Genomic DNA, 56,828 nt, shown 5'->3' with positions numbered 1-56,828 from the left:
TCGGTGAGCAGGGCCAGAACGGCCTCGCGGTCACCGGAGTCGACGGAGGTCATGGCGGACGACTGGGTGGATGAGTCCGGCGGTTGTCACGATGGATGTCCCGGTCGATCTCGTCGAGCCGCTCGGTGACGCCCAGGATTTCGGTGATCCGCTGCAGGGCTCGCCTCGGCTCGGTCACGACCGCATGCCGTCCAGGGTGAGGTGCAAGGTGGCGCCGGCCGAGCCGTGGCCGTCCGGCGGTGTCGTCGGGCCTGGGGCCCTGGTCACCGCGTACAGGCGGCGGGGCAGGCCGGTCAGCCGGAACCTGCCGTCGCGGTCGGTGGTGGTGCGTGCCACGACCCTGCCCGTCGCGTCGACGGCGCGTATGCCTGCCCCGGGCAGTGGGCGGTCCGGGTTCGCCGCGCGGACGACGCCGGCGATCTGCCCGTTCGTCCGAGAGGCGGTTTCTGCGGCGGCGGGGTGGCCGTTGCCGCCGGTCGTCATCGAGTAGGTGGCCGGGCGGTAGCCATCTGCCGTGACGATCAGCGCGTACGTCTCGAGGGCCGAGTCCCTGGTGGGGTGAGGTCGGTCTTCGCGCAGTCCGGGCGGACTGGCCCGAGCGCTGTCGGGGCCGACCGTCGGTGGGTTGGAGTGTGTGACGCCCGAGGCGAATCCGCGGGATCCGACGGGGACGGCCGCTCGGTCCGGTGTCACGGAGCCGTGGCGTGCAGCCTCCGGGCCCCGGAGTGCCGGGCAGGAATAGTCCGTGGTGCCGACGGTGGTCGGCTTGTCGGTGTGCACGTATTTGCCGCCGCGCAGCCAGGAGGCGACGGCGGCTACGAGGCAGGCGGCGATTGCGAAGATGAAAGCGGCCTCCAGGCCTTTCGCGAACGGCTCGGAGATCAGGGTGGGGAAGAAGCCACGGCCGGTCAGGTAGGCCGCGTGGCTCGCCGGCAGGTGATCCAGCACATTCGGGCCGAGCAACGTCTGGACCGGGTTGTAGCCCAGCAGCGAGGCGAACAGCACCGAGACCGGTGGCAGGGCGGACAGCCGTTCCGCGTCGCCGGCGGGGACGCCCTGGGCGACGAGGCCGCTGGACAGAGCGTGCGGCAGTGTGCCGGCCAGGCCGAGGACGATCAGGCTGAAGAACACCCCGATGGACAGCACCAGCGCAGAGTTCTGGAAGGTGGTGCTCATGCCGCCGCCGACCCCACGCTGGTCCGCGGGCAGGCTGTTCATGATCCCGGCCCGGTTCGGGGATGCGAACAGTCCCATCCCGATGCCGTTGAGCAGGAGGATCGCGGCGAACGTCCCGTAATGGAAGTCGACCGGCAGGAGCGCCAGCAGCACGAAGCTGGCTGCCGCGACGAGCATGCCGCCGGTGGCGAACGGCCGCGCCCCGTAGCGGTCGGAGAGCCAGCCGGAGATCGGCCCGGCCACCAGGAACCCGACGGTGAGCGGCAGCATGTAGATGCCCGCCCATAGCGGAGTCTCGGTGAATCCGTAGCCGTGCCGGGGCAGCCAGATCCCCTGCAGCCAGATGATCAGGATGAACATCAGCCCGCCACGGCCTATCCCGGACAATAGGCTCGCGAGGTTCCCGGCGGTGAACGCACGGATGCGGAACAAGCTCATCTGGAACATCGGCTCGGCGACCCTGGTCTCGACGATGCCGAAGATCACCAGCATGACCACGCCGCCGATGAGGGCGGAGAGCACCCACGGGTTGGTCCAGCCCATGGTGTGCCCGTGGTAGGGCTGGATGCCGTAGGTGATGCCGGCCAGCACCGCGACCAGCCCGACAGCAAAGGTCAGATTGCCCCACCAGTCCAGCCGGGCGGGCCGCCGGATGCCGGTGTCGTGCAGTTTCCGATACGACCAGAACGTGCCGAACACCCCGATCGGCACCGACAGCAGGAACACCATGCGCCACTCCACCGGGGCGAGCAGCCCTCCGAGCACCAGCCCCATGAACGAGCCGGCGATGCCCGCCACCTGGTTCAGTCCCAACGCCAGGCCGCGTCTGTCGGCAGGGAAGGCGTCGGTGATGATCGCGTTGGAGTTGGCCATCAGCATCGCGCCCCCGACACCCTGGCCCACGCGCATCAGGATCAGCCAGAGTGCGCCCGCCGTGCCATGCATCCAGGTCACCGACAACAGCACCGAGAACACGGTGAAAACCGCGAATCCCGCGTTGTACATGCGAACCCGGCCGTACATGTCGCCCATCCGGCCGAAGGTGACCACGAGCACCGCTGTGACCACCAAATACCCCGTGATCAACCACAGCAGCAGACTCGTGTTCCCCGGCTGCAGTGGATCGATCCCGATTCCACGGAAGATGTCCGGCAGCGCGATAAGCATGATCGATGCGTTGATCGTGGCTATCAGAACACCCAGCGTGGTGTTGGACAGCACGACCCACTCATAGTGCGGGCCGGCGGTATCAGCGGCGCCTCGGGCCCGCCCCCGCGCCGCTCGCGATCCGGCGGACCTCGCAGTCATGGGCACGTCCTCGTACGAGGGGGTATGGATCAGTTCCCTCTTCCCAAACTAACTCTCCTCCGATTTCGCAGATCTTGCTGCCGGCCGTGGGCAGTCGACGGGCGGTGAACAGCCGAGCGTGTTCAGGCGGCTGCCGTGCATGCCCGGGCGGCGCTACTCGGCTCCCTCAGTTCCCGATGCCGACCGCCGGGGCCGCCCGGGTGACCTGCCCAGCTCCACGGCAGGAGGAGCACCAGTGCCCCGCGTACCGCTCCTATCGTGAAAAGTCACACCAGCGAAGGCGTCGAGGCGGGCAAGACGTGACGGAACCAGAGATCGACTACGCCGCGGTGTTCCGGGCCCTCCCCGGGGCGGTGGCCCTGCTGACCCCGCAGCTGCTCTACGTGGACGCCAACGACGGGTTCTTGGGCATGCGGGATCGTACCCGCGAGCAAGTGATCGGCCACTACCTGTCTGGCGACGCCCCCGACCCGAACGACCCCGCCGGACCCCTCGTGGACAACCTTCGGGCGTCACTGCGCCGGGTGGCGGAATCCGGTGAGTGCGACACCGGACTGCAGCGCATCGACATGGAGGACCCCAACCGGTCCGGGGTACGGGACGAGCGGTACTTCAGCATGACCAACGCGCCGGTCTTCGGTCCGGACGGGCGGGTGGTGCTGTTGTTGCACCGGGTGGAGGAGGTCACCGAACTCATCCGCGCCCGCGAAGTCGCACTGAGCCTGCAGGAAGCGATGCTGCCATCTCTCCGCCCGGTCGGGCGGCACGGGGCGGCGGTACGCTACCGGCCCGCTGTCGGCGCGTTGAATGTGTGTGGCGACTGGTACGACCTGGTCGACCTGTCCGGCGACCGTGTCGCGGTCGCCGTCGGCGATGTGGTCGGCAAGGGTCTGTCCGCGGCCGGCGTCATGGGACAACTGCGCAGCGCGCTCAGCGCCGCCTTTCGCGTCGTCGACGGCCCTGCACTGGCCCTGGAAGTCCTCGGACTGTACGCCCGCTCCATCGACGGCGCCGAGAACACCACAGTGGCCAACACGTTCATCGACTGGGACGCCCATACCATCACCTACAGCAGCGCCGGCCACCCGCCACCGGCCCTCGTGCACATCGACGGAACCGTCGAGTTCCTCGACCGGGCCACCGACCCCCCACTCGGCGCCCGACCCGAACACGCCCCCCGGCCCCAGGCCATCGCGCCCTTCACCGAGGGCGCAGTCCTCGTGTTGTACACCGACGGACTGATCGAACGCCGCCGGGAAGACATCGACACCGGTCTCGCGCGGCTCGCCGACTCGCTGGCCCGCCACCACGCGGTCGACCTCGAAAACCTCGCCGACGCCCTGCTGGCCGACCTCCTCCCGCCCGGCGGCGCCACCGACGACACCGCCCTGGTCATCGTGGGCCTATGACCCGGCTCACCACGTCCGCGGTGGCCTGCCCGGTCAGACAAGTTCGACGCCTGACCACAAGACCGGCCAATCGGAGCGCCAACAGGCCGTCGGTCCGACAGCCGAGCCGACCGACGCGGATGCGCTCCTGCCGACGATCCCGCTCTACAATTTCATGCGCTGGTGCGGCGGTTCGCCGCGTTCTCGGGCCAGTATCCGTGGGAGTGGTAGCCGGCCGAGGCCGAGGCTTTCCGGCCTTCGGCGCACACGCTTCAGGACGTGCCGCCGAAGTCGACATTCTTGGTCTCGGTCGTCCCGGCAGTCCGCCCCGGCGCTGCCTGGTAGGTCCAGTACAGGTTCGTGTGTGCGATGACCTGGTCCGGCGGCGGTGCTCCCCATGCCGTCTGGTTCTCCGTCGTGTGGGCGTCGCTGACGAGGGTGACGTCGTACCCCCTGACGAATGCGCCGTGGAGCGTCGAGCGAATGCACGCATCGGTCTGCGCGCCGACGACGACGAGGCGGCCGGCCCCGAGCCCCGACAGGACGGTCTCGAGCGTGGTGTCCTCGAAGGAGTCGCCGTAGTTCTTCTCGACGAGCGGCTCGGCGTCGCCCGGAGTCAACTCGGGCACGATCCGCCAGTCGTCGCTCCCCCTCACAAGCTGCTCGTCGGAGTGCTGGACCCAGACAATGGATGTCCCTGCCCGCCGTGCCTTCTCGATGAGGTGACCGACGTTCGCGACGACCGCGTCACGCTCGTGAGCCCCTTCGACGACGCCGTTCTGCACGTCGACGACGAGGAGTGCGGTGTTCGGTCGATTCTCGAGCGTGGTCATGATCTCCCCTTACGCACGCTGGGTTACTCTGTCCTCGCACGGTAGACCCACCCACTGACAGTGGGCCGGAACGGTCCTTGCATCCAGGCCCAGCTGTTCCTTGGGCCGGCGTCCAACAGTTCTTCCGCTCCAACGGAGCGATCAGTCCCCGCGCATACGCCGGCGCCGACTCACGCGGCTCATTTCCGGTGGACCGGTGACGAACCGCCATGCAGCTCAACCAGCCGACGTGTCGTAATCCGGTTGATGGTCGGAGGGGCCGTGGGTACTGTGCCCCAGGTGATGAGCCCTGAGTCGGACAGAGCGGAGCCGCCGGTCGCTCGGCGGCGAGTTGTTGTCTGACCGGTAACCGATCGGTTCTCGGTCGATCTCGCTTCCAGTGACCGGACATGCTCTCCGTGTGTCTGGTCCAGTTTCGACTCCCGCCCTCAGTTCGCGGTTGACGTAGGTCGATGCCCGGTGCGCGGATTTCCCTGCCCGCGTACCTCAACGCCGGAGTCGACCTCTTGCCTCTGTTCGTCCATGTCCTCAGCCTTGCCGTTTTCGCGACCACGGTCGCGCTGAAGCCGGTGCGTTCCTGGGACCGCCAATCGCCGGCATCGCGACCGCAACAACCCACGACTACCGGGACGCCGCGTGGGTCAGCGCCGTACTGGCCGCGACGGCGGCCGTCGTCATCGTCGCCTCCCGAAGGCGAGCCGCGCACGAGCTACGTGTGCTCACCCAGCACGCACCTGCCGGCCAGGAAGCTCAGGCTTCCCTCCCGGGGGCCACGGGGCAGGCGACTCGCTGCGTCACACTGGTGGTCCCGTCACCGAAAGAACGAGCGAGGCGACCGATGGCTCTGCAGTTCAGCGCCACCAATCCCGAACACCCTGCGTTCCTGCTCGAGCTGCCCTGGCACCTGCCGCTCGAAGAGTGGCCGGAGAAGCACCTGGTGACGCTGCCGCGCGGCATCTCCCGCCACGTCGTGCGCTATGCACGAGCGGGGTCCGACGTGGTGGCCGTCAAGGAGCTCGCCGAACGGCCGGCGGTACGCGAGTACGAGCTGTTGCGCACCCTGGCCCGGCTCGGGATACCCGCGGTGGACCCACTCGCGGTGGTTACCGGGCGCACCGGCACCGACGGGGGACCGCTGGAGCCGGTGTTGATCACTCGTCATCTCAACGGGTCCCTGCCCTACCGCTCGATGTTCGAGACGACGATGCGCCCGACCACGGTGCACCGGCTCATGGACGCACTCGCCGTACTGCTGGTCCGGCTGCACCTGGCGGGTTTCGCCTGGGGCGACTGCTCTTTGTCCAACACACTCTTCCGCCGGGACGCCGGCGCCTATGCCGCCTACCTTGTAGACGCGGAGACCGGCGAGGTGCACAACCAACTCAGCACAGGGCAGCGTGAATACGACATCGATCTGGCCCGGGTCAACATCAGCGGCGAGATGCTGGACCTGGAGGCCTCGGGTGCGCTCCACCCCTCGGTGGATCCGATCGCCTTCGGCGCTGAGATCTGCCAGCGGTACGAGGAGCTGTGGAGTGAACTGACTCGTACTTCGGTCTATCCGGCCGGCAAGTATCACTACATCGAACGTCGCATGCGCCGGCTCAACGACCTCGGCTTCGACGTCGCCGAGATGCAGATCGCCAACTCCCCGAACGGCGACACGATCACGTTCGTCCCCAAGGTTGTCGACGCAGGCCATCATCAACGTCAGCTGCTGCGGCTCACCGGGCTCGACGCCGAGGAGAACCAGGCCCGACGACTCCTCAACGACCTTGAGAGCTGGATGGCGACACAGGAGGACTACGCGCCCGGCGACCCGCTCGGCGCCCGTGCGGAGGTGCTTGCCCACCGCTGGGTCCGCGAGGTGTTCAGGCCCACGGTGCGTGCCGTTCCGCAGGAACTCCGGAGCACCATGGACCCGGCCGAGCTCTATCACGAGCTGTTGGAACACCGGTGGTACATGTCCGAGCGCGCACAGCTGGACATCGGTCTGGAGGCGGCCGTGGCGGACTACACCACCAGTGTTCTTCGTCGTCCCGGGACCGAAGTGCCGTCGGCGAGCGATTCCCCGTGATCCGCGCGACCCGGTAGACCGGGCGGAAGGTGCACGTTTCGCCCTCGCCGCCGACATCCGCCGCATTCCCTCGATGGTGGGAGAAGCTGTGCGGTGTGAAAGGTGAGCGGTTGCGATTCGACGGCTGGATCGCCGGTGTGGGGACGACCTCCGGAACTCGGCTGGTGGTGGGGCACTGGACCCGTTCACCCTTCGGGCCGTTCAGTGATGTGATGATCCAGCACCCAAACGGCGAGCGGTTGCTGCTGGCACCGTCCGCTGCCGTCGCTGACTTCGTGGCCACCACCTACCGCTTCGAGTGCGTCGAGGTCGTTCCCGTCACGGTCCGGCGGGGCGGATCCGAGTGGAGCATTCAGGCCGGCCCGCTGAGTCTGCACTTGAGTACCGGCTCCCGGACCCCGCTGGGGTGGCTGCTGCGCGCCTTGCCCACCCCGCTGGTCAGGAGCCGGCGCTGGGCGGCACTGTGCAACATCCCTGCGCGGCTGATGCCTGGCGTGCGCACCCTGGGCACTGCCGTCCCGGGGCGTCGGGAGTGGTACGGAGCCCATGACCTGTGGCCCATTCTCGCTGCGGACGCCGCGCTCGGCGGAGCCGGACTCGGGGCGCTGGCACCGCTCGATCCACCCGTGGAATTCGGGTTCGGTTCCGCACCCCGCCGCCCGGCTCTCGTACGCGTCACGACAACGGTGGAGCTGGCAGCGGCACCGCCGTGATCGGTCTTCGCCCGTGGGGCGGCTCACGCGGGTGAGGTTCGGCGACTGCCGGCACATGCCCCGCCCGCAGTTGCCGTCGTGACGACGCACTCGTCGTCACGACGGAATGGACAGGGACGCTTCCCGCCGGCGGGGTCCCGCGTCGCTCAACTACGGATGCGCTCGCCCCGATCACGTGCGCCGGTCGGCACACGTCCGTCGGGCCGGGGCATCGGGTGCGATTGCATGCGCCGAGGGTCGATCAGAAGCCGAAGACCGATCCCTCGGTCAGGCTCGCCTGCATCTCGCAGGCGTTGCCGAAGGTGGCCGACCAGGAGACGCTCCGGCCCTGCCACACACCGTTCGCGTTGATGACGACGGGATCCCACTCACGCGTGCAGCTTCGCTGAGGCGGCGTGGTCAGCTGGGTGAACTCCCCGTCGACCGCGAGCAGATCCGCACACGCCGCAGTGGGCGAGGGGTGAGTGCCGCTGGGGCGCGGGGCGCAGCTGAGGGTGACGGCCCGCTGGACGGTGACAGCGGTGCCGTTGCTCTTGCCGACCGACAGCACGAGGGCTGACGGGGCGTAGAGGCTGGTCGACTGCACGGGCTGGGCCTGCGCGACACCCACGGCGCCCATGCCCGTCATGATCAGTGCAGATGTCGTAGCGATTATGCTGAATTTGCCAATGTTGTAGTGCACTTGTGAATCTCCTTCGCTTGGGGGTGCGATTGCGTTCGGGAGTCTCGTGCATGCAGACAGTGAGTGCACATCGATCAGCTCTTTCCGGCCCGGCTCGCCGGCGGCGCATCAACCGAATGGTCGTTCGGCCAGCTCGGAAGCGGTGCGCGGGACCCGTGCGAGGTGTCCAGCATGTGGACGAAATCCGGTGGTACAACTGCGAACTACCGTCTGACCTGCTACTTTTCTGAGATGGTTCTTACGCGAAAGTTCACGCTTCGGCCGGAAAGCAGCGCATGAGACAGCTCCGCGGCGCTCGGGACAGGGGTGCGAGAGGGGGGTCGCGGCGAGTCGCCCCTGGGACGGGCTGTTAGGTCCGTCGGCCGAGCAGGAACAGTTGAGGCTCGGGCACCCCGCCGGGGTACGACGGGGTGAACAGGGTGTTCTCCTCCCACAGGAGTGAGAATCCCGCTTCGATCACCAACTCGGTGAACGCTGCAGCAGCGAAGCTGGTCACCTGTACGTCCTGGCCCATGAACTCGACGTCGACGCCCTCCACGTCCAGCGGTACGGTCGCAATCATCAGTAGGCCGCCGCGGGTCACCACCTGCCCGAGTCGCCGGACGAGCGAGGACTGGTCGTTGCGTGACATCTGCAAGAGGGAGAAGTAGACACACGCTGCGTCGAAACTGCTGTTCTCCAGGGTGACATGGCGGATGTCGGCACACTCGAACGAGGCGTCGGGCACCTGTCGTCGCGCGAGTTCCACCATGACGGGCGAGACATCGACACCCAGCACCTCGTGGCCGGCCTCGGCCAGGATGTGCGCGGTCGGCCGTCCTGTCCCGCTGCCGACGTCCAATACCCGGCTGTGCGGCGCGAGCAGTTCCAACATGCGCTGCAGCGAAGCATGGTGGGCTGCCGACTCGGCGAAAGCCCGCTCGTACTCGGCTCCCAGTGCGTCGAAAGCCGCTGAGGCCGGGAGACGCTTACGATCATGCATCGCGACTGAATCCTTCCGTGCCGACCGGCTCTGCGGAATCGTTGCACTATTCACAGTGGCCTTCAACGCCTTCCCGAGGAAGCCTTCCTGGGTGTTGCGTGCCTCGACGAGACCGGCCGCATCGGGGTCGTGATCACCGACCTTGCGAGCCCTCACATGCCCGCCCGCGGTGATGAACGCGTCCATCGCGGGGCAGTGCCTTCCGGCCCGGTGGCACCACCCCTCGGATCATGGCTGACAAAGGGGGAAGCCATGCCGGGCCCGCGGGCCGGAAGCCCCTTTGCGGAGTCGACGAAGACGGGTGCCGGTGAAGCCCTGACGTGCTCTGCGAGGCCCCGGTCACCCCATCGGATGCGTTTGGCACCCGACCGGACGCGCCACGGTGACAAGCTGCCCCGGTGCTCGTTGGAGGGAAGGTTCGGGCCAGTGGCGCAAGCCGAATGCGCCCAGGTGGCTCCCGAGGAACGACCGGAGAATGTCATGACCACAGCACATGCCCCCCATCCCGACCACACGCATCAGCACGGTAAGGGCTGCGGCCACGTCGCCATCCCGCACGAGGACCACGTGGATTACGTGCACGACGGTCACCTCCATCGTGTTCACGACGGCCATGTGGACGAGTGTGAGCCGGGCGGGCACACCGCTCACGGCGACCACGCGCACCAGCATGGCGACGGGTGCGGGCATGTCGCGGTGCCGCACGGAGACCATGTGGACTACGTGCACGACGGTCACCGGCACGGCGGCCATGACGGGCACTGGGACGACCACTGACACGTTGTGCGCAAGACGGGTGTCCCCTGACGTCTCGGGGGACACCCGTCGCTTGCGTGCGTACCGTCCGGTGCGGGGCGCCCGGATGTCCGTACGGTGGGGCAGGGGCAGGGGCCGGCTGTGGCGCCTGAATGGCCGGCACCGGCGCACGGCCCGGCCGCTGACATGAGTCGTGTCCGTCAGGGTTCCGCGGGAACCAGCCTGACCGGGGCGGTGCCCGGGGTGTTGTGCCTGTCCGCCCAGGTGGTCAGGGCGGTGAGGCAGGCATGGTCCAGATGCCGCAAGCCCGACAGGTCGAGCTCGATCGGGCGGCCCTTCGGCAGTGCCTCCAGGGCGTCGAGTATCACCGGCAGCCGGAGGAACGTCGCATTGCCTGTCAGCCGCGCCCGGATCACGCCGACTCCTCCGTCGGCGACATCGACCTGGAGGTGAGAGGTGTCCCACGCGGACTTTGCCACGGAGAGCGCAACACCGATCAGCACGCCTTCGAACATGTTCGCCACGACGATCATCCCGGCCGTGGCGAACACGATCACTGCCTCACCCCGGTGCGCACGCCACAGCGCAATCAGCTCCTTGACAGGGATGAGCTTCGCGCCGGAGTAGACGAGGATGCCCGCGAGGCAGGACAGCGGAATCACACCGAGTGCCGACGGCAGCAGCGCGGCGAACAACAAGAGCCACACTCCGTGCAGCACTCTGGACGCTTTGGTCCGTGCGCCCGCCTGGACATTGGCCGCGCTGCGGACGATGACCGCGGTCATGGGCAGAGAGCCGAGCGCACCGCATACCGCGTTGCCGGCACCCTGCGCGATGAGTTCCTTGTCGTAGTCCGTGCGTGGTCCCGTGTGAAGACGGTCCACTGCCGCCGCGCTGAACAGGCTTTCGGCCGACGCGATCAGGGCGAACGCGAGAACCGTTCCGAGGACGCCGAGCTGGGTCAACAGCCCGAATGCATCCGCGGTCGGTGGCTGGATGGCGTCCAGCAGCCCCCGTACCTCGACCTTCGCGACAGGCGTGTCGCAGACCGCGGCGATACCGGAGGCGACAGCGACGGCGACCAGCGGAGCGGGCACGAGCCGCATCGATGGAGGGAGGCGTTTCCACCCGACCATGACAGCGATCGTCCCGAGGCCCAGCCCGAGAGCCACCAGCGACTGCGCGGAACCGAACACGTCGGCCAGTAGACCGGGCATACCGGCGATCTTGGAAGGCCCGGTATCCGGCGCCTCGCGGTCGGCCATGACGTACAACTGGCCCGCGACGAGCAGGAGTCCGATGCCGGCGAGCATGCCCTGGACGACGGCCACAGAGATGGCCCGGAACCAGCGGCCCAGCCGGAGTACGCCCATGAGGAGCTGAAGCAGGCCGGCGGCGAGGACGAGGACACCGAGGCCGGCGAGGCCGTGAGTCGTCACGGCTTCGTAGACCAGCACCGTCAGGCCGGCCGCCGGGCCGCTGACCTGGAGACTGCTCCCCGGCAGCATTCCGGTCACCAGTCCTCCCACGATTCCCGTGACCAGACCCAGCTCAGCCGGAACACCGGAGGCGACAGCCACCCCCACACACAGCGGGAGCGCCACCAGGAACACCACCAGAGATGCGGCGAAGTCCTCTCTCCTCATTGCCCCGCACGCCCCCTCATCGCCGCGCCAGAGGGCCTTCCCCCGCCGGTGGCGGCCGTGAGGGTCGTGGACGGGGCCCTTCACAGTGCGCGGATGGTGCCAGCGGCCCGCCGGTGGGCGAGCACGGAGCCGACGTCGATCACCTCGCATCTGTGAGGGATAGAGCCTGGGGCGGCGACACTTCGGTGGCAGCTGCGGGCACGGTTGTTGAATGACTGCATGTCAGCTTGTCTCTCCTGCACGGGCATGCGAAGTATGGATGACGTTCGGGTCCACGGGGGTTGCGCTCGGGCTGACTGACCTGGCGTCAGTGGAGCAATGCCTGGAGCCGACGCTGCAGGTCGGACAGCAGGCCGACCCGAGGCGGAGCTGACGTGGGATTCGGCTGCGGCTTCGTCGGGCTCGGGGCACAGGAACTCTGTTGTCGTTCCGAGGCCGTCAGTGAATGTGAACTGTCCGGCGACAACGGTGCCGCGGAGCGCCGGGCGGGCTGGCGAGCCGCTTCGGCACGCACCAGTGCGCTCACGGCCGCGAAGACATCTGCGGGCATGACGGGTTCTCCTGCGGGGTCACGTGACGTAGATGTTGACGGCGGCGGGCCGCACCTCGCGTGCCGCTCGTGGCAGAGCGCGACGTGTACGAGAGATATGCGGCCGGAGCCGGTCAGCAGCGCAGCACGAGACCTGTTGGAGAAGCAGCCGAGCCGGCTCCGCCTACAGGCGCCGGCGCGCACGCACGGCGCCCAGTTGCTGTGGGCTCTGTGCCGAAGGTGGGATCGGTCGCCACCGCGGTAGCTGCGGACGGGGTGTGGCGCGGCTTGCCGATCGACGCTGTTCCGGACCGCCACCTGTGGTCGTCGCTGCGACCGCTGGGAGCCGATGGGCAGGACAGCTCTGATGACGCCGAGTCGATGACGGCGGCGCTGACCGTCGGACCCGCGAGAAGGGCATGGCTGCTGTGATCGAGGTCGAGCTCGGAGAAAGGCACTGGGGCGGGGGTGAACACTGCGTGCACCAATGTCATCAACGCGATCAGCAGGGCCGTACACGCGGCACGGCGTACCGTCCCCTGTCGTGCACCGCCGCTGATGGGCGTCATGTCGAGTCCTCCCGTGATGCCTGATACCAGGGAACATCGACGAGGGGGCTGTGGCAGTCCGACTCCTCCGCACGAGTGACAGGTTCACCCGCGTCACCCATTCATCGAACCTTCGTTCGAAGCAAGTCCCGTGGGTGTCAGCCCGGTGCAGGCAGCAGGGTTCCCAGGGCGGAGGCTGTGCTCACCATGAATACCGGCGACCGCGGCCGTCCGACGGTTTCGCCACGGCCATCACCTGCAGCTGAGCGAAGAGGCTCCATGGGGGGGTGCGGTGCGTCGGCGATCGCAGGGGGTCTGAATTCCTGGTGCGTCACTCAGAGCGCAGGCGGTGGGGGAGTCGGCGAGTGCGATTCGGAGGGGACGGCTCGCGTTGCCTGGCTCGGGATCGCGGCGGGTGTGCCGCTGCCGAGCGCTTGCCGGGTGAACCGGATGGCGTACGGCAGGGCGGCCCGGGTGAGTGCGTCCGCGCCGGCGGCGTGGGCTGCGGCTCCGATGAGGGGCTCCGCGCAGGCGACGGCGCGCCGGAGGGCTGCAGGAGTGCACAGCCGGCTCGTGTACCGCAGGGCTGGGCTGAGCAGGCCGGTGGCGGGAAGGCCGGGGAGCGCGAGGGACAGGGTCCGGTCCTCGGTGCCGGAGCGCGGCCAGGTCAGTTCGATGCGCATGAACGGCCTCCGGTGGAGGTAGGGGATGACGCCTGCGGAACATGTTGGGCTGCTCTGAGCACGTCGAACGGCCCGGTGATCAGGCTCAGTGCGGTGTGAGGCGGATCAGTCGACGCACTCGGAGGTCGCGGTCCGGCGGTGGCGGTGCCGGTGGGCGAACCTTCGGGACGTCGGCTCTGGGCCGGGATGGGCGCTCATGCCCTCAACTCCTCGCAGCCAGGACACACGTGGGTGTCGGTCAGCGATCCGCGGCGACCCGCTGGCGGGACCGGACGGCTGGTCTTCTCGGACTTGTCGCAGCCGGGAGGGCCCTTGGCGTTGAGGCGTCCACCGCCTGTTACCTCACTTGGCGGTAAGTAGATATGTCCAGGCTTGCCGGAGTTGCGTGATCTTGTCAAGGTTGCTGAAAGGTGAGAGGCGTCACGGCCGCGGGCCGTCCGTCTCACCTGCCCGACGGAGAGAGAGCGACCATGACTGACAGTTCCCATGTGTCTGGCTCAGGGGACACGAAGGTGCAGCATCCCCTCCAGGAAGCACTGGCGCACCCCATGCGGAGGGTGATGACAGCGATGGACAGGGTCCCCGGCGCGGATCGGGTCAAGGGGATCGTCGACGGTGTTCTGGACTCCGTCGGGATCGTCTCGCCGCATGCTCGGCGTGTCGCGGCTTACACCGGTGCCGGGCTGCTCGGTGTGGCCGGTGTGGTCGAGTGGCCGGTTGCCGTGACGGGCGCCGCGGTGGTGTGGCTCACGCAGCCGCGTCCGACGGATACAGAGGGGGCCCAGGCCGCCGGCGAGGCCCGGGCAGAGGGTATGCAGGTGAAGAAGGCCGCCCGGTCGGCCAAGGCGCAGACCACCACGAGAGCGGCGAAGACCCGCCCGGCCAAAAAAGCATCGGCCACTACCGGAAAGGCGAAGACGCGCCCGGCCAAGGTGTCGACCGCGTCGGGAACGGCGAAGACCCGCCCGGCCAAGGCGTCGACCGCCTCCGGGACGGCGAAGGCTCGCTCGTCCAAGCGCGCCGCCACGAGCGCCTCGGGCACCTCGCGCGCCAAGGCTGGTGGGCGGAAGAAGTCCTGAGGCCGCCTCCCATCCGCTGCTACGACCGTTCGGCGCCCGGCGCCCGTCACGGACCGTTCCGCTCCCGGCCCCGTGCGGCAAGCCCGCGAAGGTGAGACATGCTGCTCCGCTTCCTGACCGGGCTGCCCGCCGTGGCCCTCCAGAGCGCCTTGGCCGTGCCGGTCGAGGCCACCCGCCGGATCGCCACGCCGACCGCAGATGCGGCGCGGATGGCCGCTGAGCTCGTGAACGCCGGTGCGCGCGGCGCGGCGGACGGGGCGGCGGCGGTGTCGGCGACCGCGCTTCGGGTCGGCAGGGTCGCCCGCAACGCGATCACTCCTCAGGTCGGTTACTGGCGCGCCGGAACACGGATGCACCTCGCACTGCAGCACCATCCGGACGCGCCCGTTCGGACCGTGGAACGACTCGAGGCCACCGCCAGAAAAGTGGCCGTCGAGCTGGCCGAGCACCCTGACGTGCTGATCGCCTACTGGGACGGTGGCCTGGGGCGGCTGGTCGTGCAGACCACCGAGGACGCGGTCGGCGAGCAGGTGGTGGACAAGGTGTCCGAACTGGCCGCCGAACACGGGCTTGTGCACGTCGGCGATCAGACGCTGGAACACGTGCACCCGGGCGCCGCCGGGGGCGTGCGCGCCAACGCTGTCGCCCTGGCGTGCGACGCGGCAGGCATCGGTGTAGCACTCGTGGGACGGGCAGCCCTTCTGAAGCGGGCGCCGGAGGCCATGGTGGCCGCGGTCGTCGTGATGCGTGAGGACTCACGGGTACGTGCGGTGCTGAGCCGTGCGCTGGGCCCGGACGCATCCGATCTGGTGCTGGCCGTGGCTCATGCGGCCGTCTGCGGGATCGGGCAGTCGCCGAGTCCGCTGCTGCTCGACGCGGCACTGCGGAGTGCCCAGTTGGTGGAATCCCTCGCTCAGCTCGCGACGTTCGACGCCGTGCACGACACGCTGTGCGCCCCGGATCGGCTGACTGTGGCCAACACCGACGTCCTGCGTCCGCCGCTGCGTCCGAGCCCGGGCGAGCAATATGCCGCCGCCGCTGTCAACGGGATGCTGGGCGGCGCCGCCACCAAACTCCTGTTCACCCGCAGCATGGACGATGCCGCCGAGACTGTACTGGCCGGTTCGCCGAAGGCCGCACGCTACGGTCCGGCGGCCTTCACCGCGGCCCTCGGCAGTGCCCTGGCACGCGAGGACGTACTGGTCCGCGACCCCGAGCGGCTGCGCCAACTGGAACTCGTGGACACCGTGGTCCTGCACCCCGCAGCACTGCGCAGCACTCGGCGCACCGTGCTCGAGGTCCACCCCAGCACGACAGGCTGGGATCACCACCGGTTGTGGCAGGAAGCCACCGCAGCCCTCAGTGCGCCCGAGGACGCGACAACGCCGTCCTGGGAGCCGGGCATCGTCCTTCGCCCGGTGCCCGATGGGACGGCACCGGACGCGGGACTGATGATCGCGTCGGTGCGTGGCAGGGACGTCGGCACCGTTCTGGTCGGCTGGGAGGTCGACCCCATGGCCGAAGCCGCGCTGGACGCAGCGCGCCGAGCGGGTCTGCATGTCGTGGTGGTGGACGACTGCTCGCTCGGCGAGTTCGGGACCCTGGCCGACCAACTGGCCTCTGCCGAGATCCCGTTGGCCGAGGTGGTGGCTGCCCTGCAGAACGAGGGCCGAACGGTTCTCACGGTGGCGCGCGTCCCGCACGACCGGGCGGCAGCCGAACGGGAGTTGACTGCCGCCGCCCACCACGTACTCGAGGGACTGCTCCGCAGTGACATCGCCGTCGCCGTCACCGACGAACGCAGCGCTGTCGTCTGGGGCGCCGACCTTCTGCCCCTGCGCGGGCTGGAGGGCGTATGGCGGCTACTGACAGCCGTACCCGCAGCGCGGGCGGTCAGCCGGCGTGCGAAGTTCTGCGCCGAGGCGGGCGCCACGCTCTCCGAGCTCCTGGTACTCACCCAGGGGGCTCGGTCGCAGCGGGTTCCCTTTCCCCTCGAGGTGCGGCTCAGCCCCGTCAATATCGCCACTGCCGCGGCCCTGCTCGTGGGCTGGTGCGCCGCACTCGGTGTAGCCGCCGGTACGACCCCCCACCCCACTCCGAGGGTGCCCTGGCACGCCCTGCAGCCCGAGCAGGTCATGGCCCGGCTGACGAGGGCGTCGTGCGCCGCGCCCACCGCCCTGACGGTGGTACGGACCCGGGTCGGCCACGTCGCGGGCGCCGCTGCCACGCACCCGGCCCTCGCGCCTGTACGGGTGAGCGCACGTCTGGCCGGCGCCGTGTGGGCGGAACTGGACGACCCGTTCACCCCCGTTCTGGTGGTCGGTGCCACCGCGCAGGCACTGCTGGGCTCCGCGGTGGACGCGTTCCTGGTCATCACCGCCGTGGCGGTGAACGCCTTGGTGGGCGGGGTACAGCGATTGCGCGCGGAGCGGGCGCTGTCCGCACTGGTGACCGGGCAGCGGCAGAACGCCCGGCGACTCGCTCACCCGTCAGCAGAAGAAGCATCCGTCGTCGAGGCCGCGCAACTGGCGCCCGGCGAGGTGATCGAGCTGCGCACCAACGATGTGGTGCCGGCCGACGCGCGGCTGCTGGAGGTCAGTGGCTTCGAGGTGGACGAGTCCTCCCTGACGGGCGAGTCACTGCCGACCCGTAAACAAGTGGCTGCCGTACCACAGGCGCCCGTCGCCGACCGCAGATGCATGGTGTTCGAAGGCACCACGGTGGTCGCCGGCCACGCCCGGGCGGTGGTGGTGGCCACGGGCGACCAGACCGAAGCCGGCCGCGCGGCGTCCCTCGCCGCCCGGGTTCCCACCTCGGCGGGGGTTCAGGCACGGCTGCACCGGCTGACCCGCCGGGTGCTGCCCCTCACCCTCGCCGGTGGCGCCGCGGTGGCCGGCCTGTCCCTGTTGCGCGGCCGTCCGGTGCGCACAGCCCTCCGGGGTGGACTGGCAGTCGCAGTGGCCGCCGTGCCCGAGGGCATGCCTCTGGTGGCGACCGTGGCGCAGATGGCCGCGGCACGGCGGCTGAGCAAGCTCGGCGTCCTGGTACGCACACCACGCAGCCTGGAGGCGCTCGGACGCGTGGACACCATGTGCTTCGACAAGACCGGGACCCTCACCGAGAACCGGTTGCGGGTCGTCCGCCTGATCAGCGGCACACGCGCCGAGCAGCCGGCCGACGCCTCCGAGACGAAACAGATTCTCCGCATTGCCGCCCGGGCCTGCCCTCGCGTCGCCGAGCAGCCGGGCGCCCACGCCCATGCCACCGACGAGGCGGTCCTGGCAGCAGCCCCGCCCGAGACAGGGTGGACCACCGTTCAGGCCCAGCCCTTCGAGGCGAGCCGGGGATACGCCGCCGCCACCGGAATGGACGCGGACGGCGCGAACATGCTGGTCGTCAAGGGCGCGCCGGAAGTCGTGCTGCCCTGCTGCCCGGATACGGATCCGGCAGCCGTCGAAGAGGCACACTCCCTCGCCGGTCAGGGGCTGCGGCTCCTGGCCGTCGCGCAGCGACGTCTCGCGACGGACGACGAGGCGAGGGAAGCGCTCGACAAGCCCCTCGAACTGCTTGAGCTCATCGGGTTCGTGGCACTGGCCGACACCCCCCGCCCCAGCTCCGCACCGCTCGTGGCCGGTCTCAGAGAGGTCGGCGTGCGCCCCGTCATGCTCACCGGCGACCACCCGCAGACCGCCCGCTCCGTGGCCGTCGCCCTGGGCTGGCCCGAGGATGTCACGGTCGTCACCGGTAACGAGTTGGCTTCACTGGACCGGGCGGGACGGGCCCGCCTGCTCCGGGACTGTGGCGTCGTGGCCCGCGTCGCACCCGAGCAGAAGCTCCAGGTTGTCGAGGCGCTCCGGGAGGCGGGTTGCGTCGTGGGCATGGTCGGGGACGGCGCCAACGACGCCGCCGCAATCCGCGCCGCCGATGTCGGGGTCGGCATCGCCGCGCGCGGATCGGCTGCCGCACGCAACGCCGCAGACCTCGTGATCACCAACGACGAACTGTCGGTTCTCATCGACGCCATCGCCGAAGGCCGAGCCCTTTGGCGCAGCGTGGCCGACGCGATCAGCATCCTGCTCGGCGGGAACGCCGGCGAGGTCGGCTTCTCCGTACTGGGCACATTGCTGTCCGGCACGTCGCCGCTGTCGACACGTCAGCTGCTGCTGGTCAACCTGCTCACCGACATGTTCCCGGCGATGGCGGTCGCGGTCACCCCCCACGACCCGGAACCCGCCGGTGAGCCCGCCGCAGCCGACACCGTACCCGTGGGCCTCGCCGTCCTGGGGCAACCGCTGACACGCCAGATCCGCCATCGTGGCCTGATCACCGGTATCGGCGCGGCCACCGCATGGCTCATCGGCACCCTCACCCCCGGCTCGGCACGACGCACCAGCACCATGGCCCTGTGCGGTGTGGTCGGTGCCCAACTCACGCAGACCGTCGTCGGACGCCGCCACAGCCCGCTGATCGTGGCCACGGTCCTCGGCAGCGCCGCCGTGCTCATCGCCGTCGTCCAGACCCCCGTCGTCAGCCACTTCTTCGGGTGCACGCCCTTGGGCCCACTGGCCTGGACCGGAGTGGCCGTCGCCATCGGCACCGCCTCCCTCGGTCCCCTCGTACTGCCTCAGGCCGAACAGCTGCTGGCCGACCTCACCGCACGACTGCGTCCCGTCGTCCGGCTCGTCCGCTGACGCCCTGCGCGCGGCAACACTGCGCTTCACAGGTCGCCCCATGGTCTCCGCGTACCAGTGCTGCTCCGCGCACGTTCGTGGACGGACGTTGGCGTTCCTGAGCACTTCACTTGGCGGATGAGTTGCATTACCTGGCGGCGCTGAGCTCTTACGGCGGCGGCCAGGGAAGCGATGTCGGACCCCGCTGACATGATCTGCGATCATGACGACCACTGAACGGCCGATGCCGCCACTGAACGCCGACGAGCGTACGAATCTGGAGAGCTGGCTCGACTTCTACCGGACCACCTTGGCCATGAAGTGCCGCGGCCTCACCGAGGAGCAGCTACGGACCGCCTCCGTGCCCCCTTCGCCGCTGACGCTGCTGGGGCTGGTCCAGCACATGGCCGAAGTCGAACGGAACTGGTTCCGGCGCGTGCTGACGGGCGAGGACGTACCGGCCATCCACAGTCCGCAGGCCGACCCGGACGGCCGCGACGAGGGATTCGGCCTCTCCGACAACATCTCTTTCGAGACTGCCCAGGCCACCTGGCAGGACGAGATCGCCCGCGCCCGCGCCAACTGCGCCACTCTGCGGCTGGAAGACACCAGCCCGTTCATGGGCGGCGAGGTGAGCCTGCGGTGGATCTACACGCACATGACCGCCGAATACGCCCGGCACAACGGGCACGCCGACTTCATCCGCGAGCGAATCGACGGCAGCACCGGCGTCTGATCTCCGGAGTTGGGACGACCGCATGGCCCCTTCACAGATCGGACCCTCACAGGCAGACCGGTTGCCGAACGGCGAACGGGCCGTCACGGCAAGGACGGTCTCCTTGCCGAACGGCCCGTTCCGATCATGTGTGTCAGGCGGTGGCCACCGCGAAGATGTGGATCACGCCGCCGTCCGTGGAGGACGGCAGGGTCACGCTCGCCAGCTGCTTACCCGCGTGGAGCGTGATCGGGGCGGTGGCGAAGATCTCGGTACCCACCGGGTCCTTTCCGCCGCCCTGGACATCGCGGTACGTGGTGTGGACGGCGACCGTGTTGCCGAACGACGGATTCTGCGTGCCGCCGCCCAGCGTCCAGTCGCTGAAGCCGATCTCGGCCTGCTGCGTGGTGCCGTCGGTGTACGTCAGGGTCACCTGGCCGCTGGCCGATCCCTCGGCCGCGCTGCCCAGCAGGCTGAGCTTCGTGTCCGCCGGCGCCGACGGGACGTTCAGCACCTGCGGGCTGTCTCCCGCGACCTCGATGTTGTCCGGGTCGCCCGCGCCCACCTTGGGCCAGTCGAAGTCGAAGCCACCGGACGAGACCGTCCCGCCCGGCGTCACGCCCGCCGCGGTGAGTGCCGTGGCCGAGTAACTCCAGCCCTCTCCGTCGAAGTTGGCCTGCGGATTGTCGTCATCGGTGGAGATGCCGGTGCTGTTGCGGTTCCACAGCATGCTGTTCTTCTCGGCGACGGTCACCGCGGCCGACGTCTTCGGGAGCTCGCTGCCGGTGGACGACCGCAGCGTCACCGGGACCGTGTAGTGCCCCTCGGCCGTGTCCGCCGCGGCCGATACGGTGAGCTTCGCGCTCGCCGAACCGCGTGCCGGGACCGTGAAGTCGCCCTCCGTGGGTGTGACGGTGACACCGGCCGGCGGCTTCGCCGTCCAATGGACGTCGGTGGCCTTTACCTCCAGGGTCTGTACCTTGACGGTCGTCTCCGCACTGCCCGACCCGGGCTCGACCTTCAGCTGCTCGGGCGTGGCGCCGGTGAAGTACTTCACACCGCCGCCGGGGAAGGAAGGCGGGGCGTCGGCCGCCGCGCTTCCCCAGGAGGTGTCCGCGGTCGCCCCGAGGGCGTAGTCCAGCGTGCCGCCACGGGTGACGAGCGAGGCGGGAACCCAGGGCTTGCCGGATGTCCTGCCATCGACCTTCAGGCCGTGGATGTACGTGTTCTCCGCCGACGCGGCAGGCGCGTTGATCGTTATCGTCTTCCCGTGCCCGGTGTGCACCACCGCGTGCGGGAACAGCGGAGCGGAGAGGATCAGATCGGCGCGGCTCGGGTTCTGCGGGTACATGCCCAGCGCGGAGAAGACGTACCAGGACGACATGGTCCCCGCGTCGTCGTTACCGGGGATGCCGCCCGGGGTGTCGGTCCACAGCTGCTCCATCTCCGCGCGGACCGTCTCCTGTGTCTTGTACGGAGCCCCCAAGTAGTCATACAGGTATGGGGCGTTGATGTCAGGCTCGTTCGTCGCGTCGTAACGCGTGGCGTCCTGCGCCGAGAAGTCGAACTTCCCGTCCGGTGTACGGAAGAAGGCGTCGAGCCGCTTCAGCGCCTGGTCGTTGCCGCCCATCGCACTGGCGAGGCCCGCCACGTCCGAGTACACCATCCAGGTGTACCGTGCGCTGGACCCCTCGACGAAGCCGCTCCCGGTGCCCGGCGTGAAGGTGCCCACCCAGGTGCCGTCGGCCTTGCGGTCGCGGATGTAACCGCCCTGCGGAGTGGCGTTGGCGTCGAAGACGTTCGTCCAGTTCCCCGAGCGGTCCAGGAACTTCTTCGCGTCGGCGGTCTTCCCGGTCTGCCGGGACAGCTCGGACAGGCCGTAGTCGGCCGCCGCGTCCTCCAGCGTCTCGGCCGCGCCTCCCCAGCAGTGGCAGTTGTCCGCCGGTACGTACCCGAGCTCCAGGTACTTGTCGAGCGCGGGGCGCTGGCCCACGCACTCGACGTTGCAGCCCGAACTGTCCGAGTCGTTCGCCGTCGGCACGGTCGCTGCCTCGACCAGCGACTTCAGCGCGCCCTGGACGTCGAAGTCATGGCCGCCGAAGGCGTAGATGCCGGCCAGAGCCGCGTCCGAGGGATCTCCCGACATCACGCTCGTCTTGCCGTTCTCCAGCAGCCAGCGGTCCCACTCGCCGCCGCGCTGACTCGCGTAGTTGTAGAGGGACTGCGCGTAGTCGCTGCCCGCCCTCGGGTTGAGCAGCGTCATCAGCTGCACCTGCGCGCGGTACTGGTCCCATCCGGAGAAGGTGCCGTACTGCGCCTTCTGCCCCTTGGCGAGCCGGTGCGGCTTGCGGTCGGCGCCGAGATAGCGGCCGTCCACGTCGCTGGTGAGGGTGGGTTCCAGCATGGAGTGGTAGAGCGCGGTGTAGAAGGTCGAGCGCTGTGCGTCGGTGCCGCCACCCACCTCGACCGACTTCAGCGTGCTGTTCCAGACCTTGGCGGCCTGAGCCCTGATGGAGTCGAAGCTCTTGCGGGGCCCGTTCTCCGCACGGAGGTTGGCCTCGGCATTCTGCGGGCTGACGTAGGAGACGGCAACCTTGGCCTGGACCTTGGTGGTTCCGTCGGCGAAGGTGATGTACGCGCCGGAGCCCTTGCCCTCCACGGCCTTGCCGGACGAGCTGTACCCCGTGCCGCCGGAGGCCGAGGTGGAGTCGGGCTCGACCGTGCCGTCCGTCCAGGTGCCGACCTTTGCGAACGCCTTGTCGAAGTGGGCGGTGAAGTACAGCGTGTAGAGGTCCTTGCGGTTGTTCGCGCTCTGCGGACCGCAGAAGTTGCCCGCGGTGACGGAGCCCGTCACGGTCCGGTCGGCCGTGTTGATCTTCACAGTGGCGCCCGTGCTGCCGCTCTCCGAGTTGGAAGTGCGGAAGAGCATGGTGGCGGGCTTGTCCGCCGGGAAGCCGAACTGCCCTGAGCCGGTCCGGGCGGTCGTGGTGAGCGCCGCGGAGGCGCCACTGGCCAGGCCGACTTTGTAGTAGCCGGCCGAGGCGGTCTCGTCGGCGTGGGAGAAGGTGCTGGCGTACTTCGCATCGGTGACGTCCGTGCTGGGCGAGGAGTCGACGTCACCCACGTACGGCATGATCGGGATGTCACCGTTCGCACCGGAGCATCCGACCCCGTTGAGATGGGTGAGGCTGAAGCCGCGTACCTTCGTTGCGTCGTACTGGTAGCCACCGGGAGCGGGTGTCGAGACCTGCTTGCCCTGCGAGTTCTGTGGGCTCCAGGCCAGCATGCCGAACGGCTGCACGGCGCCCGGATATGTGTTGCCCGCATTGGACGTGCCGATCAGCGGGTTGACGTACGACACCGGATCCTTGACGGTGCCGTGCGGGGAAGCCGCCGAGGCGGGGCCGACTGTGGCAGCCATACCCAGCGTGGCCATGGCGGTCACCGCGACGGAGCTGACAGCTCGGAGCCCGGTGTGCCTCCGACGGTTGTGCGTGTCTGACACCGTTCCTGCCCTTCATGTGTGACGGACGGTCAACGCGGTGGGAGCGGGCGCCGTGACCACTCCGGAACGGCGCCGCTCCGACAACGTTGTCAGCGACGTGAGGATGCTCCTCCTGCCGCTCCGGGGTGTCAAGGATTCCCGGACTCCGGCCGTCCGGCCGGGCCCGAGCCGTGCTCGCCGGAGCGGGTCTGCCCCCGCACGTCATCGAGGAAGACTGAGGGCGTCAGTGAGACGGGTCTTCCAACTGTCGGACCAGGCGGCGTGAACCTGGGGGCGTTTGACGAGGTGTCCGCGTTCGCAGCGGGCTGCGCCGTGGTCGAGGCGGCGAGACGGGGTGCACGCACCGCTCGCCGGCGAGTCTGCGCGCGAACTCGACCGGCTTGAGCGCCATGGTCGGGTCGGCCGCTATGCCGGTCGCGCCCTTGGCGTCAGCCTCGACGGTGCGTCAATCTTCAAGAATCCGCAATGGTCTAGTCCAACTCATTGACGTGCCTGCGTCAACCCTCGATTCTGGCGGCACCATCTCCCGACAGGAGTCCCTATGAAGCGTCTTCGCGCTCTGCTCTGTGGTGCCGCCACCGCCGCGCTGGCCACCGCAGGCCTCGGTGCCTTCGCCGCGCAGCAGGCTTCGGGTGCGTCCGCCGACGCCACCGCGCTCAGTAACCGGTGGTACGCCGCCGCGCCCTATCTGATGCCGCACGACAACAATCCTCCGGACGCGGGCGCCATCATGGACGCCACAGGCCTCAAGGCGTTCCAGCTCGCGTTCGTCCTCGCTCCCAACGGGGGAGGCTGCAGCCCGACTTGGGACGGTACGTCGCCGGTCTCGTCGGATACTGCCGTGGCATCCGTCATCAACGCGATCCGCGCCAAGGGCGGTGACGTGTCGGTCTCCATCGGCGGGTACGGGGGAACGAAACTCGGCCAGACCTGCTCCGACGCGGCGTCCACCGCGGCCGCCTACCAACAGGTCATCACCAAGTACCAGCTGAAGGCCATCGACTTCGACCTGGAGGAGCCGGAGTACGAGAACGCGACCGCCATCGCCCACGAGATCGGCGCAGCCAAGATTCTCCAGCAGAACAACCCGGGCCTCTACGTCTCGGTCACCACCGCGGGAACCGCCGACGGCACCGGCTGGTTCGGCAAGCAAATGCTCAACGAGGCCAAGTCGCAGGGCTTCACGCCGAACAACTTCTCCATCATGCCCTTCGACGGCGGGTTCAACGGGTCGGCCGCACAGACGAGCGCCCTGACGAACTTCAACTCCATCCTGCAGTCCACCTTCGGCTGGGACGCGGCGACTGCGTACGCGCACGAAGGCTTCTCCGGCATGAACGGCCGCAGCGACACCGGGGAGTACTTCAGTCAGGCCGACTTCCAGACCGTGCTGGACTACGCCACCAGTCACCACATGGACCGCTTCACCTTCTGGTCCCTCAACCGCGACCGCCAGTGCACCCCGCCCGACAACAACGGCCAGACCTCCGGCACGTGCAGCAGCGTGGCCCAGTCGGACTGGGACTTCGCGAAGTACTCGGTGAAGTTCGCCGGAGTCACCCCGCCTACGACCACCCCTCCGACCACGCCCCCTCCGGGCGGCAGCTGCACCGCGGCCGCGTGGAGCAGCAGTGCCGTCTACACGGCCGATAACACCGTCTCGTACGGCGGCCACACGTGGAAGGCCAAGTGGTGGACGCAGAACGAGACGCCCGGCACCACGGGCGAGTGGGGAGTCTGGCAGGACCTCGGCGCCTGCTGAAATGACATCCGTCCGGCCCGGACCGGCGCACGCGCGCCGGTCCGGGCCGACTCCTGGGCCGTGAGCACGGCGGCGCCGGCCCCAGGCCGTCACCGACGACATGTTGCATTCCGTCGTGCGCTGCAAGACGCTCGGCGAGTCCGTCGAGCAGATCCGCCTCGACCTGCTCATCCCCACCGGCAAGACCGTGGAGTCTTTCAGTGAGCACGAACATCAGAATTCGTGTCAGACCCTGGCCCTCCTGGAACGGCATGCTGAACAGCCGGCGATGGCGAGCTCTTCACCGGGTTCGGCTCCTGCATCCGCGACCAGCGTGCGTATGGCCCGGCACGGGGTGCCGGGCCATACGCACCGCGTGGTCGGGGGAGGCCACGCGGTGTGGTGAGGGTCAGTGCTTGAAGGCGTCCTTCGCCTTCTCCTTGGCCATGCGGGCATCGCCCTTGGTCTGGTCGATGCGGCCTTCAGCTGTGAGGCGCTCGTTGCCTACGGTGCGGCCGGCGGCTTCCTTGATCTTGCCCTTGGCCTGCTCGGTCCTGGCCTGGGTCTTCTCGTTGGCAGCCATGATCACTCACACCTTGCTGTGGTCGACTTCAGGAACAACCACCGCCTAACCCGCAATGCCTCCTACAAACCCGCCGCTCGCCACGAACCCTGCGTCGCCGGAGCGCCCGACGTCCTGGCCAGGCGCCCCTTCTCTGCGTCCAGAAGACGCCGAGCTTCTTCGGGGAGTAGCTCACCAGCAGATTCTCGGTCTCCTGGCGGTGCAGCTGGAACATTGACTCCGACGTGCGGAAACTGCGGTGAGGGGCAGGTCCGGCGGCGCGCTGGTCCGGGAATGGTCCCGCTCTTGGTCTGAGGCGCGCCGATGCGGTGGGCGCGGCAAGCAGCGGGCGCAGCGTGCCGGTCACAACCATCCGCTGCGCTGTGCCTGCAAGGCCATCTGGAAGCGGTTTGCGGCGCCCAGCTGGCCCATCAGGATCTGCAGGCGGCGGAACAGTGTGCGGCGGCTGATTCCCAGCTCGCGGGCGATGATGTCGTCGCTCGCGCCGCCCGCGAGGAGCCACAGCAGGCGGCGGTCGGCGGGTGGCAGGCCGCCTGGGCGAGTGGTGCGGCCGTGGAACGGCAGTGCGTTCTGCCAGGACTGCTCGAACAGTGCCATGAGTGCGGAGAGCAGGCCGCATGGCTGCACGACCAGCATGGTGTTGTGTACGTCCGCCTCTTTGATCGACAACGACACGAGTGCGTACGCCTCGTCGATGATCACGAGTTTGACCGGCACCGCCGGCAGCACCCTGGCCTGTTCGCCGGCCTTGATGCACGGTTCGATGACCTCCTTCAGGTGGCCCGGGTGCTCCAGCGACTCCCGCGAGTACACGACACGCTGCGTCACACCGCGGGCGAGCGTGGCCAGCGCGTCGTCCGTGGCGTCGGCCAAGGGGAAGTACGGCGGTGACTCGAACTGCCGGATCTGATCGCGGGCGCTGGCCCATGCGTGACGAATCCTGGGGCCGATGGCGTCGCCGGTGACGACCTCGACGAGATTGTCGTTGTACGCGGCGAGCCGCTGTCGCCGGAACGACTCGAACGCGCCCCCGACGGTGATGCGCGACTCCTCCACCTCGGCCGCACGGTGCCGGGTGAGGATCTCCAGGCCTGCGGTGGGCGGAATCGGGGCCACCACGTCCCCACCCTCCTCGGCGGCACTGGCCAGACCGGCGTCGACCAGTGCGCCGTATGCCGTGGCCAGTTCCGCACCGTCCAGGTCGGCCGCGGCCGCGATCGCACTCAGCGGAGCGGGGGCCAGCTCAAGCAGTGCCAGATAGACCTGGCTCGCCGCGTGACCGATGCCCAGAAGCCGAAGGGCCTCGCCGAGTTTCACGTTCGTCATACGTCGCATTATCGACGCTCCGGTCGGCGCCGTGGCAGATCTGTGCCAGTGGCACTCTTCGGCACCGAGCACGCGCGGTACGGGATACCGTCCGGGAGTCGCCGACGACCGGCGGCGGCGAGGGAGCACGAGCCGGACCCGGAGCAACGCCGTCCGTACGGCTCGCTCTGCCCAGCGCCGCTGAGGAACCCACCCAGAAGAAAGGCGTATGCCGTGGCGAAAGGCCGAAAGAACGGTCTCTACACAGGGATCTCCGAGGAACTGTCCGCTCTGATGCGGACTGGGTGGGCGGACACCGAGCGGCACGACCTGCGGCTCGGCGAGCAGGCTCCGTACGCAGCCCGCCGCCGCGCCTCGCTCTCCGCGCGTTTTCCGGGCGAACGCCTCGTGATTCCCTCGGGGAACCTCAAGGCCCGCTCGAACGACGACAGCTACCCGTTCCGGCCGTACTCGGGCTACGTGCACATGGCCGGAGACCAAGCCCGGGACGGCGCTCTCGTCCTCGAACCCCGAGCGGACGGTGGCCATGACGCCTACTGCTACCAGCTGCCGCGGGACAGCAGGGACAACGACGAGTTCTGGACCGGCGCCACGGCGGAGCTGTGGATGGGCCGGCGCCGCTCCCTCGCCGAGTCGGAGCTCGTGCTCGGTCTGCCCTGCCGGGACGTCCGCACGGCGGCCGGCGACCTGGCCGCCGCCTCCGGTGCGCCGACCCGGATCGTCCGGGGCCTCGACCCGTCCCTCGAGGCCGCCGTCACCACAGATGAGGAGCGCGACGCCGAGCTGGAAGAGGCGCTCAGCGGTCTCCGCCTCGTCAAGGACGACTGGGAGATCGCCGAGCTCCGCAAGGCCGTGGACTCCACGGTGCGCGGTTTCACCGATGTGATCGGTGAGCTCTCCGGGGCGATCGCGTCGTCCGAGCGGTGGATCGAGGGCACGTTCTTCCGCCGTGCACGCCTCGAGGGCAATGCCGTCGGCTACGGCTCGATCTGCGCCGCGGGCGAGCACGCCACGATCATGCACTGGACGGACAACGACGGTCCGGTGCGCCCGGGGGACCTGCTCCTGCTCGACGCCGGAGTGGAGACGCACACGCTCTACACGGCCGATGTCACGCGCACGCTGCCGATCAGCGGCACCTTCACGCCTCTGCAGCGCAAGGTCTATGACGCGGTGTACGCGGCCCAGGAAGCCGGCATGGCAGCCGTCAAGCCGGGCGCCGCGTACCGCGACTTCCACGAGGCGTCCCAGCGATACCTGGCGGCACGACTGGTCGAGTGGGGCTTCATCGAAGGCCCGGCCGACCGCGCGTACGAACTGGGCCTCCAGCGCCGTTTCACCATGGCGGGCACCGGTCACATGCTCGGTCTGGATGTGCATGACTGCGCGCAGGCCCGGAACGAGGAGTACGTCGACGGCGTGCTGGAGCCGGGCATGGTGCTCACCGTCGAGCCCGGACTGTACTTCCAGCCGGACGATCTCACCGTGCCCGAGGAGTGGCGCGGCATCGGCGTCCGAATCGAGGACGACCTGGTCGTCACCGACGACGGTCACGAGAACCTGTCAGCGGGCCTGCCGCGGTCGGCGGACGATGTCGAGGCGTGGATGGCCCAGTTCGCGGGTTGAGTGCGTCGAAGAACGGGCCTGGTGCTGGATCCCCCGGATCGAATGGGTGCCGAGTCTGCGTGCCCCGGTGTGCCAACCCCTCACGGGCCGATCGGATGACCCGAACGAGACGCCCTGGCCTGGACCGCTACTCCGGGTCCGGGCTCCCGGGCAGCCACGGATGGGCCAAGTGCACTGCGTCCGGCATCTGGGCTGGGGAATCGATCTCGCCGTGAAGTCTCCACTGCCTGATGTGTTCAGTGGGCCGGCCGACGCCGAGCGGTTCGTGGCGGAAGCACAGCCGTGGGTATCGCTGGGGTTGCACTCGAACCTCAGAAGGTGCCTGGCCTGGGTAGAGCCCCAGTTCAGGCGCCTTCTACCGGGCCATGGGAAGAAGCCGAGCTGCTTCGGGGGGAGTAGCTCGCCAGCAGAGTTCTTGGTCTGCTGGTGGTACAGGGTTCGCATGCCTGGCACGGTCGGGCAGCGGCTCCCCGGCCGCGGTCGGCGGGTGCCCACTGAGGGACTGGTTGGTGATGAGCCGTCAGGAACGTGGCCAAGGTGTCGACCGCCTGGGCATCCGGGCGGTGGTCCGCCGATGATGAACCTTCCACGTCACCGAACGTCACGGATCGGCGGTTCTGTCGCAGCTTCCTACAGGGCGATCAGCCCGGCCGCCGTCTCTTCGAAGTCGCAGGCCTCGAAGTAGAACGGACGCAGATGCTCTTCAAAGTCGACGTGTAGCCACTCGCACTTCGCGGCACGAGCCTCTTCGGCCGCCGTGGCGACGAGTGCGGCCCCGACTCCTGTCTTTCGGCGTTCCCGGGCGACCACCGTGTCCAGGATGAAGGCATGAACTCCGCCGTCCCAGACGACGTTGACGAAGCCGATCAAAGATTCGCCTTCCCGAGCGCAGACCCAGCCCAGACTGTGGCGCTCAAGCCGTGCTTGCCAGTCGGTCCGGGCGATCGCGTGGCCGAAGCCGTCGGCGTGCAGGGCGTTGAGGGACGCGTTGTCGAAGCCGCCTCGCCACTCGTACGTGATCGTCACGCACCGATCGTAGTACGGGGGTCGCCGACCAAGTGTCCGTGCCGAGTCCGGTACTCGATCGCTCGACTCCACTTCGGTCTCCGACACCGGCGGGAAGCATCAGGAGGAGCCCGAACCAGGGGCCACCCCTCCACGCTGCGGTCGTCCCACCCTCCGTGGGATGAATATCGACCAGTTGTCGGTGAATCGGAGCCACGCGGTCAACGGAAGCCTCTTCTACTGTTCTTGAAATCCCAACGGCATCCGAGAGGAGAAGCCATGACTGTTCCCCCTAGGCTCGAGCATCGCTTGACTTCGGTACAGATGGCGCATTTCGTGGCACACGGCTCGCTGCGGCTGGACGCCGTAGTTCCGTCCGAGCTCAGCGAACGGGCGGTACGGATCCTGGACGAAGCGATCCCGGCCGTGCCGCCTGGTACACCTGTGGATCAGGCGTACGAGCGAGGTTCGTTCGCCCGGGAACTCATTGACGTACCCGAGATCGCCGGTGCCCTTCACAGCCTCGTCGGGCCCGACCCCACCGTGGACCACCACGCCGTCCACATTCGTCGGCCCCACGGCGGCTACGCCCAGGCGCTGCACGCCGACGCGATCATCGACGTGCGCGCCGGGGCGTTCGATGTGCAACTGATGTACTACCCGCACGAGGTGACCCTCGGCATGGGCGGGACGCTGAGCGTGCCAGGCAGCCATCTGCGACGCACGAATGAGAGCGAGACCGGGCGGTACCAGAACCTTCGAGGTCAGACTCGCCTGGTATGCCCGGCCGGCACGGTCGTCCTCCTCCACCACGGCATATGGCACGGAGGGCGGCGCAACGACACCGACACCGTCCGCCACATGTTCAAGATCCGGTTCAATCCGACGGTGCCGCAAGTGCGACTGTGGAACACCGACGACCTCGCCGACCAGGCGGTGGCCGCCGAACTCTCCAGGCAGTTCCCCTGGTACGAGCCGGCCACGGGCCGACTGGAGATCTTCAACCGGATCATGATGTGGCGGGCCCTTACGGGCGACGACACGTTCGACCTGGACTACTGGGTGACCCGCGTCTCCAACGAACCGAGGCACGTCGCCACGGCATCCGTCTGACATTCCGAGCTCTCCCGGAGATGCGCATGTCCATTCCTGCCCGAACCACCGTCCGCCAGCAGGTCCTGGTGCTGTACCTGTCGACTTCAGCACTCGACAGCCCGGTCATCGGGTGGTCGAACTACGATGGCACCGGTCGCACCACTCCGACGACTGGAGACAGTGACACGCCCCCGTACGAGACCGGCGTCGCCGCGCTGATCGACGGCTGGCGGCTCCTCCAGGCCTCCCAACTGATTCCGTCCTATCCGGGGCACGAATACGACGTCTCCTTCCTCAAGCACGAGTTCTTCTTCGAGCGCCTGGTTGCCATCGACGACTGACGGGGCTTGGACCGGTCTCCGGGGCGGTGTGTGCGCCCTGCCGGTGCTGCGGGTGCGGGCCGAAGGAATCAAGAAGCAATCGCCTTGCGGGTGTGGACCTTTCAAGGGCCTGCCCAGTGGACTGATCGGAACCTCGTCGGTCGGTAGCCTCCCGTCCTGCATCCCTCGACGACTCGGGATTCTCATGACGCGTCGCTGATCAGTGGCACACGGAGGGATGTTGATACGACGGCAAGCGGGGGGCGTCCCGTTCGACGGCGCTCGGAGGCTCGGTGGTGCGGCCCGTGGCGCGTCCGGCTGAATGCGACCGCCGCGCGGGCCAGAGCATCGAGGTCCTCTTCCGCCACGATGCCAAGTTCCTTGACGGCGTTCGGGAGCAGGCCAACCGCCGCATCGAGCAGCCCATGGAGGAGTGTCCGGACCTTTGATCCTGCCTTCCACAGACCCAGGAGTCCCTGATGCTCCCTGCGTACAGGCTACCCGGATGACATCCCGTCCCGAGGCTGGGACGGGATCCACCGGACCGTCAGGTGTGGTCCCACCACTGTCCGGTGCGGCAGACCGACAGACGGATACCGAACTCATCAGCCCTGGCGGTGAATTGCCGGGCAGGTGATGGATATCGCGTAGATCGGCGGAGGGCGGATGTACCAGTAGTGCCTGTGCCAAGTCGTCGTTGGCGGCGGGCCGCCGCCCGCCTCGTGCACCGCTGGTGGACGTTCAGGCAGACGCCGGTGTCCCGGCCGGGCGATGGATGAGCCACGGGCTTATGGTGCTTGGCCGGACGGCGGGGGAGAAGGTCACCTCGCCCGCCTGCGGCGCGACGTCCACGGGGGCATCGTCCAGAGCCCGGAGTGGGACTGGCGCCGCGCTCAGGGCTTCAGCGCCGGGGGCTGTTGCGCGGCGGGTTGATCCCCTTACTGTCTTGGTCAGTTGCGCGGGCCATCGGAGAGCGACCTTCCATTCTCCGGCTGTACGGCCAGGTGTCAGACAAGAATCGCCGTCCCGTACCCGGGGGCCGCTGTCCTTGGGGCGGCCCTCGACTCCCCTTCACCCGCAGAGGTCGTCACGCCATGACAGAAGTCAATCGCCGCAGGTTCCTGCAGATCGCCGGCGGCACCGCCGCTGCCACGATGCTGAACGAGAGCATTGCGCGAGCCGCCTCCATCCAGGCACAGGTGACCACCGGCACGATCCAGGACATCGAACACATCGTCGTCCTCATGCAGGAGAACCGGTCCTTCGACCAGTACTTCGGGGCCATGAAGGGCGTGCGAGGCTTCGGTGACCCGCGGCCGGTTCTCCAGGACAACGGCAAGTCGGTCTTTTATCAGTCCAACGGGACGAAGGACATCCTCCCCTTCAACCCGCAGGTCAACGACCTGGGCATGCAGTTCGTCGAGGGCCTCAACCACGACTGGGCCGGCGGCCACCAGGCGTACAACAACGGCAAGTACGACAAGTGGGTGCCGGCCAAGACCGCCACGACCATGTCGTACATGACCCGGAACGACATACCGTTCCACTACGCCCTCGCCGACGCCTTCACCGTGTGCGACGCCTACCACTGCTCCTTGATCGGCGCCACGGACCCGAACCGCTACTACATGTGGTCCGGCTACACCGGCAACGACGGCGCCGGCGGCGGCCCGGTTCTGGGCAACCAGGAGGCCGGGTACGGCTGGAAGACGTACCCCGAGCGTCTGGAGGCCGCCGGAGTCTCGTGGAAGGTCTATCAGGACATCGGCGACGGCCTCAACGCTGCCGGCTCCTGGGGCTGGATCAGCGATGCCTTCCGCGGCAACTACGGTGACAACTCCCTGCTCTACTTCAACAACTACCGCAACGCCCAGCCCGGCAGCGCCCTGTACGAGAAGGCCCGCACCGGCACCGACGCCAAGTCGGGCGACGGTTACTTCGACCGGCTGCGCGCCGACGTGGCGGACGGCACGCTGCCCCAGGTCTCGTGGATCGCCGCCCCGGAGGCCTTCAGCGAGCACCCGAACTGGCCCGTGAACTTCGGTGCCTGGTACATCTCGCAGGTCCTGGACGCGCTGACCGCGAACCCGGCGGTATGGGCGAAGACGGCGCTCTTCATCACCTACGACGAGAACGACGGCTTCTTCGACCACGTGGTTCCGCCGTACCCGCCCGCCTCCGCCGCGTGGGGCCTGTCCACGGCGGACGTCTCGAAGGACCTGTACACCGGTGGCGGTGGCTACGCGGCCGGACCGTACGGCCTCGGCCCGCGCGTCCCGATGATCGTGGTCTCCCCGTGGAGCAAAGGCGGCTACGTCTGCTCCGAGACCTTCGACCACACCTCGGTGATCCGCTTCATGGAGAAGCGTTTCGGAGTGCAGGAGCCCAACATCTCCCCCTGGCGCCGTGCGGTCTGCGGCGACCTGACCTCGGCCTTCGACTTCAGCCGGACGGATGCCTCCCCGGCCGCCCTCCCGTCGACGGCCGGCTACGTCCCGCCGGACCACAACACCCACCCGTCCTACCACCCGGTGCCGCCGGCCGCCGGCACCCTGCCGAAGCAGGAGACCGGCACCAAGCCGACCCGCGCCCTCGGCTACAGCCCGTACGTGGACGGCAAGGCCACCTTCTCCACGGGCCAGTTCACCCTGTCCTTCTCCAGCGGATCAGTGCTCGGCGCCCACTTCCACAGCACCTCGGGCAACCGCACGGACGGCCCCTGGCCCTACACGGTCGAGGCAGGCAAGATCCTCTCGGACACCTGGAGCACCAGCAGCTCCACCGGCAACCAGATCAACCTCACGGTGTGGGGCCCGAACGGCTTCCTGCGCACCTGGAAGGGCCCGGCGAAGACGGCCGGCCCTGAGGTCACGGCCCGCCACGTCGCCTCCACCGGCAACCTGGCCCTCACCCTGACCAACCCCGGAGCGGCCGCGGTCAACCTCACCGTGACCAACGCCTACGGCGGCACGGCCCAGACCTTCAAGGTCAACCCCGGCGCCACCGTCTCCCACACGGTGGACCTGGCCACCACGAGCCGCTGGTACGACGTCAAGGTCGTCTCCGACGCGGACAGCACCTTCCTGCGCCGCTTCGCCGGCCACGTGGAGACGGGCGCCCCGGGCGTCTCCGACCCGGCGGTCAAGACCGCCTGACCCGGTCCTCCGGGGTACGCAGTCGCCGTCGTTCCACTCGTGGCTGTCGTGGCGTCACCGTTGCCTGGTGTGCAGCAGGACGAGGACATGGCAACTCCCTGAGTCGGTCTGTCCGGCCGGGGGCCCGCAGCCATCGCTGCAGGCCCCCGGTCGGAGGTTTGGCTCGCTAGCTGACGCGGTCGGTTGCGAGCTGTGCCGACAGCGCGGGTATGCCGAGGTTCTGCTCGTCCTGCTCAGTCGCTTGGTAGAGGCTGTTCTTCAGCTGGTGCGGGTCGTCCTCGAGGTCGTAGTACTCCCGGAACCGCCGCCTTTGCCTCGCCGCTTTTCGGCCTGCCGAACGCCCTGCTGACCCCGCATGTCGCCGGGATGACCAGGAGCGCTATGGCCGCGGCCGCCCTACGTTGCGCGGACCAGATCGCGGCTCTGCTCGCCGACCGCCAGCCGCATCCGGTCCGACGCTGACGTCTGATGGCCGCCCAGGTCCGTCAGACGATGGACGAGCTGCCCAACCCGCCGATCCGGCCGATCTCCTCCATTGGATACGGGGTCTGCCTGCTCTCCAGTTGGAACTTGCGGTAGAAGTCCGTCATCACCGCGGCGAGCGGAGCGTGGCGGGTGAGGATCGCCGCGACCTGCGGCGGAATTCCCTTCGGGTGCTCTCCTTGGGCGCATGCGCGTACGAACGCATTGCGCTCCTCTCCCCTGTACCCGTACAGAGCGGTGATGAGCCAGATCACCAGATGCGTGACGGAGTAGCAACGGTCATAGGTCTGGTGTTCCGCGAAAAAGTCGGCCTCTTCCTTGGACAGGTCGAACCGGGAAGAGATCGCGAGGCCGTAGTCCGCAAAGAACAGACGCTCACCGTCGGTCAGAATGTTCTGGAAGTGGGCATCGAAGTGCAGGAGACCGCGGGCGTTCATGAACGAGGTCCCGGCCTGCAGTTGCCTCACGACCATGGCGCAGGCCCTCTCGGCCGCTTCGTCCCCGGCTTTGACCCGGACGCCCAGCCAGTCGTGCAGTGTCTGCGGGATGTACTCCAGGAACAGTGCGATGCTCGCCGAGGAATCGCGCAGCGCCTCGATCCGGCGGCGCACCTCCGATCCGCCTCCCCAGTAGGTGACAGCCTTCTCCACGTCGGCCAGTTCCTCGGGAAGCGACTGCCCGGGGTGCGGCAGGGCCCGCCAGTGGTACATCAATGGGAAGCCCTCATAATCCTGTGCGAGCACCCAGTTCGTCGTCATGGTGTGCACGGCCAGCTCCCTCCAGGCCCCAAAGCCCGGCCCCCCGATGACCCCGACACCGAAATGGGAGAAGGCAGGTAGCCCGAAGAGGTTGGCCGTGGACCGGACGTTCTCCGGCTGCCTTTCCAGATCGCTCAGCGGCACCCGCTTGACGAAGACTGGGGTCCCGCCGATGTCCAGCAGCGCCGATGTCCCGCCGATACCGGATCCCATTGGCTCAGCCGCATCCACGAGGTCGCGCAGTTCAAGATCACTGCACAGGGCCAACGCTGCGGAGACGGCACGGTGAGCCGCCAGGCGCGCATCGCGCGACATGTCAACGCTCTCGACGACTGCCTCCACGTGGGGAACAACCTCTCCGAAATACCTGGGCGTCCCCGACGGGCACGTGTGCGCGACGCACAGCCCTGCGGTTCGACTCTCGGCACGTGCAGCGGGCATCCAGGATCCGTTTTGCACACAGATCCGAACTCCCTTTCGGCTGCACTGTACGTGAAGACGACAACGAGATCGGGCGAACGCGATGCCTCGGCAAACCACCACTGCTCAGCGGCTCAGAACTGGGCTAAGGGCTGTCCCGTAACCCCTGGCGGATCAGCGCGCGGCGTCGGATGCGGTGCATCGCAAGGCGAAGGGGCGTCCATAGCAAGCGCTTCTGCAAGGTCTAGACCACTGCTACTTTGTTGTGCATCCCGCATGCATACACAAGCCGTGACGTGAGGTCAGTTGTGTCCCAGTCGCGTGGACCCATGGAGCAGGTGTTGCCTGCCTACCTGCGCATCGCCACCCACTTCGCCCGAGAGATCGAGGCAGGTCGCCTCTCTCAAGGTGAGAAGATCGGCCCAGAACGTGCCCTGGCCGAACAGTTCGGAGTCAACCGCGGGACGGTGCGGGCCGCACTGCGGCACCTCCGCGAGCAGCGCCTTGTCGTGACCGACTCCCGTGGCACCTATGTGACAACGCCCGAACATCAAACGGCTGCCATCATCCGCCAGTCAGCAGCCCCGGCGCTGGAGGTGGGCTCCGGTGGCCCCCAGGGTGTGCGGAGAGATACAGGATCCGGGGGACCGGGGGAGTGACGGACGGTCTCGGTGCTGACGGGGTGGCGGGGGTTGGGTAGGGTTGCCGCGGTTCTGTGGCAGCGGTCGGTCGCGTTGGAGTCGACGCGCACGGGCCGTGACGGAGGTGGTTTGGGTGGAGCTGGCCACGGCCTTCAACGACGCGTGGCACAGGCAGCCGGATCCGGCGGATCGGCCCGACGATCGTCGGCCGTCGAACCCGCAGTGGGTGCTCGTCTCGGCCCTGTGGTTGCTCGCCGCGTGGACACTGGAATCCACACCCGGGTGGGCGTCGACGCTCGTGCTCAACAAGACCGGTGACCGCCGCGACGAGGCATGGCCGGCTCCGCCCGAGCAGCTTGCCGCGATCGCGGACCTGCCGGAGGTCACGGGCGCTGTCCCATACGCCACCATGTTGTCGAAGGACGACCACTCCACGCCGCCCGAGGAACTGGTCTCGCTCATCGCCGGGGCGGCCCACGTCCACGACGCGCGTCGGACGTCGTTGGTGCGGTACCTCGCGAACGAGGCAGCCTGCCGGAAGGGCGACCTGCTCCGCCTCACCACGACCGACGATGATCCAGCCCTGCACCTGTTGCACCGGGATTACTACGGCACGGTGCGGATCACCCTCGCGCCGGCGCCGACGACGCAGCAGCCGCCGGTCATCGCGGATGACGGTGCCGACGGCGCCATCCGTACCCGGATCTCCTGCCTCGCCACGCTTCTGAGCGACCTCCTCATGGTGAACAACAACAACTCCGTCGACTTCCGGTTCCGGATCGGCACGCTCCCCGAAAACGACACGCAGGACGACGACCGCCTCGCCGCCGCCACCCGCTGGTGGTCGGCCACCCGCGACGACGCCGAAGAGTACGCCGACGAAGAACCGACGTTTCGCCCGATCACGTTCACCGAACTGCGGACGTCGCTCCACATGGACGCCCGGCTCTCCCTCGTCGACATCTGGGACGGCTCGTGGAGCGGCATCCATGAGATGCCCGAGATCCCGGCCGACCACGTCGTGACTCATCTTGTCGACGACCTGGTCGACGTCATCGACGGTCGGCTGGGCGGCGCGCTCGTCGCGGCGAACGGGTACCTGCCCACCGGGTGGCCGCCGGCGGACCCAACCGACGAGGACGACGAGGGCGCGTACACATACGTGCTGTTTGTCCTCGGCAACGAGGTGGGCGTCCTCGACATCGACCGGTCCTGCTGAACGCGTGTCCCGCTGTCGGCGCGGCCGGCGTCGCATGCCAGACCACCTGCACCGCCCGTCGTGAACTGTTCGGTCGCCTGGGTGGCCAGGAACCGCCTGGGGCCGCGCGGTCGTCGCACGTCCTGCCGGTTGATCGAGGTGCAGCGCCGTCATCTACCCACGAACCAGGCATGCCTGCGGTCGCAAGCCGAGCGCCGCGGCGGCCGCCTCATAGGGGTCTGGGTGGGGCTTGGTACGTGCGCTCTCGCCCTCTTCATCACCGGCGAGGAGATCCTCATGAGCGGCGGCTCCAGCGAATGGCGGGACACGGCCGGGGCGGGTTCGCCGCCCTCGGCCCGCCTGATCAGGCCGCTTCCGTGAGGGGTTCCTCGGCCCAGATGGTTTTGCCGCGGTCTTCGTAACGCGTTCCCCACCGCTGGGCGAAACTGCGACACCAGCAGTAGACCGCGGCCCGCCCCCGTCGGTCGTGCGGGCGTGCTTCAGGTGCGGAGCGGCGCGTTGTGGTTGGTCAGCACGGTGATGGAGCGGCGCTGGGCGTCCTCGTCGGCGGCGACGAACTCGGGGTTGCCGACGACGTGTTCGCCGGCGTCGATGTCGACGTAGGCTCGCTCCCGGAGACGGTCGGCTGGGAGAAGTAACCCACGCCCGCACCGGGTGCCCGGACAGATCCCCCGGATCGGCGGAGCCGAGTGGCAGGCCGAGGCGGGGGATCGCTCGTGCGTCATGTCGAGGTGAGTCCACGGTGCGCGGCCCGCTTGATCGGCAGTAACGGGAGACCGCGCCGATGACCTCGGCTAACCGGCTGTGTGGGCCGGACTGCGGTGCTCAGGTGCTTCGGAAACGGCGAATGGACAGGTACATCTCGCAGCCGAGGCAGTAGCCGAAGGCCGCGTTGAGAAAGGCCGCAGCAAGGGCGAGCGCGGTGGCGGCCAGGCCGAGCCACTCAGCTCCGGCGAGGTAGCCGACGGTGCCGACCAGGCCGAAGCCGAAGCCCACGCCCTGGGCGAAGCGGGGCGGACGGGCATCCTCCAGTTCGCGCGGCGGGGCGAGTCCGGGCCGAATCGCGACTCGGAACAGCCAGCCGTACGGGGAGTACTGCAGGCCGCCGAACGCGCCGAGCGCGAAGATCGCGGTCTGCACGGCCAGCAGGACGCCGCTGCCAGTGATCAGTACCGCGCAGAGGACAAGTGTGGTGAGCGCGGCGGCAAAGCGGGTGCCGCGCGGGTCTATCTGCATGAGAAGGACTCCGGGACGAGGGGAGGAGGGCAATCGGGCAGGCGCGGGTGTCAGCGACAGCGGCACGCTGTGACCCGGCAGAGGTCGACCACGCGACGAGTGGTCAGCCCCAGCGGCCGGGGAGCGGAGTCCATGGCCGTCATCGTAGCGGTGCGGCACCGAGCGGTCGATGGTCAGTTGGGATGGGGGAGTGGGCGGTGGTGCAGACTGGTTGTATGACCGGGTTGGTGGTGTGTGTCGCGGTGCTCGTTCTGGCGAGCATCTTCGCGGTGGTGCAGGCGGCGCGCAGCGGCAGGCTCCGGTTGCGGCCCATGGATGGTGCGGTGCGCTTGTCGTCGGCGGAGATCGGGGCCGAGCTGGGGGAGCGGGTGACGCTGCTTCAGTTCTCCACTGCCTTCTGCCAGCCATGCCGGGCGACGCGGCGGATGCTGGCCGAGGTCGCCGGGACGGTGCCGGGAGCGGCGCATGTGGAAATCGACGCGGAGGACCGGCTTGAGCTGGTGAGGCGGCTGAAGATTCTGCGCACGCCGACCGTGTTTGTTCTCGACGCGAGCGGCCGGGTTGTCGTCAGTGCGTCCGGGCAGCCCAGGCGTGCGGACGTGATCGCGGCCATCGGTAAGGCAACCGGGGCCTCCACCGCCCGATCGTGATCAAGCAGCTCGCTGCTGAGTCCGTTCTCCGATGCAGGCTGCCGGCCGGACGACCATTTCCGGAACGGACCACCCCTGGGGGCGTTCGCCGAATCGGCTGCCCAGAGGTGCAACCGGACAGGGAGGCCCAGGCTGGTGTTGCTGGTGAACCACTCGGTGTGGTCGACCAGATACTTACGCCAGCCGCGCGTTCGCCGTGGACCAAGACCTGCGTCCGCGTTCGTTGCGAGGCGGCCGTTCGTACGGCCGCCTCCCACACCTGTGCTGTCTGGTTCTACGAGTCGATCGGATTCGCTCTGCGCCGCCGCACCAACTACCTGGCCGCCGCACCAACTACCTGTTGGCGCGTAGCCGGGACGGCCGGACGGAACAGATGGCGCAGCTGTGTTGTTGTGCGTCGTGGCGATATGGGCATGACTATGATCTCCGGACGTTGCGCGGCGCTGCCGCCCCGCGTAGCGTTCCGGGCAGGTTATGAGTGTCAGCGTCAAGCCCTGGCTTGCTGACCGGCAACCCTCCTGCGCGGCGGGGTGCTCCAGGTGACGACCAGGCGGGGCCTGTCCGGGTTTCGCAAGCGCGAGGCCCTCGGGCCCGCCGAGCCGGAAGGGCGGAGGTGACGGTCATGCCACCCGTGTCCTGCCCGCCTGTCAGGGTTCTTGTCCCGCGGCGCAGCGTCCACCTGTACTCCCGGCCCCACATCGACCTGCAGCGTGTGGCCGGCGCGCTCTGTTGTTCCTGACCTGCTCTCCCGCCGCCGAACCTCCGGACGAGAGTCGGCGATCACATACGGTCGATCAGGAAGGCACCCCTTTCGTGTCCTCATCTCCTTCTTCGCTGTCTTCATCGCTTCACCTCGCCGTGGCCCTCGACGGCGCGGGCTGGCACCCGGCCGCCTGGCGCGAGCCGGTGGCCCGACCCAGGGACCTGCTCACTGCCACGTACTGGTCCGACATCATCACGGAGGCCGAACACGGCCTGCTGGACTTCGTGACGATCGAGGACGCACTCGGGCTCCAGTCCTCGCGCTTCACGGAGCCCGACAGTCGTACCGACCAGGTGCGTGGGCGGCTGGACGCGGTGCTCATCGCCGCCCGCGTGGCCCCGCTGACCCGGCACATAGGGCTCATACCGACCGTGGTCGCCACCCACACCGAGCCGTTCCACATCTCCAAGGCGATCGCCACCCTCGACTATGTGAGCACCGGTCGTGCCGGCCTGCGGATCCAGGTGTCGGCGCGGCAGAACGAGGCGGCCCACTTCGGCCGCCGTGCGTTTCCGCGTTTCCGCATCGAGGATCTGGACGGCCCGGCCGTACGGGAGCTGACCGCCGAACTCTTCGAGGAGGCCGGCGACTACGTCGATGTGGTGCGCCGCCTGTGGGACAGCTGGGAGGACGACGCCGATATCCGGGACGCCGCCACAGGCCGCTTCATCGACCGCGACAAGCTGCACTACATCGACTTCGAGGGCAGACACTTCAGCGTCAAGGGCCCCTCGATCACACCCCGGCCACCACAGGGACAGCCGGTCGTCAGCGCTCTGGCGCACCAGAGTGTGCCCTTCCAACTGGTAGCTCGTTCAGCCGACATCGGGTACGTCACCCCGCACGACACCGACGAGGCCCGCGCAATCGTCGACGAGATCCGCGGCGAACAGGCTGCGGCGGGGCGCGCGGAGGACCCCCTGCACATCTTCGGCGACCTGGTGGTGTTCCTCGACGACGACCCTGCAGCGGCGACGGCCCGCCGAGACCGCCTGGACGGCCTCGCGGGTTACGCCTACACCAGTGACGCGAAGGTGTTCACCGGCACGCCCGCGCAGCTGGCGGACCTGCTCCTGGAGTGGCAGCGGGCCGGACTGGCCGGCTTCCGGCTGCGCCCCGCCGTGATCGGCCACGACCTCGAGGCGATCACCCGCGGTCTGGTGCCCGAACTGCAGCGCCGCGACGCCTTCCGGCGCGCCTATGAGGCCGACACCCTGCGCGGGCTGCTCGGGCTCACCCGCCCCGTCAACCGCTACGCCACCGTCTGAGCCGGAGGGACCACGACCATGAGCACCAGCAAGGGATCCGGCAAGCCACTCAAGCAGATACATCTCGCGGCCCACTTCCCCGGCGTCAACAACACCACCGTGTGGAGCGCCCCCGAGGCCGGCAGCCACATCGAGTTCAGCTCGTTCACGCACTTCGCGCGCACCGCCGAACGCGCCAAGTTCGACTTCCTGTTCCTCGCCGAAGGGCTGCGGCTGCGCGAACAGGGAGGGGAGATCTATGACTTGGACGTGGTGGGGCGCCCCGACACCTTCACCGTGCTGTCCGCCCTCGCCGCTGTCACCGAACACGTCGGTCTGACCGGCACCATCAACTCCACCTTCAATGAGCCCTACGAAGTGGCCCGCCAGTTCGCCAGCCTCGATCACCTCTCGGGCGGGCGCGCAGCGTGGAACGTCGTCACCTCGTGGGACGCCTTCACCGGCGAGAACTTCCGCCGTGGCGGCTTCCTCCCGCAGGAGGAGCGGTACTCCCGGGCCAAGGAGTTCCTGGCCACCGCGAACGAACTGTTCGACTCGTGGCATGGTGACGAGATCGTCGCCGACCAGCAGGCCGGCTCCTTCCTCCGGGACGCGCGGGCCGGAGCTTTCATGCACAAGGGACAACACTTCGACATCGAAGGGCAGTTCAACGTCCCGCGTAGCCCGCAGGGCCGTCCGGTGATCTTCCAGGCCGGCGACTCCGACGAAGGCCGCGAGTTCGCGGCCTCCAGCGCCGACGCGATCTTCAGCCGGTACAGCGCTCTCAAGGAAGGTCAGGCGTTCTACACGGACGTCAAGGGCCGCCTCGCCCGCCACGGCCGGACCCACGACCAACTGCTGATCCTGCCCGCCGCGACCTTCGTCCTCGGTGACACGGACGCCGATGCGCAGGAGATGGCCCGCGAGGTGCGCCGCCAGCAGGTCAGCGGCGCCACCGCGATCAAGCACCTGGAGTTCGTCTGGAACCGCGACCTGTCCGGGTACGACCCGGAGGGGCCACTTCCCGACATCGACCCGGACCTCGGCGAGCACACCATCGCCCGCGGCCGCGCGCAGGTACGGATGTACCGCGACCCGCTGGCCACAGCCCGGGAGTGGCGGGAGCTCGCGGCCGCGAACAAGTGGTCGATCCGCGACCTGGTCATCGAGACCGGCAACCGCCAGGCCTTCGTCGGCTCCCCGGCCACCGTCGCCGAGACCATTGACTCCTTCGTCCAGGCCGACGCCAGCGACGGCTTCATCCTCGTCCCGCACATCACCCCCAGCGGGCTGGACGCCTTCGCCGACACCGTTGTCCCGCTGTTGCAGGAGCGCGGCGTGTTCCGCACGGAGTACGAGGGCAGGACCCTGCGCGACCACCTCGGCCTGGCCCATCCCGATGCCGACTCGCCGGTTGAGCGGGTGGCGTCATGAAGTTCCTGGCCATCACTCTCATCATCCACGCCCCGGACCCGGTGACCGGCGTCAGGAAGCCGACCAACGAACGCTTCCGCGAGGTGATCGACAACGCGGTGCTGGCGGAGGAGCTCGGGTTCGACGGCTTCGGCGTCGGCGAGCGGCACGAGCGGCCGTTCATCTCCTCCTCACCGCCGGTCGTGCTCAGCCACATCGCCGCGCTCACCTCCCGCATCCGGCTGTTCACCGCCGTCACCACCCTCAGCCTGCTCGACCCTGTGCGCGCCTACGAGGACTACGCCACGCTGGACCATCTGTCCGGGGGCCGCCTCGAACTCATCATCGGCAAAGGCAACGGAGCTGCCCAGCGCGAGCTGTTCCACGTCACGCCCGAGGACCAGTGGGACCGCAACGCCGAGAGCTATGAGCTGTTCCGCCAGATCTGGCGCCAGGACAAAGTGACCGCCTCACCGCGCTTCCGCCCCGAGCTGGCCGAGGCCGAGGTGTGGCCGAGGCCGTTCCAGCAGCCCATCCGAGTGTGGCACGGCAGCGCCACGAGCCGGGAGTCGGTGGACCTCGCCGCACGCTACGGCGACCCGCTCTTCTCAGCGAATGTCACCAATCCGATCGAGCCGTACGCCGAACTGATCCGCTACTACCGTCAGCGGTGGGAACACTACGGCCACGACCCCGCCCAGGCCGTGGTCGGCGCGGGGACGGCCGGCTTCTGCACGACCCGGACCTCGCAGGAGGCCATCGCCGCCTACCGGCCGGTGTTCGAGGGCTATCTCGCGTTCCAGAAACGGCTGGGCGTCGAACCGGTGTTCCCGACCTTGGAGGACTTCGTCGAACGCAGTTCGGCGCTGATCGGCAGCCCCCAGCAGGTGATCGAGAAGGTGCACCGCTACCACGAACAGTTCGGGCACACCGTCCTGCACCTGCACCTGCACGCGGACGCGGGCGGTCTCACCGACGCCCAGCACCGAGACTCCCTCGAGCTCTTCCAGTCCGACGTGGCCCCCGTGCTGCGACGTGACATCCCCGATCCGTCGTTCGCCTGGGGCCCGGTCCTCGCCGAGTCCCCGCCGGCGCCAGAGCCCGTGTCCCTCGACACCGCCCGCTGAGGAGCACCCCGACCATGCCCAGCATCCCCCTCGGGGTCCTCGACCTCATACCGATCTCGTCCGGCTCCACGGCCACCGAGGCGTTGCGTAACACCATCGACCTCGCCCAGCAGACCGAACGATTCGGCTACGCCCGTTACTGGTTCGCCGAGCACCACCTCAACCCGGGCGTAGCCGGCACCTCACCTGCCGTCGCGCTCGCCCTGACCGCCTCCGCGACCTCGACGATCAGGATCGGCTCCGGGGCCGTGCAGCTGGGTCACCGCACCGCGCTGTCCACCGTCGAGGAATTCGGCCTCGTCGACGCCCTGCACCCCGGGCGGCTCGATCTGGGCCTCGGCCGCTCGGGCGGACGTCCCCCCGAGCGCAAGGGCGGGTCCTTGCCGACCACGACCTCCGTCGTCGACGGACGCGCCCTCAACGGGCTGAGGATCCCGCCGAGGTTCTCCTTCGAACACCTGCTGGGCTCACCCCGGATCGCGCTCCAGCAGCTGCTGCTGTACCAACCGGGCGCCAGAGCTCAGGAGTACGGTGACCAGATCGACGACATCCTCGCGCTCCTGCGGGGTACTTACCGGTCCGCGGACGGCGTCGAGGCGCACGCCGTCCCCGGTGAGGGCGCCGACGTACAGGTGTGGATCCTGGGCAGCAGCGGCGGACTGAGCGCCGACGTCGCGGGACGCAACGGCCTGCGTTTCGCCGCGAACTACCACGTCAGCCCGGCCACCGTACTGGAGGCGGCCGACGGGTACCGCGCTGCGTTCCAGCCCTCCGAGGAACTCGCCAAGCCCTACGTCAGCGTCTCTGCCGATGTCGTGGTCGCCGAGGACGACGCGACGGCTCGCGAACTCGCTGCCGGCTACGGCCTGTGGGTCCGCAGCATCCGCACGGCCGAGGGCGCCATCGAGTTCCCCACTCCGGAACAAGCCCGCGCCCACCCTTGGGCCGACGCCGACCGGGAGCTGGTCGCCGACCGCGTCGACACCCAGTTCGTCGGATCCCCCGGGCGCGTCGCCGACCACCTCGAACGACTCCAGGAGGCCACCGGAGCCGACGAGTTGCTCATTACCACCATCACCCACGGCCATGCCGACCGGGTGCGGTCCTACGAGCTTCTGGCCGAGGAATGGAAACGCCGCTGAGCCGTGCCGGCCGGGTCAGCATCGGGCCGGGGGCTCGATACCACTTCTGAAGTCTCGGCGAGAAGGTTATCGAGCTGATCATCGTCTCCCGCGGCCACCGGGGGCCGAGGTCGGCGGTGCGCCACACCGGTTCCACACCCTGGACGTGGCAGGAAACGTGGTCACACCACCGCGTCCAGGGTTTCACGCAGACCGACCGCGGCGACGCCCCGCCTGTGATGAGCAGGGCGGATTCTGAGCCGTGTTCGGGTCGGGAGTGTCAGGCGGCGAAACACGAGCAGCCGCCGTTGCACTTTGGTTCGGTGCAACGGCGGCCGAGTCGGCAGGGCCGGTTACTACAGCTCCCGCTCGATCTGGTTCTCGCTGACCTTGTCTTCGCGCATGGTCGCCTCGTTCTGGACGGCGTAGCGAGCCTGCGCCCCGCTGCCCTCCGAACTCCGGATCTCGCCCCGCTGAAGCTCGTCCTGGTGGTCCCGGTACTCCACGTGCTGTCCCTTGCGGTAGGGCATGGGAATCTCCAAATCTCGTGTGGATCGGTGGGGGCTTGTCCCGCCCGTTCGGCGGGGCCGCTCCTGCGCCGGCGACTATCGCCAGGCGCACTGACAGCCCACCTCCAACGACACGCACCTGCAACCACTACGGGCCGAATGGGGGACGTCTCGCCTGCCTTCGTTCGTGCGCTTCGGCGCAGTTTGCGGTTCAGCAGCCCTCTTCGAGGTATGAGCCGTGATGCTGGGCCAGCTCAGGCAGCAGCCCGACCAGGCGCACGCAGCTCGCACCGACAATGGGGGCAGGGTTCCCAACACCCGGCGGACGCACCAAACGAAACGACCTGGCGGAGACGGGCCGGGGCCGGTCACGGTCAGTGCCGTCAGGGGCCGGGGCGGTGGCCGAACCGTACGCCTTCCCACGGCGCTTCCGCCGGGAACGACTCCGTGCGGCGCTGGCCGGCCTGGCGTGGGGCGGCACGTGCGATCTCGGGCTTCGCGTCCTCGATCCGCTCCAGCCACTCCAGCAGTTCCCTGCGCAGCTCGTCGGCGACCGCTCGGTGCGAGGTGAGTCCGGCCAGGTTGTCCAGCTCGTAGGGGTCGGCCGCCAGGTCGTACAGTTCGGTTTCCGCATAGCGGTCCGCGTCCGGCTCGTTCCAGGCGTCCGCCCCCGGTGCCTCCACCGCGTACTTCCACCGGGAGGTGCGTACCGCGCGGCCCACCCGGTCTTCGCTGATCTGGACGAACGCGGAGCCGGGCCGACCGGGATCACGGCCTCCGCCGGTCAGCGGAAGCAGGGAGCGGCCCTGCACGCCGTCCGGTACGGCGATGCCCGCAGCTGCCAGCAGCGTGGGCATCAGGTCCACCGTGCCGACCGGTTCCCGGACGAGCCCGCCGCCGGTGAACCCGGGCCCGGTGAGCGCGAGCGGCACGCGGACGGATGCCTCATGGGCCGAGCGTTTGTACTCACTGTTACGGGTACGGAAGTGGGAACCGTGATCCGCCGTCCACGCCAGCACCGTGTTGTCCTCGGTCCCGAGGCTCCGTAGGGCGTCGCGTAGCCGTCCCACTCCCTCGTCGACCCGCTTGATCTGGCCGAGGTACCCGGCGAGATGGCGGTGAGCACCGCCTTGCGGGGCGCCCGGAGCGAGCGCGGCCAGGTCCGGCGGCAGCCAGGTGCCCTCGTAGCGCTCGCGGTATCCCGCGGGGGCCGGGTAGTCGTCTGTGGGGTTCTGATGGTGCGGTTCCAGCAGGGAGAGGAAGAGCAGGTACGGTCGGTCGTGGTGGTCGGCCACGAACCGGATCGCCGCGTCGATCAGCGCGTCGGAGCGCTAGCCGGGAAGCCGGACCGGCTCGCCGTCCTCGTCGTACACCACCGTGCGGTAGGCGTCCGAGGTGAATTCGAGTCGGTCCGAGGCGAGCCACTTCCCATAGCCGCCCCGGCGGCCGGTCGGCACGGGGCCGTCCTCGCCCGCCAGATGCCATTTGCCGATGTAGCCGGTCGCGTACCCGGCAGCGGCGAACGCCCCGGCGAGAGTGGGGATGTCCTGCGGGAGCGGCAGCCCGTTGCGGAACACGCCCGTCGCGGTGGGGAAGCGGCCGGTCTGCAGGGCCGAACGCGCTGGGGCGCAGACCGGGTTCGGGGTGATCGCCTGCTCGAACAGAGTGCCTTCGCGGGCGATCCGGTCGAATTCGGGAGTCACCCCCGCCCGGTTGCCGTGCGCACCGGTCGTGTCCCAGCGCTGCTGGTCGGTGAGGACCACGATCACCTGCGGGGCCGCCCCGGCGGGCGACGCCGGGGCCCCGCCGGCCGGGGCGGGTGCCTCACGGTGCGGGGCGGACCCGGTCATATGCCGGCCTTCTCCGCCACCGGCGTTGCCGAGGCGCCGGAAGCGATACCGAAGGCGGGGTCGGGTACCTTTTCGGGACTGATGAGGGTGGAGGAGCGGCCGTCCACACCGACCGGGACGTCGCCGTCGATGGTGACGCGGCGGAGCTTGCGCTCGTGGGTGTCGGAGTCGTCCACGCCGTAGTGCTGGGTGGCGCGGTTGTCCCAGATGGCGACGTCGCCGGTCTGCCACTGCCAGCGCACGGTGTTCTCCGGCCGCTCGATGTGGGACTGGAACAGGTCGAGGAGGGTGCGGGAGTCGCGGCCCGTAAGTCCGCTGATGCGCTGGACGAAGTTGCCGAGGAGCAGGATGCGTTCGCCGGTCTCGGGGTGGACACGCACCACCGGGTGCTCGGTGAGGAACTTCGTCGAGGTGAATACCTCCCGGTACTGGGCGAGCGCCTCGGGCAGGGCGTTCGGGCGCAGGGCCGCGTAGTCGTAGTCGTTGGAGTGGACGGCCCGCAGGCTGTCGGCCAGGGTGCGCAGCTGCTCGGGCAACTCGGCATAGGCGGCAGCGGTGTTGGACCACAGGGTGTTGCCGCCGTACGGCGGAATGGTCACGGCTCGCAGGATGGAGAATGCCGGGTAGGCGGGCACGAAGGTGACGTCGGTGTGCCACTGGTTGGCCCGGCCACCGTGGTCGGAGTCGATGCCGAGCGCGTAGCGGCCGTCGGCGGACGGGACGGTCGGGTGGGCGACCGGGGTACCGAGGAGCCGTCCGAACGCCTCGTGGCTGTCCTCGTCCAGGTGGTCCTGGGCACGGAAGAAGACGACCTTGTGGGCCAGCAGCGCGGCCCGGACGGCTGCGACGGTCTCGGGGTCGAGGTCGCCGCCGAGGCGCACCCCGGAGATGACGGCGCCGAGTTGGCCGCCGACCTTCTGGACGGTGACGGTGGAGGCGGTGGTTGCCGAGGACATGGCGGGATTCCCTTCGGAAGCCAAGATCGCTCATTGATTAATCTTGGAGAGGAAGTAATTGAGTCGAGCGGGGCGCCCGAGAGCGGACGCGGACGGTACGAAGTGCTGTGTGAAACGGTGAAGTCGTGGGGCGGGGTGGAGTCGCCGGGAGTGCGGGGCCCATGCGGCCGGAGCGGCCGGTCAGGCAGCGGTACAGCGGCCCGGACACGCCTGCGGCATTGCGGGGCGGCCGGCGTGGGCGGGCCGCGCATCGGGAACGGCCGTCACGAACATGCCTTGGAGAGTTCCAGCGCCCCGCAGCGGACGTCAAGCGCACATCCGCTCCCCGGCGGCGCCCGACAGTGGTTGAATCGGCGCTTGCGCAAGGCCGGGACCTGTGCGCAAACGCACCGTCAAACCCCATCTGATCAGCGGCTTTCCCTGTGATCCTGTACGGGTCACGCACCCTGTCCCGAAACCGGGCGGGAGCCCCGGGGCGATTTCATGCCGCCGTAACGTTGCGACCGCCGCCGCGACGCAGAACCGAAGGAAGGCCCCATGACAGCCGCCCCCCACATCCCCCGGACGACCGGTGACGGCCGGCGCGAGGCCAACGCCGCCACAGTGCTGCGCACAGTGCTCGATCACGGGCCTGTCGCCCGCATGACGATCGCTGCACTCTCCGGTCTCAGCCCGGCCGCCGTCTCGCGTCAGTGCACCGACCTGGTCCGCGTCGGACTCGTGCGAGAACTGCCCGAACTGGTGGAGAGCAGTGGTGTGGGCAGACCTCAGATCCCGGTCGACCTGCACACCGGGGAGCCCGGAGGCCCGGTGGCAGGCGGTGTCCACATCGGCGTGCCCGGATCGACGTTCGGCCTGTTGGACCTGCGCGGCCGGCTGCTGGCCCGCCGCACGCTCCCGCATGACGGCATCGCCTCCGGGGATCTGTCGCGCCAGATCCTCCACGGACTGCGCGCGTTTCTCGCCGACGCCGGGAGAGGCCGTCGGTTGCTGGGAGTAGGCGCTGCCCTCGGCGGCTGGGTGGATTCCGGCCTGGGGACGGTCGTGCGGCACGACGCGCTGGGCTGGCACCAGCGGCCGCTCGCCGCCGAACTCGCCCGTGGCCTGGGCGGACTTGAGGTGCGGATCGACAATCACGCCCGGGCCATCGCGCAGTCCGAGATCCTCTTCGGCCGGCCCGCGGCGCGCCGCAGCCTGGTCCATCTCTTCGTCGGCAATGTGGTTGACGCGGCCCTGGGCATCGCCGGGGTGGTCCACCAGGGGCCGGGGTCAGGTGCGGGGGACGTGGCGCATCTGCCCGTACCGGACTCCACGGTCACCTGCCCATGCGGGCGGTCAGGCTGCCTGGAGGCGACGGCCTCCGACACGGCCGTCGCGCTGACCGCCGTGCGGCGCGGGATCGTGCCCGACCCCGATGTGTTCCTGGTGGTGGACGCGGCGGCGGCCGGGGACCGGCGTGCGGACCGGCTGCTGCGCGAGCGGGCCCGCGCGGTCGGCCGGGCGACGGCCCTGATGCTCGACGTCCTCAACCCCGATCTGGTCGTGGTCACCGAGCACTCCAGCATGCTCAATCCGGATTACCTTGAGGAGATCCGGGGCGCGGCGGTCGATCTGTCCCACGTCTGCCGGGACCCCGAACGGATCGTCAGTCCGCATGCCGGGACGACGGTTCTGCCCGTCGCGGCGGGCACAATTCTCCTGAACCCGCTGTTCAGACACCCTTTGGCGACGTTCGACCGGTAGCCGCGCGTAAGGGGCGTGAAGGGGTTTCGTACCGGGATTGGGACATACCAGGTTGACCGCCCGGCGAAGCCACTGTCATATTGCTCCCGTGAACTCGGACATGCGCCTCGTCTCCCGCGGGCACGTCGACCTCTGTCGACAGGCCAGCGCGGTCTGTGCTGTCCACAACTGACCCGGACCCTTCGCCCCATGGCCCCGCCGGGGCGTCCGCGGCTCATCGCTGACACGGCACCTCCTGAGCGACTCTCCCGGCCGAGGCCGTAGCCCCGAGTCTGCGTACCGCGTTCCGGCCTGATCCGCCGGCCCGGTCTCTCTCCCCTTCCGACGGGCAGCTTCTGACGCCGCTCGTGCTGATCCGTACGCCCTGGGAGCTGTGGCTCGCAGCGCTGTACGGCCACGGCCTTCTCCTTCAATTCCTACCGCAGCGGAATCAATGAGCAGCGCGCCCGCCCCACCTTCACCATCCCTCACCGTCACAGGCAGGCTTCGATGACCGAGCTGTACCCCTCCATGCCCGCCGGACCGTCCCGGCGCTCCACGCTGCGCGCCGCAGGCGGCGGCTCCCTGCTTCTCGGACTGGGTCTGGCGGGCTGCCGCTCGGCGGTCTCGGAGACCTCGTCCGCTCCCAAGAGCGCCACCCCGAAGCGCGGCGGCATTCTCAGCGTCGCCGTCAACAGCGACTTCACGCCCAGCTTGCTGTTCTCGCAGAGCGGGCAGTCCTTCCAGCACCGGCTGATGGAACCTGCGCCAGATCCTGCCCACGGTCGACTTCGACAGACCACTGTGCTGGGCCATCGACGTGCGCGACCAGTGGGTGGCGTTCTTCGGCAGTTGTTCCGACGTGGTGACCACCACAGCTTCCACCTGATCGACGCTGATGGTGGGTGGCCGGCCCGGCCGGAGCTCGTCCACCAGCCCGTCCAGCCGCTCGGCGATGAACCGCCGTCGCCATTTGCGGACCGTGTCCGCGGCCACCCGCAAATCCCGGGCGACCGCGACAATCGGCGGCACCTCCGGCCCCGCACACGCCAGCACAATCCGCGCCCGCAGCGCCAGCGCCTGAGCCGATGTCGCCCGACGCGTCCACCGCTCCAACTCCGCCCGCTCCTCCACGGACAGCAGCAACGGTTCCAGCTTCGGGCCCCGACGAGGAACTGACGCACCAGCAGTAGAAGTCACATACCAACTAACGATCAACTACTGGCGCAGGACACTAGGGGCGTAGGGAACGCCGTCCACCCCATCGCGTCGCGAAATTCAGCGTCTTGCACACTTCGCGCGCGGGCCCTCGCAAGACTCTACGCCCGTCTGCTCCGGGTTGGCCATGTTTCGTGATGATTTCAGAACGTGCACTATGTGGCGGCTCGGCTCATATGCCGGGTCGTCTCTGGGCGTCCAAAGCCGATCGGCAGCGGCGAAGGATGACCAATGGCGACCAGCCTGAGGGAGTGAGCCTTTTCCAACCTGATGGTGCTGGTGGGCAGTTGGTGGGCTGTACGAACTGGCGAAACTCCTGGTGGACGGGTTCTCGACCGAGATCACCCGCGTCTGCCAGGAGCTTCGTTTGCTTGTCCACCGTCGGCGATCGATCTGTCCACCGCGAGCCTGCGGCGCCTTTCGCGCGAGCGGTCCGCGCACCGGCACGGGATCGGCACGCGTTGGCGGCGGCTCACGCCGGGCCGGCAGGCCCTGCTGGTCCTGGCCCACCTGCGCTGCGGCGACACCTACGCTCAGCTCGCCGCCGGGTTCGGACCGCTTGGGTGGCGAGTGGACGGGTGGGGGATCAGGGTGGTGTCGAAGTCGCCGTCGGCGATCTCGCGGGCGAGCTGTGCGAGCTGACGTTGGTGGGCGCGGGCGTAGGAGCGGAAGGCGGTGAACGCGTCGTCGAGTGAGATGTGCCAGCGTTCCGCGAGGATGCCCTTGACCTGTTCCAGGACGATGCGGCTGGTGAGCGCGTACTGGAGTTGGGCACGCTCGATGTGGCTGAGGTCCAGGGTGCGTTGCTGCAGGATGGCGATGGTCGCGATGTCTGCCAGGGCCTGAGCGAGGGTGATGTCCTGATCACTGAGAGGGTCGGGGTCGGTCTGGAACAGGGCGAGTGCGCCGATGACGCGGCCGCGTAGCCGTAGCGGGAGTGCGTTGGTGGCCACGAAGCCGGTGTCGTGGGCGCGGGTGGCGAACTGCGGCCAGCTCTCCGTGGACTTCGGATCGGTGAGGTTGATGTTGGTGCGGGCCTGGCCGCTCTTGTAGCACTCCACGCAGGGGCCTTGGTCGTGCTGCAGGGCGAAGAGCTCCAGCAGCCGGGTGTGTTCGTCGGAGGCGGCGATGGTCTGCAGGATGTCGTGCTGGTCGGACAGCAGGATGCCGACCGCCGCCACGTCCAGCAGTTCCATGCAGCGCACCGAGAGCTGCTGGAGGAAGTCGATGAGGTCGAAGTCGTCGGTGAGGGAGTCTGCGACTTCCACGAAGACTTCGGTGAGCCGTTGTTCGCGGGGCATGTCGATCAGTCCTTGTCTACGACGGTCGGGGGCATGCCGTTACCGTTGTGGTCCAGGCGGAGTCGCCGGTCCACCACGTCCTGGGAGATGGCGGTGATGGAGCGCCCACTGCTGTAGGTATGCGCGCGCAGCCGCAGCAGGGCCTGGGGCAGGGAGAGTTGGACGCTGACCGTGCCCGTCGCCTGGTGGATCACGGCGTGCTGCAGGGTGGGCGGGGAGCCGGCCGGGGTCGGCCCAGACGCGTGACTCGCCGCTGCCCAGGCACCGGGCGGTTAGCGCGGCGGCCAGGATCAGCGCGTCGTCTGCCTGTTGCGCGGTCAGCGGGCCCCGGGGGCGCGGCGTATGACGGCCAGAACGCCTGTGCGGATCACGCCCATCCCCATGGGAATCAGAAGACCGCCCGGGCCGGCAGGGCGGGGGCCTCCATGGCCAGCGCGGGCCAGCGCGCGAGACGCACGTCGGCCAGGTCGGGCACCCGCAGCATCGCGCCGGTACGGGCCGCGTCGGGCCCGGGGCCCTTCCCGAGGGTGAGCTGAAGGTCTTCGAGGCGGCGCGTCGCTGAGTCCGAGCACCACAGGAGCTCGGTGAGGTCGCCCTCGATGACCAGGGAGACTGCGAGGCCGTCCACGCCCATTGCGCCGGTGCCGACCGCGGTGACATCGGGGATCTGGCCGGAGCCGTCGTCGGATTGCAGCAGACGCAGAACCCAGACCATGCGGTCACTGATCACCCACCACCACCTTGTCCCGTGCCGTCGGCGCCGGCGGGCTCTTGGTCATGCTTCCGGGCCCGGTCACAAGGCCAGCGGTGTGGGACGCCCGGCGGCCAGGTCGTCCACGACGGCGGCACACGCCGCGGGTACCAATGGCCGGTCGTAGAGGAGGAAGCCGGTGGCGGTCAGATCCAGGAGGCGGGTCAGCATCTGACTCGGGTGGCGCAGACACAGCGACCCCCCGGCCGTGGTGGTGAGCCGAGATGCGACCAGGAAGGCATTGAGGCCGCTGACATCGCAGAAGGTGAGGAGGGTCAGGTCGATGTCGACCGTACGGATTCCGTCTCCCAGGCAGTTCTCGATCACCACGCGCACGGAGCGTGCCGTCTGCAGGTCGAGTTCACCTGACAGGGTGATGGTCGCGTGGCTTCCCCGGTCGTGCCGGTGGATGTTCAAGCTCGACAGAACAGGCATAGTGCCTCAGTTCTTATGACCACCTGGTGCAGCGCTGGGCGGGCCTGGAATTTCGGCTACGCCTGGCACGTATTCCGCGTGGTCGGACGCCTCTACAGGTCAGGCAAGAGCGACGGATAGCAACCCTGTTGCAGGGCTGTGAACCCGACCGGCTTCGCCTCGAAGGTGGGCCTGTGGTGATCCAGACGAACGATCTACCCCCGCAGGCACCGCCACGCCAACAGCATTGGGTCACGCCGGGGTCTGGGACGTCCATCGCAGCATAGCCCTCGCGCCCATCCCCCGGCAGCCGTTCCTCGGCCACCGCCGTCCACCGACCCTGCGGCACCTTCCTCCGGCGTACGGCACGGGACTTATTTGAGCGGGGAGGAACCACGGAGACGTCTTCTGCATGCGGTCTGGAGCACCGGTCATCACGGTCAAGCCGAACGCGGCGCCCGCCGAACCTCAGACATGGTCGCACGACCGCTCAGTCTTGATGCGGTCCGGAGGCAGAAATTCTGGGCTTGCGGGAAGCGCGACCGGTATTGCGGAAACTGACCGCCCGCTTGGAGGAGGTGGTCAGATCGGCGAAAGCCTGGGACGTACCCGGGGCGGCTTCACGACAAAGATCCACCTCTTCGCCGATGGGCGCTGCAGGCCCCTCAGCTTCCTCCTGACACCGGGGCAGTACGGCGACGGCCCCCAGCTCGAGGCCGCGCTGGAGAAGATCTGTGTGCCCCGCACCGGGGTCGGGCGGCCCCGCAGCCGGCCCGACCACCTCATGGCGGACAAGGTCTACACCTCCCGCAAGAACCGCCGCTACCTGCGGCAACGCGGAATCCGGCACACCATCCCCGAACGCCTCGACCAACAGACGCATCGCCACAATCGTGGTTCCCGCGGCGGCCGGCCCACAGGCTTCGACAGCGAACGCTACAAGAAACGCAACACCGTCGAACGCGCCATCAACCGGTTGAAGGGCTTCCGGGCCGTCGCCACCGGCTACGAGAAACGCGCCTAGGTCTTCCTCGGAACCGTCACCCTCGCAGCCCTCACCATCTGGCTCCGAACTTGATCCAAGAGACAGTGCGCCGGACTCACCTCTGGTCTCTGTAACGAGCTTGCAAGAATTGATGTGGGGGCGGGCTGGTTTGGCGGTTTGGCTCACCAGGGGCGGGTGATGGTGTTGGTGTCCAGAGTTACGGAGCCGTCGATGGCCAGGGTCTGGCCGTTGACCGTCACGCCGGCGTTCACGGTGATCGAAATCTGGGCCAGCACCCTTCCTGCGAAGTCGGTGTCGGTGCCCAGAGTGGCTGAACTACCGATCAGCCAGATGACGTTCCTGGCTGTGGCGCCATTGATGAGGAGCACGTGGCTCGCGGTTGCAGTTGTCAGGGTCGATCCGATCTGGAAGATCCAGTCGGCGTTGCGGTCCCCCTGGGCATCCAGTGTGAGCGTGCCGGTGAGCCCGATGGAGGAGGCCGCGTTGTAGACGCCGGGAGTGAGCGTCACGCCGCCGAGGTCTCCGGAGATGCCGGCATCCGGGATCTGGCCGGCGGCGTTGTCGTATGTCGTGATCAGGTCGGCATGAGCTGCGACGGCGGCGGCATCCGAGTTGTGGATGGTTCCGTTGACCTGGCCGGGCGGGAATCCGGTGATGGACACTCCGGGGCTTACTCCGAGGTCTCCGGTGACGCTCGAGAGACCGGTGTTGGTGACCGACGCTCCGCCCAGGACCGCGAAGCGTCCCAGGTAGGTGTAGGCGTCCGAGGCGGTGGTGGTGCCGCCGAGGGTGGTGACGGAGACATCGGCCGAGCCGAGTGCTCCTGCTGGTACCAGGGCGTCGATCTCGGTGTCCGAGGCGACCCGGTAGGAGAGGGCGGGTGTGCCGTCGAAGGTGACGCTGGTGGTGTAGGAGAACGCGGTCCCGGTGATGACGACGAGGTTGCCGCCGTCCACCGGTCCCGAGTCGAGGGTGACGGCAGTGATGGAAGGCGAGTTGAGATAGGTGTAGGTGACTCCGCTGGCGATTCCGCCCCTGGTGGTCACGGTGACCCCGACCGGACCTGCGGCGGCCGCCGCTGGGACGGTCACGGTGAGCTGGCCGTCGGAGTCGACGGTGAACACGGCGGTCTGCGTACCGAATCTGACCTCGCTCGTGGTGGAGAGGCCGAGGCCGGTGAAGATCACCGTATTGCCGCCTCCCAGAGGGCCCGCGGGAGGCGGGTCGATGCGGAAGGAGGGCGGCGGCAGGTAGTAGAAGCTGCCCACAATGCCCGTTCCGCCGACGGTTGTGACGGAGACCGGGACGGCACCGTGACCGGAGGGGGTGATGGTGGCGTTGGTGCTGTCGCTGACGACCATGAAGCTTGCAGCCTGGCGGGAGCCGTAGCGCACGGCGGTGGTGCCGGTGAAGTGACTGCCGGTGAGGGTCACTGCGTCGCCGCCGCCGGTGGATCCCTGGTTCGGTGAGACCGCCATAGGGGACTCCTTGAGTCCATCGCGTCGACGGACACGGAGCACTTCGGGCCGCCTTGTCCCGTCGACCATCACAGCTGTTCGTTACTCGAAGTAGCCCACTGACGAGAGGCCTTGGCCATGGCCAGGGCGCCATTTCACCCGAAAGGGGAGAGCGCGGCGGTTGGGGACCGGTGAGAGCAAGGCGCCGGGGCGGACAGGGTTGAGGTCGCCGAGCTGCTGTGTCATGGGGCGGGCCGCTCAATCCCAGCTCCACGGATAGTACTAACAGCTATTCGTGCGTGCGCCGCTAACGCTCCGTATGTACCCACCGAGCGCTCGACTGAATGGCTGGCATCTTGTCAGGGCCCTTGTGGCCATGCCACCCGAATGGGTTACTCGAAGTGTCCGTTTCGACGGATGTATGA

At 68.7% G+C, this 56,828-nt stretch carries 47 protein-coding genes, 5 pseudogenes and 1 riboswitch (1 of these 53 running past the window's edge); of the genes and pseudogenes, 27 read left to right on the top strand and 25 right to left on the bottom strand.

Annotation, left to right across the window (positions count from 1 at the left end):
• Window positions 1-53, bottom strand: the 5' portion of a protein-coding gene (locus ACIA8E_RS27325) for a hypothetical protein (RefSeq protein WP_399301950.1). Its footprint begins 79 nt before the window's first position; the window shows 53 of its 132 coding nt (coding positions 1-53); it begins with the start codon at window positions 51-53; its stop codon lies off the left edge, out of view.
• A 121-nt stretch (window positions 54-174) separates the two neighbouring features.
• Complete coding sequence (locus ACIA8E_RS27320; RefSeq protein ID WP_399301949.1) at window positions 175-2,484, bottom strand: MFS transporter; 2,310 nt, start codon at window positions 2,482-2,484, stop codon at window positions 175-177.
• 299 nt (window positions 2,485-2,783) lie between these two features.
• Between ACIA8E_RS27320 and ACIA8E_RS27315 the strand changes: the two genes are divergently transcribed.
• Entirely contained in the window at window positions 2,784-3,893 is a 1,110-nt protein-coding gene (locus tag ACIA8E_RS27315; RefSeq protein WP_399301948.1) for a PP2C family protein-serine/threonine phosphatase, read from the top strand.
• 251 nt (window positions 3,894-4,144) lie between these two features.
• Here the strand turns inward: ACIA8E_RS27315 and ACIA8E_RS27310 are convergent, their stop codons facing one another.
• Entirely contained in the window at window positions 4,145-4,705 is a 561-nt protein-coding gene (locus tag ACIA8E_RS27310; RefSeq protein WP_399301947.1) for a cysteine hydrolase family protein, read from the bottom strand.
• Between the two features lie 85 nt (window positions 4,706-4,790).
• Window positions 4,791-4,904 (bottom strand): annotated as a pseudogene (locus ACIA8E_RS27305) (IS701 family transposase); the annotation flags it as partial.
• A gap of 639 nt (window positions 4,905-5,543) precedes the next feature.
• Here ACIA8E_RS27305 and ACIA8E_RS27300 point away from each other — a divergent pair.
• Window positions 5,544-6,782 (top strand): DUF4032 domain-containing protein, encoded by a 1,239-nt coding sequence (locus ACIA8E_RS27300; RefSeq protein WP_399301946.1) that lies wholly within the window; start codon window positions 5,544-5,546, stop codon window positions 6,780-6,782.
• Between the two features lie 95 nt (window positions 6,783-6,877).
• On the top strand, window positions 6,878-7,495 hold the full coding sequence (locus ACIA8E_RS27295; RefSeq protein WP_399301945.1) for a hypothetical protein: 618 nt from the start codon (window positions 6,878-6,880) through the stop codon (window positions 7,493-7,495).
• Between the two features lie 241 nt (window positions 7,496-7,736).
• Here the strand turns inward: ACIA8E_RS27295 and ACIA8E_RS27290 are convergent, their stop codons facing one another.
• Window positions 7,737-8,123 carry an SSI family serine proteinase inhibitor gene (locus ACIA8E_RS27290; RefSeq protein WP_399302017.1) on the bottom strand — a complete coding sequence of 129 codons (387 nt, stop codon included), beginning with the start codon at window positions 8,121-8,123 and terminating at the stop codon, window positions 7,737-7,739.
• A gap of 403 nt (window positions 8,124-8,526) precedes the next feature.
• On the bottom strand, window positions 8,527-9,159 hold the full coding sequence (locus ACIA8E_RS27285) for a class I SAM-dependent methyltransferase (protein ID WP_399301944.1): 633 nt from the start codon (window positions 9,157-9,159) through the stop codon (window positions 8,527-8,529).
• 480 nt (window positions 9,160-9,639) lie between these two features.
• Here ACIA8E_RS27285 and ACIA8E_RS27280 point away from each other — a divergent pair, with 480 nt between their 5' ends.
• Complete coding sequence (locus ACIA8E_RS27280; protein WP_078853175.1) at window positions 9,640-9,936, top strand: hypothetical protein; 297 nt, start codon at window positions 9,640-9,642, stop codon at window positions 9,934-9,936.
• A 179-nt stretch (window positions 9,937-10,115) separates the two neighbouring features.
• On the opposite strand, the gene ACIA8E_RS27275 is transcribed toward ACIA8E_RS27280, so the two are convergent.
• Complete coding sequence (locus ACIA8E_RS27275; protein ID WP_399301943.1) at window positions 10,116-11,561, bottom strand: SulP family inorganic anion transporter; 1,446 nt, start codon at window positions 11,559-11,561, stop codon at window positions 10,116-10,118.
• A gap of 760 nt (window positions 11,562-12,321) precedes the next feature.
• Between ACIA8E_RS27275 and ACIA8E_RS27270 the strand changes: the two genes are divergently transcribed.
• A complete protein-coding gene (locus tag ACIA8E_RS27270) occupies window positions 12,322-12,522 on the top strand; it encodes a hypothetical protein (RefSeq protein ID WP_399301942.1) in 201 nt (66 codons plus the stop codon).
• A gap of 451 nt (window positions 12,523-12,973) precedes the next feature.
• Here ACIA8E_RS27270 and ACIA8E_RS27265 read toward each other — a convergent pair whose 3' ends face one another.
• The gene (locus ACIA8E_RS27265) at window positions 12,974-13,321 is read right to left on the bottom strand and encodes a hypothetical protein (protein WP_399301941.1); all 348 of its coding nucleotides are present in this window, start codon (window positions 13,319-13,321) and stop codon (window positions 12,974-12,976) included.
• 569 nt (window positions 13,322-13,890) lie between these two features.
• On the opposite strand from ACIA8E_RS27265, the gene ACIA8E_RS27260 reads away from it, so the two are divergent.
• From ACIA8E_RS27260 to ACIA8E_RS27250, 3 genes are all read left to right on the top strand, one after another.
• Window positions 13,891-14,400, top strand: coding sequence for a hypothetical protein (locus ACIA8E_RS27260; RefSeq protein ID WP_399301940.1), 510 nt, complete (start codon window positions 13,891-13,893; stop codon window positions 14,398-14,400).
• Window positions 14,401-14,498: 98 nt separating this feature from the next.
• On the top strand, window positions 14,499-19,091 hold the full coding sequence (locus tag ACIA8E_RS27255) for an HAD-IC family P-type ATPase (RefSeq protein WP_399301939.1): 4,593 nt from the start codon (window positions 14,499-14,501) through the stop codon (window positions 19,089-19,091).
• Window positions 19,092-19,293: 202 nt separating this feature from the next.
• Window positions 19,294-19,806 (top strand): DinB family protein, encoded by a 513-nt coding sequence (locus ACIA8E_RS27250; protein WP_399301938.1) that lies wholly within the window; start codon window positions 19,294-19,296, stop codon window positions 19,804-19,806.
• 133 nt (window positions 19,807-19,939) lie between these two features.
• On the opposite strand, the gene ACIA8E_RS27245 is transcribed toward ACIA8E_RS27250, so the two are convergent.
• Window positions 19,940-23,206, bottom strand: coding sequence for a GH92 family glycosyl hydrolase (locus tag ACIA8E_RS27245; protein WP_399301937.1), 3,267 nt, complete (start codon window positions 23,204-23,206; stop codon window positions 19,940-19,942).
• Window positions 23,207-23,831: 625 nt separating this feature from the next.
• On the opposite strand from ACIA8E_RS27245, the gene ACIA8E_RS27240 reads away from it, so the two are divergent.
• Both ACIA8E_RS27240 and ACIA8E_RS27235 read left to right on the top strand, forming a co-directional pair.
• Window positions 23,832-25,052 (top strand): carbohydrate-binding protein, encoded by a 1,221-nt coding sequence (locus ACIA8E_RS27240; RefSeq protein WP_399301936.1) that lies wholly within the window; start codon window positions 23,832-23,834, stop codon window positions 25,050-25,052.
• A gap of 100 nt (window positions 25,053-25,152) precedes the next feature.
• On the top strand, window positions 25,153-25,437 hold the full coding sequence (locus ACIA8E_RS27235; RefSeq protein WP_399301935.1) for a hypothetical protein: 285 nt from the start codon (window positions 25,153-25,155) through the stop codon (window positions 25,435-25,437).
• Window positions 25,438-25,440: 3 nt separating this feature from the next.
• On the opposite strand, the gene ACIA8E_RS27230 is transcribed toward ACIA8E_RS27235, so the two are convergent.
• A complete protein-coding gene (locus ACIA8E_RS27230) occupies window positions 25,441-25,614 on the bottom strand; it encodes a CsbD family protein (protein ID WP_399301934.1) in 174 nt (57 codons plus the stop codon).
• A gap of 342 nt (window positions 25,615-25,956) precedes the next feature.
• A complete protein-coding gene (locus tag ACIA8E_RS27225; RefSeq protein WP_399301933.1) occupies window positions 25,957-26,940 on the bottom strand; it encodes a LuxR family transcriptional regulator in 984 nt (327 codons plus the stop codon).
• A gap of 213 nt (window positions 26,941-27,153) precedes the next feature.
• On the opposite strand from ACIA8E_RS27225, the gene ACIA8E_RS27220 reads away from it, so the two are divergent.
• Window positions 27,154-28,566 (top strand): aminopeptidase P family protein, encoded by a 1,413-nt coding sequence (locus ACIA8E_RS27220; RefSeq protein ID WP_399301932.1) that lies wholly within the window; start codon window positions 27,154-27,156, stop codon window positions 28,564-28,566.
• A gap of 630 nt (window positions 28,567-29,196) precedes the next feature.
• Here ACIA8E_RS27220 and ACIA8E_RS27215 read toward each other — a convergent pair.
• Window positions 29,197-29,592, bottom strand: a complete 396-nt coding sequence (locus ACIA8E_RS27215) for a GNAT family N-acetyltransferase (protein ID WP_399301931.1) — start codon at window positions 29,590-29,592, stop codon at window positions 29,197-29,199.
• 258 nt (window positions 29,593-29,850) lie between these two features.
• On the opposite strand from ACIA8E_RS27215, the gene ACIA8E_RS27210 reads away from it, so the two are divergent.
• The 3 genes from ACIA8E_RS27210 to ACIA8E_RS27200 all read left to right on the top strand — a co-directional run bounded on the left by ACIA8E_RS27210 (window position 29,851) and on the right by ACIA8E_RS27200 (window position 34,141).
• Window positions 29,851-30,684, top strand: coding sequence for a phytanoyl-CoA dioxygenase family protein (locus tag ACIA8E_RS27210; RefSeq protein WP_399301930.1), 834 nt, complete (start codon window positions 29,851-29,853; stop codon window positions 30,682-30,684).
• A 26-nt stretch (window positions 30,685-30,710) separates the two neighbouring features.
• Window positions 30,711-31,007: a hypothetical protein gene (locus ACIA8E_RS27205; protein ID WP_399301929.1), complete on the top strand. Its 297-nt coding sequence runs from the start codon at window positions 30,711-30,713 to the stop codon at window positions 31,005-31,007.
• Window positions 31,008-32,080: 1,073 nt separating this feature from the next.
• Complete coding sequence (locus ACIA8E_RS27200; RefSeq protein WP_399301928.1) at window positions 32,081-34,141, top strand: phosphocholine-specific phospholipase C; 2,061 nt, start codon at window positions 32,081-32,083, stop codon at window positions 34,139-34,141.
• 485 nt (window positions 34,142-34,626) lie between these two features.
• Here the strand turns inward: ACIA8E_RS27200 and ACIA8E_RS27195 are convergent, their stop codons facing one another.
• Window positions 34,627-35,697, bottom strand: coding sequence for a protein kinase family protein (locus ACIA8E_RS27195; protein WP_399301927.1), 1,071 nt, complete (start codon window positions 35,695-35,697; stop codon window positions 34,627-34,629).
• A 434-nt stretch (window positions 35,698-36,131) separates the two neighbouring features.
• Between ACIA8E_RS27195 and ACIA8E_RS27190 the strand changes: the two genes are divergently transcribed.
• The 3 genes from ACIA8E_RS27190 (at window position 36,132) to ACIA8E_RS27180 (ending at window position 38,022) form a co-directional block, all read left to right on the top strand.
• Window positions 36,132-36,461, top strand: coding sequence for a GntR family transcriptional regulator (locus ACIA8E_RS27190; protein WP_399301926.1), 330 nt, complete (start codon window positions 36,132-36,134; stop codon window positions 36,459-36,461).
• Window positions 36,462-36,576: 115 nt separating this feature from the next.
• On the top strand, window positions 36,577-37,662 hold the full coding sequence (locus ACIA8E_RS27185) for a hypothetical protein (RefSeq protein WP_399301925.1): 1,086 nt from the start codon (window positions 36,577-36,579) through the stop codon (window positions 37,660-37,662).
• 222 nt (window positions 37,663-37,884) lie between these two features.
• Window positions 37,885-38,022: a hypothetical protein gene (locus ACIA8E_RS27180; protein WP_399301924.1), complete on the top strand. Its 138-nt coding sequence runs from the start codon at window positions 37,885-37,887 to the stop codon at window positions 38,020-38,022.
• A 119-nt stretch (window positions 38,023-38,141) separates the two neighbouring features.
• Here the strand turns inward: ACIA8E_RS27180 and ACIA8E_RS27175 are convergent, their stop codons facing one another.
• Entirely contained in the window at window positions 38,142-38,387 is a 246-nt protein-coding gene (locus tag ACIA8E_RS27175; protein WP_399301923.1) for a hypothetical protein, read from the bottom strand.
• Window positions 38,388-38,487: 100 nt separating this feature from the next.
• Complete coding sequence (locus tag ACIA8E_RS27170) at window positions 38,488-38,898, bottom strand: DUF4395 domain-containing protein (RefSeq protein ID WP_399301922.1); 411 nt, start codon at window positions 38,896-38,898, stop codon at window positions 38,488-38,490.
• A 215-nt stretch (window positions 38,899-39,113) separates the two neighbouring features.
• Here ACIA8E_RS27170 and ACIA8E_RS27165 point away from each other — a divergent pair, with 215 nt between their 5' ends.
• The 6 genes from ACIA8E_RS27165 to ACIA8E_RS27140 all read left to right on the top strand — a co-directional run bounded on the left by ACIA8E_RS27165 (window position 39,114) and on the right by ACIA8E_RS27140 (window position 45,240).
• Window positions 39,114-39,548 carry a TlpA family protein disulfide reductase gene (locus ACIA8E_RS27165; protein ID WP_399301921.1) on the top strand — a complete coding sequence of 145 codons (435 nt, stop codon included), beginning with the start codon at window positions 39,114-39,116 and terminating at the stop codon, window positions 39,546-39,548.
• A gap of 470 nt (window positions 39,549-40,018) precedes the next feature.
• Window positions 40,019-40,131: riboswitch (SAM riboswitch) on the top strand.
• Window positions 40,132-40,170: 39 nt separating this feature from the next.
• On the top strand, window positions 40,171-40,287 hold the full coding sequence (locus tag ACIA8E_RS27160) for a putative leader peptide (RefSeq protein WP_329166781.1): 117 nt from the start codon (window positions 40,171-40,173) through the stop codon (window positions 40,285-40,287).
• A gap of 74 nt (window positions 40,288-40,361) precedes the next feature.
• Window positions 40,362-41,579, top strand: a complete 1,218-nt coding sequence (locus ACIA8E_RS27155) for an LLM class flavin-dependent oxidoreductase (RefSeq protein ID WP_399301920.1) — start codon at window positions 40,362-40,364, stop codon at window positions 41,577-41,579.
• A gap of 18 nt (window positions 41,580-41,597) precedes the next feature.
• Window positions 41,598-42,992, top strand: coding sequence for an NtaA/DmoA family FMN-dependent monooxygenase (locus ACIA8E_RS27150; RefSeq protein ID WP_399301919.1), 1,395 nt, complete (start codon window positions 41,598-41,600; stop codon window positions 42,990-42,992).
• The gene (locus tag ACIA8E_RS27145) at window positions 42,989-44,098 is read left to right on the top strand and encodes an LLM class flavin-dependent oxidoreductase (protein ID WP_399301918.1); all 1,110 of its coding nucleotides are present in this window, start codon (window positions 42,989-42,991) and stop codon (window positions 44,096-44,098) included. Before ACIA8E_RS27150 ends, ACIA8E_RS27145 begins: the two co-directional genes overlap by 4 nt.
• Before the next feature lie 14 nt (window positions 44,099-44,112).
• Complete coding sequence (locus ACIA8E_RS27140) at window positions 44,113-45,240, top strand: LLM class flavin-dependent oxidoreductase (RefSeq protein ID WP_399301917.1); 1,128 nt, start codon at window positions 44,113-44,115, stop codon at window positions 45,238-45,240.
• Window positions 45,241-45,575: 335 nt separating this feature from the next.
• On the opposite strand, the gene ACIA8E_RS27135 is transcribed toward ACIA8E_RS27140, so the two are convergent.
• The 3 genes and pseudogenes from ACIA8E_RS27135 to ACIA8E_RS27125 all read right to left on the bottom strand — a co-directional run bounded on the left by ACIA8E_RS27135 (window position 45,576) and on the right by ACIA8E_RS27125 (window position 48,534).
• The gene (locus ACIA8E_RS27135) at window positions 45,576-45,749 is read right to left on the bottom strand and encodes a hypothetical protein (RefSeq protein WP_399301916.1); all 174 of its coding nucleotides are present in this window, start codon (window positions 45,747-45,749) and stop codon (window positions 45,576-45,578) included.
• Window positions 45,750-46,111: 362 nt separating this feature from the next.
• A pseudogene (locus ACIA8E_RS27130) lies at window positions 46,112-47,578 on the bottom strand (sulfatase-like hydrolase/transferase).
• Complete coding sequence (locus ACIA8E_RS27125) at window positions 47,575-48,534, bottom strand: TauD/TfdA dioxygenase family protein (RefSeq protein WP_399301915.1); 960 nt, start codon at window positions 48,532-48,534, stop codon at window positions 47,575-47,577. The pseudogene ACIA8E_RS27130 and the gene ACIA8E_RS27125 overlap by 4 nt, the downstream one beginning before the upstream one ends.
• A 537-nt stretch (window positions 48,535-49,071) precedes the next feature.
• Between ACIA8E_RS27125 and ACIA8E_RS27120 the strand changes: the two genes are divergently transcribed.
• Both ACIA8E_RS27120 and ACIA8E_RS27115 read left to right on the top strand, forming a co-directional pair.
• Window positions 49,072-50,277, top strand: coding sequence for an ROK family protein (locus ACIA8E_RS27120; protein ID WP_399301914.1), 1,206 nt, complete (start codon window positions 49,072-49,074; stop codon window positions 50,275-50,277).
• A 100-nt stretch (window positions 50,278-50,377) separates the two neighbouring features.
• On the top strand, window positions 50,378-50,449 hold the full coding sequence (locus tag ACIA8E_RS27115; RefSeq protein ID WP_399302016.1) for a putative leader peptide: 72 nt from the start codon (window positions 50,378-50,380) through the stop codon (window positions 50,447-50,449).
• A gap of 301 nt (window positions 50,450-50,750) precedes the next feature.
• Here ACIA8E_RS27115 and ACIA8E_RS27110 read toward each other — a convergent pair whose 3' ends face one another.
• A complete protein-coding gene (locus tag ACIA8E_RS27110; RefSeq protein WP_399302023.1) occupies window positions 50,751-50,963 on the bottom strand; it encodes a hypothetical protein in 213 nt (70 codons plus the stop codon).
• 73 nt (window positions 50,964-51,036) lie between these two features.
• A pseudogene (locus ACIA8E_RS27105) lies at window positions 51,037-51,312 on the bottom strand (helix-turn-helix domain-containing protein); the annotation flags it as partial.
• 513 nt (window positions 51,313-51,825) lie between these two features.
• Here ACIA8E_RS27105 and ACIA8E_RS27100 point away from each other — a divergent pair.
• Window positions 51,826-52,029 (top strand): annotated as a pseudogene (locus tag ACIA8E_RS27100) (transposase family protein); the annotation flags it as partial.
• Here ACIA8E_RS27100 and ACIA8E_RS27095 read toward each other — a convergent pair.
• The 4 genes from ACIA8E_RS27095 to ACIA8E_RS27080 form a co-directional block, all read right to left on the bottom strand.
• Window positions 52,008-52,775, bottom strand: a complete 768-nt coding sequence (locus tag ACIA8E_RS27095; RefSeq protein WP_399301913.1) for a GAF domain-containing protein — start codon at window positions 52,773-52,775, stop codon at window positions 52,008-52,010. The pseudogene ACIA8E_RS27100 and the gene ACIA8E_RS27095 sit on opposite strands and share 22 nt — an antisense overlap.
• 5 nt (window positions 52,776-52,780) lie before the next feature.
• Window positions 52,781-52,969 (bottom strand): hypothetical protein, encoded by a 189-nt coding sequence (locus ACIA8E_RS27090; protein ID WP_399301912.1) that lies wholly within the window; start codon window positions 52,967-52,969, stop codon window positions 52,781-52,783.
• Window positions 52,970-53,163: 194 nt separating this feature from the next.
• Window positions 53,164-53,505, bottom strand: a complete 342-nt coding sequence (locus tag ACIA8E_RS27085) for a hypothetical protein (RefSeq protein ID WP_399301911.1) — start codon at window positions 53,503-53,505, stop codon at window positions 53,164-53,166.
• 63 nt (window positions 53,506-53,568) lie between these two features.
• A complete protein-coding gene (locus tag ACIA8E_RS27080; protein WP_399301910.1) occupies window positions 53,569-53,961 on the bottom strand; it encodes an STAS domain-containing protein in 393 nt (130 codons plus the stop codon).
• A 571-nt stretch (window positions 53,962-54,532) separates the two neighbouring features.
• Between ACIA8E_RS27080 and ACIA8E_RS27075 the strand changes: the two are divergent.
• Window positions 54,533-54,964, top strand: a pseudogene (locus ACIA8E_RS27075) (IS5 family transposase); the annotation flags it as partial.
• A 143-nt stretch (window positions 54,965-55,107) separates the two neighbouring features.
• Here ACIA8E_RS27075 and ACIA8E_RS27070 read toward each other — a convergent pair.
• Window positions 55,108-56,424, bottom strand: a complete 1,317-nt coding sequence (locus ACIA8E_RS27070) for an ice-binding family protein (protein WP_399301909.1) — start codon at window positions 56,422-56,424, stop codon at window positions 55,108-55,110.
• Window positions 56,425-56,828 lie beyond the last annotated feature (404 nt).

Source organism: Streptomyces sp. NPDC051664 (assembly GCF_044453545.1).
In the GTDB taxonomy this organism is placed as follows: Bacteria; Actinomycetota; Actinomycetes; order Streptomycetales; family Streptomycetaceae; genus Streptomyces.
Note: the sequence above shows the minus strand (reverse complement) of the source record. Positions and strands in the feature narration are given on the sequence as shown.

Coding starts and splice junctions, on each gene's coding strand:
- ACIA8E_RS27320 (WP_399301949.1), bottom strand. CDS start 2,484: ATGACTGCGAGGTCCGCCGGATCGCGAGCGGCGCGGGGGCGGGCCCGA.
- ACIA8E_RS27310 (WP_399301947.1), bottom strand. CDS start 4,705: ATGACCACGCTCGAGAATCGACCGAACACCGCACTCCTCGTCGTCGAC.
- ACIA8E_RS27300 (WP_399301946.1), top strand. CDS start 5,544: ATGGCTCTGCAGTTCAGCGCCACCAATCCCGAACACCCTGCGTTCCTG.
- ACIA8E_RS27290 (WP_399302017.1), bottom strand. CDS start 8,123: ATGACGGGCATGGGCGCCGTGGGTGTCGCGCAGGCCCAGCCCGTGCAG.
- ACIA8E_RS27285 (WP_399301944.1), bottom strand. CDS start 9,159: ATGCATGATCGTAAGCGTCTCCCGGCCTCAGCGGCTTTCGACGCACTG.
- ACIA8E_RS27280 (WP_078853175.1), top strand. CDS start 9,640: ATGACCACAGCACATGCCCCCCATCCCGACCACACGCATCAGCACGGT.
- ACIA8E_RS27275 (WP_399301943.1), bottom strand. CDS start 11,561: ATGAGGAGAGAGGACTTCGCCGCATCTCTGGTGGTGTTCCTGGTGGCG.
- ACIA8E_RS27265 (WP_399301941.1), bottom strand. CDS start 13,321: ATGCGCATCGAACTGACCTGGCCGCGCTCCGGCACCGAGGACCGGACC.
- ACIA8E_RS27260 (WP_399301940.1), top strand. CDS start 13,891: ATGGACAGGGTCCCCGGCGCGGATCGGGTCAAGGGGATCGTCGACGGT.
- ACIA8E_RS27255 (WP_399301939.1), top strand. CDS start 14,499: ATGCTGCTCCGCTTCCTGACCGGGCTGCCCGCCGTGGCCCTCCAGAGC.
- ACIA8E_RS27250 (WP_399301938.1), top strand. CDS start 19,294: ATGACGACCACTGAACGGCCGATGCCGCCACTGAACGCCGACGAGCGT.
- ACIA8E_RS27245 (WP_399301937.1), bottom strand. CDS start 23,206: ATGGCTGCCACAGTCGGCCCCGCCTCGGCGGCTTCCCCGCACGGCACC.
- ACIA8E_RS27240 (WP_399301936.1), top strand. CDS start 23,832: ATGAAGCGTCTTCGCGCTCTGCTCTGTGGTGCCGCCACCGCCGCGCTG.
- ACIA8E_RS27235 (WP_399301935.1), top strand. CDS start 25,153: ATGTTGCATTCCGTCGTGCGCTGCAAGACGCTCGGCGAGTCCGTCGAG.
- ACIA8E_RS27230 (WP_399301934.1), bottom strand. CDS start 25,614: ATGGCTGCCAACGAGAAGACCCAGGCCAGGACCGAGCAGGCCAAGGGC.
- ACIA8E_RS27225 (WP_399301933.1), bottom strand. CDS start 26,940: ATGACGAACGTGAAACTCGGCGAGGCCCTTCGGCTTCTGGGCATCGGT.
- ACIA8E_RS27210 (WP_399301930.1), top strand. CDS start 29,851: ATGACTGTTCCCCCTAGGCTCGAGCATCGCTTGACTTCGGTACAGATG.
- ACIA8E_RS27205 (WP_399301929.1), top strand. CDS start 30,711: ATGTCCATTCCTGCCCGAACCACCGTCCGCCAGCAGGTCCTGGTGCTG.
- ACIA8E_RS27200 (WP_399301928.1), top strand. CDS start 32,081: ATGACAGAAGTCAATCGCCGCAGGTTCCTGCAGATCGCCGGCGGCACC.
- ACIA8E_RS27195 (WP_399301927.1), bottom strand. CDS start 35,697: ATGTCGCGCGATGCGCGCCTGGCGGCTCACCGTGCCGTCTCCGCAGCG.
- ACIA8E_RS27190 (WP_399301926.1), top strand. CDS start 36,132: ATGGAGCAGGTGTTGCCTGCCTACCTGCGCATCGCCACCCACTTCGCC.
- ACIA8E_RS27175 (WP_399301923.1), bottom strand. CDS start 38,387: ATGACGCACGAGCGATCCCCCGCCTCGGCCTGCCACTCGGCTCCGCCG.
- ACIA8E_RS27170 (WP_399301922.1), bottom strand. CDS start 38,898: ATGCAGATAGACCCGCGCGGCACCCGCTTTGCCGCCGCGCTCACCACA.
- ACIA8E_RS27165 (WP_399301921.1), top strand. CDS start 39,114: ATGACCGGGTTGGTGGTGTGTGTCGCGGTGCTCGTTCTGGCGAGCATC.
- ACIA8E_RS27160 (WP_329166781.1), top strand. CDS start 40,171: ATGCCACCCGTGTCCTGCCCGCCTGTCAGGGTTCTTGTCCCGCGGCGC.
- ACIA8E_RS27150 (WP_399301919.1), top strand. CDS start 41,598: ATGAGCACCAGCAAGGGATCCGGCAAGCCACTCAAGCAGATACATCTC.
- ACIA8E_RS27145 (WP_399301918.1), top strand. CDS start 42,989: ATGAAGTTCCTGGCCATCACTCTCATCATCCACGCCCCGGACCCGGTG.
- ACIA8E_RS27140 (WP_399301917.1), top strand. CDS start 44,113: ATGCCCAGCATCCCCCTCGGGGTCCTCGACCTCATACCGATCTCGTCC.
- ACIA8E_RS27135 (WP_399301916.1), bottom strand. CDS start 45,749: ATGCCCTACCGCAAGGGACAGCACGTGGAGTACCGGGACCACCAGGAC.
- ACIA8E_RS27125 (WP_399301915.1), bottom strand. CDS start 48,534: ATGTCCTCGGCAACCACCGCCTCCACCGTCACCGTCCAGAAGGTCGGC.
- ACIA8E_RS27120 (WP_399301914.1), top strand. CDS start 49,072: ATGACAGCCGCCCCCCACATCCCCCGGACGACCGGTGACGGCCGGCGC.
- ACIA8E_RS27095 (WP_399301913.1), bottom strand. CDS start 52,775: ATGCCCCGCGAACAACGGCTCACCGAAGTCTTCGTGGAAGTCGCAGAC.
- ACIA8E_RS27080 (WP_399301910.1), bottom strand. CDS start 53,961: ATGCCTGTTCTGTCGAGCTTGAACATCCACCGGCACGACCGGGGAAGC.
- ACIA8E_RS27070 (WP_399301909.1), bottom strand. CDS start 56,424: ATGGCGGTCTCACCGAACCAGGGATCCACCGGCGGCGGCGACGCAGTG.